Source organism: Catenuloplanes japonicus, assembly GCF_000717135.1.
GTDB classification, from domain to species: domain Bacteria; phylum Actinomycetota; class Actinomycetes; order Mycobacteriales; family Micromonosporaceae; genus Catenuloplanes; species Catenuloplanes japonicus.
This window is the reverse complement of the sequence record NZ_JNXY01000029.1, coordinates 168,472-210,215: the sequence shown is the minus strand read 5'-3', so window position 1 is coordinate 210,215 and position 41,744 is coordinate 168,472. Positions and strand designations below refer to the sequence as shown.

Sequence of the window (41,744 nt, the reverse complement as noted above, 5' to 3'; positions counted from 1 at the left end):
ACGCAAGACCGCGCTGATCCTGGCCGCGCTCGGCATCTTCGGCGCGTCGCTGTTCTTCGGCGACAGCATGATCACCCCGGCCATCTCCGTGCTCTCCGCGGTGGAAGGACTCAAGGTGGTCCAGCCGTCGCTGGAGCCACTGATCGTGCCGATCACCGCGGTCATCATCGTGATGCTGTTCGCGGTGCAGCGGCGCGGGACCGCCTCGATCGGCCGCGTCTTCGGGCCGGTGATGATCGCCTGGTTCACCGTGATCGGCGGGCTCGGCATCGTCGGCATCACCACGCGCCCGGAGATCCTGAAGGCGCTGTCGCCGACGTACGCGCTCGGTTTCCTGGCCGGGCATTTCGGGATCGCGTTCTTCGCGCTGGCCGCCGTCGTGCTCGCGGTGACCGGCGCGGAGGCGATCTACGCGGACATGGGCCACTTCGGGCGCCGTGCGATCAGCCGCGGCTGGCTGTTCCTGGTCCTGCCCGCGGGCACGCTCAGCTACCTGGGCCAGGGTGCGCTGATCCTGGAGGATCCGGCGAACATCAGCAGCCCGTTCTTCCTGCTGGCGCCCGAGGCGGCCCGGCTGCCGCTGGTGCTGCTGGCGACCGCGGCGACCGTGATCGCGGCCCAGGCGGTGATCACCGGGGCGTACTCGGTGGCGTCGCAGGCCGGGAAGCTCGGCTACCTGCCACGACTGCGCATCGCGCACACGTCGGAGTCGTCGATCGGCCAGATCTACGTACCGTGGATCAACTGGCTCCTGATGTTCTCGGTGCTGACCCTGGTCTTCGCGTTCCGCAGCTCGGCCGCGCTGGCCTACGCGTTCGGGATGGCCGTGACCGGCACGATCACGATCGCCACGCTGCTGTTCCTGTACGTGGCCCGGCACCGCTGGGGGACATCGCTGTGGCTGCTCGGCGCGCTCGCGTTCGTGCTGCTCGGCGTGGACCTGCTGTTCGTCGCCGCGAACCTCACCAAGCTGGTGCACGGCGCCTGGCTGCCGCTCGCGATCGCGCTGGCCGCGTTCACGCTGCTGACGACCTGGCAGCGCGGCCGCCAGGTGGTGACCGCGGAACGGGAGCAGATCGAGGGCTCGCTGCGTGAGTTCGTCGAGGAGGTCCGCGCGGACACGGCCGGGATGCCGCGGGTGCCGGGCACGGCCGTTTTCCTGAATCGCGGCAAGCGGACCGCGCCGCTGGCGCTGCGCGCGAACGTGGAGCACAACCACGTCCGGCACGAGCACGTGATCATCATGTCGATCGAGACCGAGCCGGTGCCCCGCGTGCCGGCTCATGAGCGGATCACCGTGGACGACCTCGGCTACGCCCACGACGGGATCTTCCACGTGGTCGCGCGGTTCGGCTACATGGAACGCCCGGACGTTCCCGCGGCGCTGCACATGCTCGACCCGGAGACGACCGAGGGCCAGCTGGACATCGACGACGCGTCCTACTTCCTGTCCAAGATCGAACTGCGCGTCGGGACCGCGCCGACGATGGCGCTGTGGCGCAAACGCCTGTTCGTGGCCACGTCACACATCACGGCGGACGCAGCCGAGTATTTCCGCCTGCCCCGCCACCGCACCGTGATCATGGGGTCGCACATCGAGGTCTGACGGCCTCCTCGCGTGCGACGCATGTTTCCCGGCAGCTCGCGTTTCCCGGGCAGCTTGCGCCGACCGGGAACCGCACACCGCGCGGGCGTCTACTCCTTGACCCCGATGCTTTCCACCGGCGGGATCATGAGCAGGCGGCCGATCGGCAGCACCGTGGTGGCCAGCGCCAGCACCGTGGTCCCGCCGAGCACCGCCACCCAGCCGAGCGGCGGCACATACGGCACCGGGTCACCGGTCAGCGCGTTGACCACCGCGACCAGCGTGCCGGCCGCGATGCCACCGCCGATCACCAGCGCCACACCGAGCAGCCCGGTCTGTTCCGCGTGGACCATCCGCCTGACCTGCCCGGTGGTGACGCCGGACAGGCGCAGCAACGCCAGCTCCCGGCGCCGGGACAGCGCGGCCATCACCATCGTGTTCGCGGCCGCCAGCACGGCGTAGCCCACCATCATGCCGATCAGCAGCTTGTTCATCCAGGCGTTGACCGCGAGGTCCGCGGCGAGCTGCCTACTGAGTTCGGACGAGGCGACGACCACGCTGCCGGGGTGGCGGGCGGCCAGCGCGGCCAGCTCCGCGTCCCCACCCGAGCCGCGGATCAGCAGCTGATCGTCGAGGCCGCGCGCGGCGTGCCCGTCGACCACCTGCCGGGGGAGGATCACGTCGCCGAAGCCGAGCGCCCGCTGGTAGACGGCGGCCACCCGCAGGCTCACCGGTGTCCCGTCCCCGAGTCTCAGCTCCGCGACCTCACCGACGGCCCAGCCGCTGCTCGCGGCCTGCATGGCAGAAACCGCGATCCCATCGGTACGCATGTCCGCCAGACTCCCGGCGAGGACCACCGGGTCGAACGTGGTGACGGCGTCGGCGCCGGAAGCTGACTGCCCAGCGCCGGTTCGTCCCGGCGCAGTCTGATCCGCCTCGGGCTGCGCTGCGCCGGGCTGCGCTGCGCCGGGCTGCGCTGCGCCGGGCTGCGCTGCGCCGGGCTGCGCCGCGCCGGGCTGCGCTGCGCCGGGCTGCGCTGCGCCGGAAGGCCGCGAGCCCGGCTGCTCGGCAATGGCCTGTGCGGAGACCACCTGCGCTCCGATGATCACTGACGTGTGCCGGATGCCGGTCACCGCCTCCACGCCCGGAATCCGCGCGGCCTCGGCCGCCGCCTCTGCCGGAAGCCCGGCCGGGGAGATCAGCACCCGTTCCGCGAGCGTGCCGTCACGGACCTGGCTGATCGTCTGGCGTTGCAGGTTGTCCTGGAGGAACCAGATCGAGCCGCCGAAGCCGACCGCCAGCACCAGCGCGGTGAGTACCGTGGTCATGCCCTGCGCGTTCGCGGTCAGGTTCCGGCCGGCCAGGTAGCCGCTGTCGCCCCACACCGCCCGCAGCGCGGGTCCGAGCAGCCACGCGCTCACCCGGTTGATCCACGGCCCGAGGAACGCCACCGCGATGATGAACAGGAACAGCATGCCGAGCGCGCTCCCCAGCGCGGCCGACGGATCCCCGCTGATCGTGAACACGCTGGTCAGTACCGCCCCGGCCGCGGTCAGCACGCCGCACAGCGCACGGACGACACCGCTGCGCGCGGGCTCGCCGGCGGCCTCGCCGAGCGCCTCGCTCGGCCGGATCCCGGTGATCCGGCGGGCCGCGATCAGCGCGGAAAGCATCGCCACCAGCACGATGCCGAGCACGGCGACCAGTGAGGACAGCACACCGGAGGTCATCGGGAACCCGGCCGGGAGGAACCCGCGCTCGACGAACTGGCCGTGCGTCCACGCGGTGGCCGCGATCCCGGCCGGCACCCCGATTACGGCGGCGACCAGGCCGATCAGTGCGGCCTCGGCCACGATCATGCGGCGTACCTGTCCCGGCGTGGCCGCGATCGCCCGCAGCAGCGCCAGGTCCCGGCGCCGGTGCCGGACCGACAGCCCGATCGTGCCGGCCACCACGAACGCGACCAGCATCGCCACATAGCCACCGAGCGACGCGCCGATCCCGATCAGCAGCTCCTGCGCCGACGCGTTCTCGTCCCCGGGCGCGCGCACCTCATCCGGCAGGTAGACGGTGGCGACCGCGCCGGCCTGCGCGATGACCGCCCCGATCGCACCTCTGACCTGTGCGAGATCCGCCCCCGGCACCGTGCGCACCTCGATCGCGCCGACCTGTGCCGGATTCCCCGCCACAGGCAGCCCGGCCGACATGCCATCCGGACTGTCCGCGGCGGCCGTCGCGCTGCCCGGCCCGTCTGCCGCGGCTGGTGCGCCGCCGGGCCCGTCTGTGGCGACTGAAGCGTCACCCGGCCCGTCCGTGGAGACCGATGCGACCCCGGGCACCGACCGCAGAAGCGAAGCCAGCCCCGCCGGTACCGTCCCGCCCTCCGGCAGCACGACCGTCTCCTCGCCGATGATCAGCGTCCGATTCGCCACCACCAGGTCCGCGTCCGGATACAGGCCCGGCCCCGGCTCATACCGGACACCCGACTCCACCATGGCACCCATCGTGGACAGGATCATGACCCCCAGCGCGAGCGCGATCAACGTAGCGATCGCACTGCCGAGGCGGCGGCGCAGCATGCGTGCGGCAAGCATGATCATGGCTCAGGCCGCCGTCTGCGGCGTGCGGCCGATCGCGGCGAGCTCCTCGGCGATGCGCCCGGCGCCCGGCTGCGGCAGGTCGCGCACGACCAGGCCGTCGGCCAGCACCATCACCCGGTCCGCGTAGGAGGCGGCCACCGGGTCGTGCGTCACCATGACCACGGTCTGGCCCTGCTCGTCCACGGTCGCGCGCAGCAGCGTCAGCACCTCGGCCGCGGTCTGCGTGTCGAGCGCGCCGGTCGGCTCGTCGCAGAAGATCACCTCGGGGCGCATGGCCAGCGCCCTCGCGATCGCCACCCGCTGCTGCTGGCCGCCGGAGAGCGCGGACGGGCGGTGTCTCAGCCGGTCCCGCAGCCCGACCCGGTCGATCACCTCGGCGATCCACGCCCGGTCCGGCCGGACCTTGGACAGGCGCAGCGGCAGCAGGATGTTCTCCTCCACGCTGAGCGCGCCGATCAGGTTGAAGGCTTGAAAGACAAAGCCGATGTGGGTACGCCGCAGCGTCGTCAGCGCGGTCTCGGAGAGCCCGGACAGCTCCGTGTCGCCGATCCACGCCCGGCCCGACGTGGGCCGGTCCAGGCCGGCCGCGGTCTGCAGCAGCGTGCTCTTGCCGGACCCGGACGGCCCCATCACGGCCGTGAACGTGCCGCGCGCGAAGCTCGCGTCGACGCCGGCCAGCGCGGTGACGGTCTGCCCGTGCGCGCCGTAGACCCGGGTCAGTCGCTCTACCCGTACCGCTGATGTCATGGCCTTTGCTCCTTTGCGTTTCTGCTGGTGCGGACACCGGAAACGTTATGCAGCAAGGCTTTCGCGCCCCATGCCATCAGCTGCCCAACCGGGGTAGGGATCTCCCTACCCCGGTTGGGCACGCCTGCCGGTGGATCAGCGGTGCGACCGCAGCCAGGTGCGGATGTCGGTGACGACGCGCTGGTCCGGCTCGCGGAACTCCGGGGCGAACTTCGGCGTGATGTTCATGGTGTGCGCCATGCCCGGGTAGATGATGATCGTGTGGTCCCGGTTGCCGGCCGCGGCGACGGCGGCGTCCGCGGCGAGCGCGGCACGGGCCGGGGTCTGCAGGTCGTTCTCGCCGTTGAGCAGCAGCGTCGGGCCGGTGAACGTCGGCAGCGCCTCGGTCACGGTCGGGAACTTGGCGATGTCGGTGACGTAGGCCTTCAGGTCCTCCAGGCCGGGCACGTCCGGGTAGTTGTCGATGCCGGTCGCGGCGCGCAGCACCGGTCCGGCCTCGGCGTCGATCGCGATCTTGCCGTCGTGGTCGGCGTCCGTGGCCGGGTCGAGCAGCACCGAGCGGAACTGCTCCGCGGCCTCCGCCGGCAGGCCCACCAGACCGTCCGTGGACTCCACCGCGGTCAGCTGCCCGTCGGCGTCCACATCGAACTCGTCGTGCATCTGCAGCAGCAGCCGGCCGTAGAGCTGGAGCGTCAGCAGCGTGCGGATGTCCTTGCCGACCACGCCCATCGCGATCACGCCGGCCGGCTTCGGGATGTTGTACTTCGCCGGGTCGGACGCGAGGTTGGCGGCCACGTTCGTACCCTCGCTGTGCCCGAGCAGGTAGATCTTCGACGCGTCCACGTTCGGCTGCGCGGCCGCGAACCGGATCACCGAGGCGGCGTCCTGCTGGATCTGGTCGTACGGGTTCTCCGGGTTCAGCTGCGCCGGGTCCGTGCTCTCCACCGGGCCGACGTCGGTCACGCCGCGCTTGTTGAACCGCAGCGTGGCATAGCCCTCCCGGCTGGCCCCCTGCGCCAGCGGCACGAACGTGGAGCCGCCGTTGTCCGGCAGCGTCTGGTTCATGTCGTTGCGGCCGCTGCCGTGCAGCATGATCACCAGCGGCAGGCGGCCCTTGGCCCCGGCCGGGACGGTGAGCTCGGCCTTGGTGACCCAGCCCTTGCCGAAGTCGATCTGGACCTGCTTGCGGACGATGCCGTTCCAGCCGGACTGCTGGTTCGCGGTCACGGCCGTGCCCTGGATGACGTCGGCGTTCGCCACACCCACGCCCCCGGCGAGCACGGCGGCGGCGGTGAGCGCGACGGCCAGTTTGCGGTGCTTTCTCGCTGTAGTCATGTGAATAACGCTATTCGCGGACTCCGTCCGCATCGATCCCCTCTACTGCCCAGCGGTGGTACAGCCTGCGCTACCTCCGGGTGCGATCGAGGGCCCCCGAGCAGGTCTGGGACCGCACGCCGCCGGCGGGCAGTCCCGGCTTCGTGCCCGGCACCCCCACGGTCTCCGCCACGCCGCCGGCCTGGTCGCACGCGCAGTACCTGCGCCTGGCCCGCAAGACTCCTCGACCAGCCCGCCGTCGTGGCCGAGCGCTACCTCTGAGCTGCCGGTGCGGCCTCGGTGCCGAGCAGGACCACGGTCGCGTCCGGGCCGAGGCCGAGGCGGGCGCGGGCCTGCGGGTCGGCCAGCAGCGCGCGGGCGGCCGCCAGCGTGGACGCGCCGCTCGGCCCGGTGGTGGGCAGGTCGGCGACCGCGCGGGCGGCGTCGGCGTCGGTCACGGTGACGGCCGCGTCGAGCCCGTCCCGCAGGAACGGCCAGGCGATCGCGGAGACGGTGCCGCAGTTGAGGCCGGCCATGATCGTGTCCGCGGTGGGAACCGTGACCGGCTCGCCCGCCTCCAGGCTGGCCAGCGTGCAGGCGGCCGTGTCCGGCTCGACGCCGAGCACCACCGTGGGCAGCGCGTTCCCGCGCACGTGCGCGACCGCGGCCTGCGCCAGCGAGCCGACGCCGACCGGCACCACGATCAGGTCCGGCGTGACGGACGCGGTGATCTCCGCGAACAGCGTCTCGTAGCCCTCGACGATCCACGACGGGATCTCCGTGTAGCCGGGCCACGCCGTGTCCTGGACCAGCACCGCGTCCGGGTCCGCGGCGGCGTCCGCGGCCGCACGCCGTACCGCCTCGTCGTAGTCGCCGTCGATCCTGGTCACCCGCGCGCCCTCGCCGGCGATCGCGGCCACGACCGCGTCCGTGGCGACCGCGGGCAGGAACATCCGCGCGGGCAGGCCGAGCAGCGCGGCCATCCGGGCCACGGCCCGGCCGTGATTGCCGTCGGTGGCGGTGACCAGCGTGAGCGCCCCGGCGGCCCGCTTGAGCGCGTCCAGCGTGAGCGGCCCGGTCAGGTCCGCGCGCGCGGCGATCAGGCGTGCGGTCGCCCAGGACGCACCCAGGATCTTGAAAGCGGGCAGCCCCAGCCGGTACGACTCGTCCTTGACCAGCATCCGCCCGACGCCGCACGCCGCGGCCAGGTCCGGCAGGTCCAGCAGCGGCGTCGGCGCGTAGCCGGGCAGTCCCTCGTGGAACGCGCGCGCCCCGCCGCCGGGCCGCGCGCACCGCCAGGATCGGGCCGTGTCATTGAGGTACAGGCTCATGTGACCACGGTGGCGGACGGACGATTGAACGGTCCAGCGAATGTTTTCGAGGGGTACCGGTAAGCAGGAGTAACCTGTCGGCGTGCTGGACGTGCGTAAACTGCGGCTGCTCCGCGAGCTCAAACACCGGGGCACGCTCGCCGCCGTCGCGGCCGCGCTGTCCTACAGCCCGTCCGCCGTGTCCCAGCAGCTCACCCAGCTGGAGGCGGAGGCCGGCGTGCCGTTGCTGGAACAGGTCGGCCGCCGGGTGCGCCTCACCGCGCAGGCCGAGATCCTGGTCGCGCACACGGAGGTGCTGCTGGAACGGCTGGAGCTGGCCGAGGCCGACCTCGCCGCGTCCGCCGTCGAGGTCACCGGCGTGCTGCGCGTCGCGACGTTCCAGACCGTGGCGCTCACGCTGCTCCCGCCCGCGCTGTCCCGGCTCGCCGAACGCCGCCCGGGCCTGCGCGTGCACGTCACCGAGCTGGAACCGCCGCAGTCCATGCCCGGCCTGATCGCACGCGACTTCGACCTGGCGATGGGGGAGGAGTACCCCGGGCACCCGCTGCCCCGCCTGCCCGAGCTGGAGCGCGCCGAGCTCACCGAGGACCCGCTCACGCTGGCCGCGCCGCCCGCCTGGGGTGCGACGACCGTGGCCGACCTGGCCGCGCGCCCGTGGGTGATGGAACCGTCCGGGTACGCCTCCCGCGTCTGGACCACCGGCCTGTGCCGGGCCGCCGGCTTCGAGCCGGACGTGCGCTTCGAGTCCACGGACCTGCTGCTGCACGCACGGCTGGTGGAGACCGGGCACGCGGCCGCGTTCCTGCCCCGGCTGATCGGCGCCGGCCTGCCGCTGTCCGGCGCGCCGACCCGGCGGATCTTCACCGCGGTACGCCGTGGCGCGGGCCGCCGTCCGGGCGTGATCGCGTTCCGCGAGGCGCTGACCCACGCGGCCGGTTAGACCTCCTCGATCCGCGCGATCACCTTGTCCGCGCTGCGGTGCAGCGTGCGCAGCTCGTCCGGGTCGAGGACGTCGATGAACAGCTTCCGCACCTGCGCGACGTGGCCGGGCGCGGCCTCCGCCAGGTAGGCGTGACCGGCGTCGGTCAGGATCGCGTGCATGTAGCGCCCGTTGGCCGGATCCGGCTCGCGGGTCACGAAGCCGCGCTTCTCCAGGCGGCTGACCAGGTGCGACAGCCGGGACAGCTCGACATTGGCCAGGACGGCGAGCTCGCTCATGCGCATGCGGCGCCCCGGCTGGTCGGTCAGTCCGGCCAGCACGTGGTACTCGATGAAGCTGAGCCGGGAATCCCGCTGGAGCTGCCCGTCCAGCGCGCCGGGCAGCCGCTGCAGCAGCTTCATGAACCGGCGCCACGCCGCCAGCTCCTCGGCGCTCAGCCAGCGCGGCTCCTCGTGGTCGGACATCCGCTCAGCGTACAAGCGCGGCTTTGACTTGAATTTTCAAACGTTGTAGTCTTTGGCTTGAAATTTCAAATGAAAGGGAGGTGTCGTGATCGACTCCGATGACCGGCTGCGCGTCGTGTTCGCGGACCTGCGCCGCGCCGTCGACGACGTGATTCTCAAACACCAGGTCACGCCCGCTGAGCTGACCGCCGTGCTCGGCTGGGCGCAGCGGGTCGCCGACGCCGGCGAGCTGGGATCCCTGCGCGTGCTGTTCTTCAAGACCGTGCTGCGCGCGACCGAGGGCATCACCTACGCGCACCCGGAGAAGGACGGCGCCAGCAGCTGGGACATGGGCGGTTCCGCCTACCGCCCCGGCGCGCCGATCCTGCCCACCCCCGCCGTACTGCCGATGCGCCCGGACGAGCCCGGCGAACCGCTGATCGTCTCCGGGACCGTGCGCACCACCGCCGGGGATCCGGTGCCCGGCGCCGTGCTCGACATCTGGCAGATCGACGCGAACGACGTGTACTCCGGCATCGACACCAGCGACTTCCTGCCGCTGCACATCCCCAACGACTCCAGCGGCATCCCGCGCTGGAACCTCCGCGCCAACGTCGTCGCCGGGCCGGACGGACGCTACGAGTTCCGCACCGTCATGCCCGGCACCGAGACGCTCGGCCTCGACCCGGGAGGGCCGCTCGGCGCGCTCACCGAGGCGCTGCAGACGCCCGGACTACGCCCGCGGCACATCCACACGATCGTCACCGCGGACGGCTGCCTGCCACTGACCACCCAGCTCTACTTCGACGGCGATCCGCTGGTCGACGCCGCCATCGAGGGGCCGGTCCCCGCTTCAGCGGTCCGGACCACGGTCGTCCACGACGGACATCGCACCCTCCACCACGACTACGTCCTCCGCACCCGCTGACCTCGGAGCACCACATGCGCGCACTGCACGTACCGGCCGCCGGCGAGAAGCCGCAGATCGGCGTCGTTCCCGTCCCGGCCGTTGCCTCGGGGGAGGTGCTGATCCGGGTCCGCGCCGCCGCCCTGAACCCGATCGACGGCGCCATCGCCGCCGGCGTCCTCGCCGGCATGCTCCCGCACTCCTATCCGGTCGTCCTCGGCCGCGACGCCGCCGGCATCGTGGAGGCGGCCGGCCCCGGCGTCACCCACGTCGTACCCGGCGACGAGGTCTTCGGCCACATCCCGCTCACCCCGCCGATCCAGGCCGGCACGCTCGCGGAATACGTGGTGCTCCCCGCGGCCACGGTGGTGGTGAAACCGGCCGGACTCACCTTCACCCAGGCCGCCGCGCTCCCACTGGCCGCCGCGGCGGCGTCGCAGGCGGTCGACGCGATCGGTGCCCGCGCCGGTCAGACGGTGCTGGTCAACGGCGCGTCCGGCGGCGTCGGCTCGTTCGCGGTCCAATTGCTCGCCGCCCGCGGCGCCACGGTCATCGCCACCGGCGCCGACGTGGCCCGCCTGACCGCGCTCGGCGCCACGCTGGTCGTCGACCGTGCTGCGGGCCCGGTCGCGGACCAGGTGCTGGCCGCCCATCCGTCCGGCGTCGACGCGCTGATCAACCTGTTCGGCCGCACCGACGAGGACGTCCCGCTCGCCGCCCTCCGCCCGTCCGCCCCGATCGCCACGCTCGCCCAGGCCCCCGCCCCCGGCGCCGGCCGCCCCATCCACAAGATCATGGCCACGCCGCTGCGCGAGATCACCGCCCCGCTCGCCCTCCAGGCCGCTGCCGGCACCCTCACCGTCGACGTCGTCACCGTCATCCCCCTCGACCAGGCCACCGACGCCCTCACCACCATCACCACCGGCCACGCCCGCGGCAAGACCGTGGTCACCTTCCCGTAGCACCCCTACCGTCCAAAACCACATATCAACATCTAAAAGCGGATTTTCCCACTTCCGCCGTGGTTGCGGTCCGCACGCTCCCGCGGGCACCGGTCCCGCGCCACACCGGCCCAGACCAAACCCCGCCGCCCGCTCACCGCCACGCCTCGCTGCCCTGCGCCCGCTTCCGTGTTTCGCTGGCGATAGTTCAGCGGGCCGTGTCCGTAGTGGGTCCTGCCCGTCGCCTTCCGCCCGCTCCCGTGTTCCGCGGGCGACGGTTCAGCCGGGGCCCGGCCGCGTAGGTGAGGTCGGCCGCCGCGTCCGCAGGCTGGGGGAGTCGGCCGCGTCCGCAGAAATGGGGCGGCGAGCGGGGGCACGGACGTCTGCGCGCGCCGGCCACGTCCCGCCCGAAATTTCTATATAAAGGACGTTCTATCGGTCGGCTGCTGGCGGCGCCGTCAATGCCGCCCGAGGCCGCGCAGGCAAAAGGATCATTGAGTGTCACGAAAAGGCTGTCGATCGGCCTCCCAGACCGCCTTTTCGTAACACTCAATGATCCATTGGGGCGGGGGAGTGCTCCGAGCTGAATTTGATCTTGTGCTGCCTCGGCTAGGGATGGCGCCTTGTCGTGAAATTTCGGGCGCGGAGCGCCTGTTGATCAGTCCGGCCCTGTTCCTGAGCGTGTCTCGATCGGCGCGAGTGCGGCGGGGTTGCGTGTCTGGTTCCGGAACGCGCGTTGATGGGCGTGAGCGGGGTGAGGGCCGCGTGCTCTTACCGGTGTGGCGCGGGACTGGCTCCGATGCCGGGAGGCAAGCGGAGCGCCAGCGGAGTCTTGGCGTACGGCGAGGTTTGCCCGCGGGAGCATGCGGACCGCGACCACGCCGGAAGCGGGAAAGTGACCTGGGTCTTGATCTTCGCGAAGCGAGCGGCATGCCACCCGCCGCGAGCGCGTCAGGGTCGGGATCTGGGGTCGTCCCCAGGCAGGTTCAAGCGCCGAAGAGGAAGGTCAGCGCGATGGTGGCGGCGTTGTGCAGGCCCGGGGCAGTGCCGATGACCATGCCGAGGATTTCGCCGATCGCGCAGCCGGTCAGGCAGTGCAGCGTGGCGGGGGCGGCGGTCCCCCAGGTGGCGCGATGTGCCATGCCGTAAACGTACCCCCTGGGGGTATAGGCTCGCCCCCATGACGACATTGCGGGAGGCGGCCGCGCTGGCCGTGCCGGAGCGCGGGCTGGCGGTCGTGGCGACGCTGCGGGCGGCCGGGACGATTCAGTCCTCGCTGGTCAACGTGGGAGTGCTGGCGCATCCGGAGACCGGGGCGGAGGTGCTGGGATTCGTCACGTACGGGAAGGTGAAGCTGGCGAATCTGCGGGTCAGGCCGCAGGTCACGACCACGTTCCGGGCGGGCTGGCAGTGGGCCGCCGTCGAAGGGGTGGCGGAGCTGGCCGGGCCGGACGACGCGCGGGACTGGCTGACGGCGGAGCGGCTGCGCGGCCTGCTGCGGGACGTCTTCACGGCGGCGGGCGGCGAGCACGAGGACTGGGACGAGTACGACCGGGTGATGGCTGATCAGCGTCGTGCCGCGGTGCTGATCAGCCCCACCCGGATCTACAGCAACTAGAGTCGCGCGGCGCCGGCGGCGGCCGCCTCGTCCACGGCCGCCTCGTGACGCTGCTCGGCACGCTCCTGCGGGTTGTCCGCACGGTCGGCCGCGGCGGCGCGCTTGGCGGACGCGGCAGCGGCGGCGGTCGCCGGGGTGTCGCCGACCACGCCGCCACGGATGCGGTTGTTCGCGGCGACCTGGGCGGCCGGGTTGTTGCGCTGCACGGTCAGCGAGCCGTTGATGATGTTGTCGTCGACCGTGACGCCGCCGGTGGTGTTCGTGATGCTGACGTTGCCGCCGAAGTAGCCGCCGGACGCGCAGCTGTCCAGCGGGCCGTTCGGGCCGACCTGCACGCCGCCGATGTTGCCGGCGAACGTGGAGCGGCCGGCGACCGCGCTGCCGCAGATCACGCTGCCGGTGCTGCTGTTCAGCACGGAGAGCGCGCCGTCGACGAACGAGTCGTGCAGGTCCGTGTAGTAGGTGCCGGTGGTGTTCAGCGAGCCGGTGACGGTGGTGCCCTTGTCCAGGCGGACCTCGCCCGCGTTCGCGTTCACCGAGCCGGTGATCGTGGACGTGTCCGCGAACAGGAACGTGTCGATCGTGGACGAGCCCTTCGCCTTGACCGTGACCGCGCCGCTGTCCGACTCCTGGAGGTAGACGCCGTAGCCGCCGGACGCGACCACGACGTCGCCGCGCACGGTGCTGTTGCGCGCGTCCAGGTAGCCGTCCGCGGCCACGTCGACCTGGCCGTCGACCCGGCCGCCGTCGACGACCAGGTTGGCGCCGGCCGCGACGGCTACGTTGCCGGTGATGATGGTGCCGGTGAGCGCGCAGGACTCGCCCGGCGGCACGTAGAGGTCGTTCGGCACGGTGACGGCGCCGCCGGTGCCGATGCAGTAGGTGGTCAGGCCGGCGCTCGCGCTCGGCGCGGCCCCCAGCACCCCGGTGGCCACGGCCGCGGTGGTGACAAGAGCCATGGTGACGGTACGTCTCATCGCAGGTCTCCCGTGTGGTGTCATGAGCCGATGGACGAGCGGGCGGCAGCGCGCACGATCGTCCCTGCCTGGCGGGTGGTGAGGGTGCCGGCGGTGACGAGCCCGTTGGTGACGGTCTCGACGTGCCGGACGAACGCGGCGTGGGTCGGGTAGGCGGCGCGCTCCGCGATCAGGTCGTTGATCGTGCAGCCGGCGCCGGTGTCGCGGTTGACGACGCCGGTGTCGACGCCGTCGATGATCACGGTGTCGCGCAGGTCGGAGTCGGGGCAGTTGTCCGTGCCGTCCGGGACCACGGTGAATTCGAGCGTGCCGACCGTGGAGACGTTGCCGGCGTTGTCGGTAGCGCGGTACCGCACGGTGTGCGTGCCCGGGGCGGAGACGCGGAACGGCGCGGCGTACTCGAGGAAGTCGCCGCCGTCGATCGCGTACTCGACCGTGGCCACGCCGGAGCCGGCGTCGGAGGCGCTGATCGTGACCAGGACGGTCGACGTCCCCTGAGAAGAGGCCGTGACGGTCGGCGGAGTGGTGTCCGGGTCGGGCGGGGTCGCGATGGTGAAGTGCGACATCTGCTCGGCGGACACGTTGCCGGCGTTGTCGGTGGCCCGGTAGTGCAGCATGTGCATCCCGGCCGCGCTGACCACGACCGGCGCGGTGTAGACGGTCCACGCGCCGCCGTCGAGCTGGTACTCGATGGTCGCCACGCCGGAGTCGTCGTCCGTCGCGCTCAACGTTGCGGTCACGGGCCCGGCATAGCTGCCGTCCGGGTTGCGGTCGCCGACGAGCGCGATCGCGGGCACCGGCGCGGTCACGTCCTCGTCCGGTTGCGGCGCCACGACCGTGAACTGCACCGAGCCGACCGCCGACTCATTGCCCGCGTTGTCGGTGGCGCGGAACTGCACCGAGTGGTCGCCGAGCGTGGTGACCGCGACCGGCGCGGTGTAGGCCACCCAGCTGGTGTCGTCGATTTGGTATTCGACGGTGTCGACGCCCGATCCGGTGTCCGTGGCGTTGACCGTCACCGTGGCCGTACCGATGTAGGCGCCTGAGGGGTTCTGGGGTCCGGAGACCGTGCCGGTGACCGTGGGCGGCGTGGTGTCCGGCTCGCTGGGACCGTTCGTGACGGTGAACTCGCCTACCATCGTGCTGTGACCCGGAATTGTACAGAAATATCGGTATTTACCGGGGGTCAGTGTCACGGTCGCGGTGTGCCGGCCGTTGTTCGCGTCGAACGGGTTGGCCAGGATGTTCAACGCCACGTCGTGGTTGTAGCCGGGCGTGTCGGTGTCGAAGGTCAGCGTGTGCGGCATACCGACGTTGTTGCCGGTGGCCGTGCTGTTCTCCCACACGATGGTGGTCTCGCCGGCCACCGCGCTGGTCGGCGCGGACTTGTACCGGGTGATGTCGCTGTCGGCGGTCCAGGTGAGTTCCTGCACCGCGGCGTAGGCGGGGACGGGGACGGCGAGGCTGGGGGCCAGCACGAGCAGCAGCCCGGCCAGCGCCACCCCGGTACGCCGGAGCACTCTTCGAACGGACATGGCACCTTCCTGGGTGGAACGCGGGGCCGGCCGGAGCCGGCCCCGCTCGATCGGAAGAGCTAGAGCGACCGCACCCGGACGTTGCGGAACTCGGCTACATCGGCGTCGCCGTGGTTCTGCAGGCCGATGTGACCCTTGAGGAACTGCCGCAGGTCGGTCGGAGGATCTCCGGCCCGCGACGACTGCTTGCCCGGCGTGTTGTCGAACTCGTTGATCACCACGCCGTTGCGGATGATCGTGTAGTGCTGGCCGACGACCTTGATCTCGTAGTCGTTCCAGACGTTCTTCGGCGTGGCTCCGGCGTTGGCCAGCGGCTGCGGGTCGAAGTTGTAGATCGACCCGGTCTTCTGGACCTCACCGGTCGCGCCGTCGTAGATCTGGACCTCGTGGCCGCAGTAGATCGCCACCCAGGCCTGCGAGGAGGCCGCCGATCCGGTCCGCCCGCACTCCGGCCGCTGGTCGAGCGGGGTGCGCGGGTCGGGGAACCGGGTGAACACGCCGGTGTTGGCACGCGTCTCACCCGCGGACACGTCCCGGAACTGCAGGCGGAGCGAGAAGTCGGCCAGCTCCTTGGTGTGCCAGAGCATGCCCAGACCGCCCGTGGTGCGCAGGTTGCCGTCCGGCTGGAGGACGAACTGGCCGGACGGGGCCATCTCCCAGCCGCGCAGCGACTCCGGCGTGCCGTCGAACAGCGCCTCGTACCCGGTGGTGCCGGGCAGGCCGATCGGCGAGGACGCGGCCGCGCGGGTCAGCGCGCCCGACTCCCGGGCGGTGATCGTGCCGGCCTTGGCCAGCCGGTCCGCGATCGTGGTGACGTCGCGGACGAAGCTGTCGTGGTCGGCCCAGACACCCTCGTCGTCGATCAGGTCGTTGATCGTGCACGCGCCGCCGACCTGCTTGTTCGGCACGCCGGTGTTGGTGTCACCGACGAAGACGCTGGTCCGGGTGTCCGGCGCCGCACAGGCCGCGGTGACGGTGGACTGCACGGTCACGGTCTCACCGTCGGCGTACGTCACCGTGTGCTTGACCGTGTAGGACCCGGCCGCGGCGTACACGTGACGGGGGTTGATCTCGGTGGAGCTGGTGCCGTCGCCGAAGTCCCAGCGGTGGCTGACACCTCCGGAGGAGGAGCCGTTGAACGCGTAGGTCAGCGCCTTGTTCTGCACGGCGACACTTGCGGTGGACGGCACCGGGCTGGCCGGCTTGCCGATGTACGACACCTTGATCAGCTTCTGCACATTGCTGAGGCTGAAGAAGCCGGTGCCGTAGTCGAGCATGTAGAGCGCGCCGTCCTTGCCGAACTTCGCGTCCATCCAGGCGTAGAGCTGGTTGTCGGCCGCGCCGGTCGGCAGGATCGCCCGCAGCGTCTCCGCGAACGGCGGCGGCGACTGCGTGGGCACGCCCGCCGGGTCCACGGTGACCGCGATCCGGTTGGCGCCGTTGGACTCGTCACCGACGAGCCACTTGTCGTCCCAGTATTTCGGCCACGCCACGCCGCTTGCCGCGTCGACCTTGTCGTAGTGGTAGGTCGGGCCGGACATGACGGCCTGACCGCCACCGCGCACGTACGGCTGGGTGTAGGTGGCCTGCGACGCGATGTACGACGGGATGCCGTTCTCGCGCAGCGGGAAGACCGGGCCGCCACCGTCCGGCGAGTACCAGATCATGTTGTCCCGGGCCGGCGGGATGTCCGTCAGGCCGGTGTTGCGCGGCGACTCGTTCTTCAGGTTGTTGCAGTCGTACCAGCCGGTCAGCTGGGTCGCGTCCGTGGTGCTGCGGTCGCGGTACGGCTGCCGGTTACCCATGCAGTACGGCCAGCCCTGGTTCCCCGCCGAGGTGAGGATCGTGGCGGTCTCGTACTTGGCCGGGCCCAGCTCCGGGTTCGGCGCGGCGGCGTCCGGCCCGACCCAGCCCGCGGTCAGCCACTGCCGTTCCTCGTCGATCTGCAGGCGCGAGATGTTCCGCACGCCCATCACGTAGATCTCCGGCCGGGTCTTGTCCGTGCCGGGCGGGAACAGGTTGCCCTGCGGGATCGAGTAGGTCCCGTCCGCCTCCGGGTGGATGCGGATGATCTTCCCGGCCAGGTCGTTCGTGTTACCGGACGTGCGACGCGCGTCCTGGAACGAGATGCCCGCGTACTCCTTGGTCCAGTTGTTGCCGGAGTAGCCGGACGAGCCCTCGGACGAGTTGTTGTCGCCGGACCCGATGTAGAGGTTGCCCTTGTCGTCGAACGCCATGCCACCACCGGCGTGGCAGCAGCTGTGGATCTGCACCGGGAACTTCAGCAGATCCTTGCGACTACCAAGATCAAGAGAGCCGTTGGCGTACGTGAAGCGGCTGACCGTCCGCTCACCGACCCGCTTCTCCCTGTCGATCGAGGCGTGCGGCATCCAGTAGACGTAGACCCAGCCGTTCTCGGCGAACTTGGGGTCCGTGACGATGCCGAGCAGGCCCTCTTCGTTCTTGACCAGCTCGTCTCCGCTGCCCCGGTTGCCCATCACCGGCAGCGTCGTCAGAAGCTTCACGGCCTTGGTCTTCGGGTCGTACGTGTGGATCGTGCCGCAGCCCAGGCCCACGTTCGGGTTGGCCCAGTCCACGACCGGTCCGCTCGGGCAGGCCGCCTTGCCGACGTAGAAGATCGTGCCGTCCGCCGCCACGGTCAGCCCGTGCGGCTCACCGATCTGGTCGAGCTGCCCGGCCTGGTTCTGCGGCGTCAGCCGCTCGATCCGGTAGTTCGACGCGATCGTCGCCTGGCAGTCGCCACGCACCCGGCCGGACGTCCAGTTCAGCGCGCCGGTGAGGTGCTTCTTGAAGACGTCCTCGCCGTAGCTGCCGTCGGTGTGGCCCATGCCGGTGTAGAAGGACCGGCCGCCGTCGTAGTCCCGGCACCAGGAGATCGGGTGGAACGCGCCGTTCGCGTTCGCGCCCGGGCTGTAGTGCCGCTCCTCGACCTGCGCGACCGTGTGCACGGTGCCCAGCGGGTTCGGCTCCCAGTTGTACCAGCGGTCGGACCGCTTGACGGTCAGCGGCAGGCCCTTGGTGGCCGGGTGGTCCCGGTCCAGGATGTCCACCACGGACTCGGCCACGGCCGGCGACGGGGGGAACGTGCTCACGCTGCCGAACAGCTTCCAGTCGGCGAGCTGGATCAGCGGCTCACCGCTGTTCGCCGTGATGTTCAGACGCCAGAACTTGTACGTGGCCGGCGCCGCCAGCTGGTACCGCTTCGCCTGGAACCGGCCGGGGAAGTCCTCGTTCGTCTTCCGGTCGACGTCGGTCCAGGTGCCGCCGTCCGCGGAGCCCTGCAGTGTCCAGTCCCGCGGGTCACGGCCGTCGAAGTCGTTCGCGGACGTCAGCGAGTACGCCGAGATGGTCTTCGCGGCGGACAGCTCGTAGCGCGCCCAGCCGGTCGTGGCCCGGACCAGCCACTTCGTGTTCGGGTCGCCGTCCGCGAGCTTGACCGCGGTCTCGCTGGGCGGGTTCTCCCCGCTCGCGGTGACCGCGGCGACCGCCTCCGCGCCCGCGCCCGCGGGCCGGGTGCCGATCAGGCCGGTGAACCAGGTCGAGTCCAGCTGCGCCTTGGCCGCGTCGCCGACGCCGAGGAAACCGTTGCCGGCCTTGACGTAGGCCTGCAGCGCGGACTCCTGGCCGCTGGTGAGCGTGGCCCCGGTCGCGCTCAGGAACACGACCGCGCGGTACTTCGCCAGCTCGGACTTGTTGAAGACGGCCGGGTCGCTGCTCTCCGCGACCGTGAGACCGTTCTGCGTACCCAGATCCTTGATGGTCTGGGTGGCCTTCGCGACCGGGTCCTCCTGCTGGGCCGCGGGGCCGTGGAAGACGAGCACCTGGTCCTCTGCCGGGGCCGCCTGCGCGACAGCGGCCTGCGCCGCTTGCGGTACAGGCCCCAGGAGCAGGGTGACGGCCGCTGCTGCGGCCAAGCCTTGTCTTACCTTCCGTTTCATCCGGTGTGCCCTCCGTGTCCACTCTGGCTATCGGTGGTGGATGCCGCCTTGTGGCTGTGTCCCTTGAAACGGTCGATGGCCTCCTGCGCGCCCGGCGGCATGCTGCCGTCCGCGTTACGCACCACGAAGAGGCCCGACATGCCGGTGTCGGAGTGCATCTGCACGTGGCAGTGGTACATCCAGGTGCCCGCGCCGCCGCCCTCGCCGGCCTGCACCTGGAAGCCGAACGAGCTGCCCGGCCCGAGATCCTTGTTGTCGATCGACGCGCTCGGATCGGTCGGGCCCTCGAGGTAGCCGGTGCGGTTGTCCGCCCAGTGGTGCGAGTGCAGGTGGAACGTGTGGTAGAGGTCGCCGTGCCCGATCGCGATCCACTCGGTGATCTCGCCCAGGTTCGCCTCGAAGATCGGGGTGTCCGGCGCGACCTTGTTGTTGATCGTGGTGTTGTGCAGCACGGCGACGAACTGCTTGTCCGGAAGCTGGTCACCGCGCCGGCGCACGATCAGCGCGCCGTAGAGCCCGCGGAGCACGCCCGCGGTCCCGTGGTCGGTGCCCATGGCGTGATCGTGGTAGTGCCAGTAGCCCGCGCTGCCCGGCCGGAACCGGCGGCCGGTCGCGGCCACCATCTCGTGCGAGCGCCAGACGTAGGTCCGCGTCTCGCCCGGGTTGTTGAACGAGGCGTTCAGCGGTGCGCCGTCCGAGTCGGTGCTGTAGTCGACGCCGTGCGGATGGATGGAGAGCCGCTGGTCGGTCGTGTTGACCAGGGTGATCTCGAGCGTGTCGCCCTCGTACATCTCCAGGATCGGCCCGGGGATCGTGGCCTTGCCGCGCTCGAGACCGTAGCCGTACTGGTTGTTGCCCAGCGACTCGGCGTAGATGGTGATCTTCCGGGTGGCTCCCGCGGCGCGGGCGGGCTGGCTGTTGGAGGTGACCGCGGCCGTGAGCGCGGGCACGGCCAGCCCGAGCGCCCCGACGCCGACGAGAGAGCGGCGGGAGAAACCCCACTTCCGCGCGGGTTTGTCAACGTTGTCGTCCATGCGTCTCCGTTCGTGTCGGGACGGCAGCACACTTCGACAGCTTGAGTCCGGGACCTCGGTTGCGGAGCGTTACCGCATCGAGTCCCATGACTTTTGTCGGACGACGACAAACCTAAGCACCGGATCGACAAAAGTAAAGGTCCCTTATGGAAAAGTGCCCGGGGTGCATGCCAATGTCGGCGCAGCTCAAGAGCAATTCAAGGGGTTACTCGACCGTACGTTGTGGGCGCGCTGTGTGTCGTGGGAGCGCTACCGGGGGTTGTTACCAGGGCTTTAACCAACATGATCGACCGTAACCGCCCCGCAATGCAGTCACGGTGTGTGATCGTTCAGCTGTCCCAGATCTCGATGCCGAAGAACAGCGCGTGCGAGTCCTTCTCCTCGCCGTACACACCGGACGCCAGCTCCACCGACCCCGCCGGCTTCAGCGTCGGCTCGTTCAGCGGCGAGGTCAGCGTCTCCCGGCCGTTGATGAACACGGTCGCGGCCGCGTCCTTGACCTCGATGCCGATCCTGGCCGGGAACTCCTCGCCCTGCCACACCTGCTCCGACCGGTCCAGCCGCTTCCAGCGCGAACTCTCCGTCACGCTCACCAGCTCGATGTGGTTCTTGCACGCCTCGACCACGTAGGAGCCGTCCGCCTGGTACCAGAAGTAGATCCGCCCGCAGACGTCGCCGGCCACGCCACCGAGGTTGATCAGGATCGTCTGGTCGCCGGCGATCTCAAGGTTCGGCCCCGGGCACCGCACGCCGTTCGTCCCGGAGAGCACCATGAACTCGCCGTCGAACACGCAGTTGCCCTGCCCGTTGTGCCCCTCCTGCCACGGCCCCGGCTCGGTCAGGAAGTCGGTGAGCACGGGCTGCGACGGCTTCGGCACGACGGTCTCGCCGCCACCCTTCTTGGGAAGCGCGCCGGGCGAGGCCGAGGTGTCCGGCGCCGCCGCGGTGTTGTCACCGGTGTTCGTCCACGCGGCCACGGCCGTGGCGGAGGCCAGCGCGACCGCGAGCGCGGCAGCCCCGAGCACCACCGCGCCGCGCACGCTCCGGCGGACGGGCGGGCGGGCCGTACCCTCGTTGATCGTCAAGGTCTGTGATCGTGCACCACCGTCCGTGGCCAGCAGCGCGTCGAGCAGCTGCGGCGCGGTGGGGCGGTCGGCCGGGTTCTTGGCCAGCGCCCACTCGACGATCGGGCGGAGCTGACCGTCCAGCCCGGAGAGATCCGGCTCGCCGGTGAGGATCCGCACCGCGATCCCGGTGGCCGACTCGCCGGGGAACGGGATGCGCCCGGTGCCCGCATAGGCCAGGACCGCGCCCCAGGCGAACACGTCCACCGCCGGCGCGGCCGTCCCGGTCAGCGGCCCGTCCAGCCGCTCCGGCGCCATGTAGGCCACCGTGCCCACGATCTGGCCGGTGCGGGTGTGCTCGCTGGTCGCCTCCAGCGCCCGCGCGATGCCGAAGTCGATCACCTTGGGCGAGCCGAGCGCGAACAGCACGTTCGACGGCTTGAGATCACGGTGCACCACGCCCGCGCCGTGGATCGCCACCAGCGCGGTCGCCACCCCCACCGCCACGCTGTGCAGCGCACCGCCGCGCAGCGCGCCGCGCTCCGCGATCACCTGCGCCAGGTCCGGCCCGTCCACATATTCCACGACAAGGTAGGGCGTGTCATGCTCCGGATCCGCGTCCAGCACCGCGGCCGTGCAGAACGGCGGCACCTGTCGCGCCCGGTTCACCTCACTGCGGAACCGCGCCCGGAACTCCGGTGCCGCCGCGAACTCCGCCCGGATCACCTTGATCGCGACCAGCAACCCCTGCGCGTCCCGGGCCTGGAACACCGACCCCATCCCGCCCTCGCCGAGCACCCCGACCAGCGTATACGCGCCAAGGGTGCGGGGATCTCCCGGACGGAGCGGAAGCAGCGACATCGGGCGGCACTCTCCTGAATGGATTATCGGCACGCTTTCCGAGGCAATGTAGCGCAGATCAACCCATCCCGGTGCCCGCTCGCCCTCCGCGCCGGCCTCGTGCGGACCGCGGGACCCGCGGCTCTTCCGGGACCACCGCGGCCCCGGCCCCGGCCCCGGGGCGGTGGCCGGAAGCGGAGCGCCGGCGGAGTCTTCCGGTCACCGGAGGCTGGCCCGCGGGAGCATACGGACCGTCACCACGCCGGAAGCGGTGTGATCCCCGCTCCTGAAAAAAGTGCCGGGGCGATGTCGAGAAACGGTGTCGTGCTCCGTCCCCGGGGTGAAGCGTGACGACAATGGGTCGCACCAGCACCGAGGAGGCACCACGATGGCGAAGTACCTGCTGCTCAAGCACTACCGGGGCGCGCCGGAGATGCTCAACAACGTGAGCATGGACAAGTGGACGCAGGAGGAGATCGACGCGCACATCGGGTACATGAACGACTTCGCGGCGCGGCTGCGGGAGACCGGTGAGTTCGTCGACAGCCAGGCGCTCGCGGCCGAGGGGACCTGGGTCCGGTACGACGGCGAGGGCCGCCCGCCGGTCACCGACGGGCCGTTCGCCGAGACCAAGGACCTGATCGCGGGCTGGATGGTGATCGACGTCGACAGCTACGAGCGGGCCCTCGCGCTCGCCGGTGAGCTGTCCGCCGCGCCCGGCGCCGGTGGCCGGCCGATCCACGAGTGGCTGGAGCTGCGTCCGTTCATGGCCGCGCACGCCGACTGCATCGAGTGAACGAGTCCCTGCTCAGGAGCCTGACGCCGGCCGTCATCGGCGTCCTCGTCCGCCGCGGAGCAGACTTCGCGGCGGCCGAGGACGCGGTGCAGGACGCGCTGGTCGAGGCCGTCCGCCGGTGGCCGGACGACCCGCCGCGCGACCCGAAGGGCTGGCTGGTCACCGTGGCCTGGCACCGGTTCGTCGACGCGACCAGGTCCGACGCGGCCCGCCAGCGGCGCGAGGAGCACGTCGAGCCGGAGCCGGGCCCGGTCTCCGGCGCCGACGACACGCTCCAGCTGTACTTCCTGTGCGCGCACCCGTCGCTCACGCCGTCGTCCGCGGTCGCGCTCACGCTGCGTGCGGTCGGCGGCCTGACCACGCGCCAGATCGCGCGCGCCTACCTGGTACCGGAGGCGACCATGGCGCAGCGGATCAGCCGCGCCAAACGCACGGTGACCGGCGTCCGTTTCGACCGTCCCGGCGACGTCGCCACCGTGCTGCGCGTCCTCTACCTGGTCTTCAACGAGGGCTACTCCGGCGAGGTCGACCTCGCGGCCGAGGCGATCCGGCTCACCCGGCAGCTCGCGGCCGCGATCGACCACCCGGAGGTGGCGGGGCTGCTGGCGTTGATGCTGCTGCACCACGCGCGGCGCGCGTCCCGGACGACGCCGGACGGCGCGCTGGTCCCGCTGGCCGCGCAGGACCGGAGCCGCTGGGACACCGCGCTGATCGCCGAGGGCGTGGCGATCCTGCAGACCGCGCTGTCCCGGGACCGGCTGGGCGAGTTCCAGGCGCAGGCGGCGATCGCGGCGCTGCACGCGGACGCGCCGGCCACGGCCGAGACCGACTGGATCCAGATCGTCGAGTGGTACGACGAACTGCTGCGCCTCACGGACACCCCGGTCGTGCGCCTCAACCGCGCGGTCGCGATCGGCGAGGCGGACGGTCCGCACGCGGGCCTGGCCGCGCTGGCCGAGCTCGACCCCGCGCTGCCCCGCCACACCGCGGCCGCCGCCTACCTGCACGAACGCGCCGGTGACCGCGCGACGGCGGCCCGTCTCTACGCGGAGGCCGCGCTGAAGGCTCCCACGCTCGCCGAACGCGACCATCTCACCCAGCAGGCGGCCCGCCTCAACACCGGCCGTCAGTGAGTCTCGTGCTTCCACAGCGCGGCGACGAGGTCGGCGACCGCCCGGTCCCGGTGCCGGCGGTAGGTGTTGAACGACAGGTGCAGCGCGGCGGCGACGCGCTCCTGGCTGGTGGCCGGCCGCACGAAGGTCCGGGTCAGCAGCTCGGACGCGGCGGCGCCCGTCTCGATCATCCTGCGGAGCGTGTCCACGGGGGCGTCCCCCGCCGCGGTGTTCCGCCGGACCAGGCGCGACCGCACCAACGGGTTCGTCCGCAGCAGGTCCGGGGTGTGCAGGTGCCGCAGGGCCGACCGGACCGCGTCGGTGAACTCGTCGCGGGAGAGCACGGCCGCGCCGATCCCCTCGTCCGCGCGGCGTACGGTCGCCCCCAGCTGGCGGGCCTGGAGCACCTCGGTCCACTCGGCGACCCCGACCCGGCGCCAGTCGTGCGCGAACAACGGGAACGGGACCCCGGCGGCTGGCCAGAAGTCGATGAACTCCATGGTGGGCGCCCACAGCGCCGCGTCCTCGAACGCGGCGACCAGGCTCCAGGCGGTGTCGTCGCGCAGTTGCAGGATGTCCAGCATCTGGCAGGCGAGGAACAGCGTCAGCGACGGCGACGGGCGCTGACCGTGGTCGCGGTCGAGGAAGAAGCGCCAGGCCCGGATCTGTTCGCCGGGCCGCAGCGGGCCGAGCGCGGACGCGTACCGCCACATCGCGTCCACGCCGGGGTCCACGCCGAGGTCCGCCTCGGTCAGGTCGAGGCAGGCGGTGTAGCCGCACAGCTCGCCCGCGGCCGTGCGGAAGACCCGGAAGGCGCCGGGCCGGTGCCGCATCCAGCGGACCACCAGCCCGGCCTGCCCCGCCCCCTGCCAGGCGGCGGTCATGGCCTCGATCGGCGCGTGGTCGTGCGCGGTCAGGCCGTCCGCGTACGCCCCCATGGTCGGTGCCAGCGTGCTCAGCGGGGCGAGCCCGGAGCGGAAGCCGTTGAGCACGACGGTGCGCACCAGGATCTGCAGCCGCTCCCGCTCGTCCGCGACCGCGGTCACCTGCTGGTGGAACGCGGCAAGCTTGCGGCGGTGCAGGTCGGCGTAGCGCGCGGGGTCCCGCCAGCGCAGGTCCGCGTCGAGCAGGTCACGGACCACGTCGTGCGGGTACAGCCCGTGCGGGCTCTCCTCGATGAACGCCCTGCCACGCAGCCAGGCGAACACCTCGCCCACGTCACCGCCGACCATCGTGTGCAGCAGGTCCTCCGTGGTGACCGGCGCGTGCGCGCACACCTCCAGCGCGGCCCGGTGCCGAGGGCTCGGCGCCTCGTCGACCAGCTGCACGATGAGCGCGCCCACCAGATCGGGCAGATCGGCGAGGGTACGCGGCGTGGCGCCCCGCCGCACCGCGTCGACCAGCATGGACAGCGTGAGGGGGTGGCCACGGCTGATGGCCGCGATCCGGTCCCGCGCCCCGGCCGGAACCTCCTGGGCGGCCAGCCACGCCCACACGTCGTCGGGCGGCAGGTTGTCCAGCGGCAGCACCCGGCACGCCGGGTCGGCGCGCCACCGGGGCCTCGGGGCGGTCCGCCCGGCGATCACCACCAGGCAGTCGCCAGGCAGCGACGGCAGATAGGTCTCGCGTACCCAGTCGTCGACCGGTTCCAGCAGCTCGTACGTGTCGATCAGCAGCACCGGCCGGGTCACGCCGTCCGGCGCCGGCAGCGCGGCCCGGCCGAGCGTCAGGTGCCGGGCGTCGATCCGCACCGGCGTGTGCCCCTGCTGCGCCGCCAGGTGCGCGAACATGCCGAGCAGCGCGGTCTTGCCCACCCCGCCGGGCCCGTGCACGAAGATCACGCCCGGGGTGCCCAGCGCCTTCCGGAAGACGGCGATCTCCGCGTCCCGGCCGGCGAACGACGCCCGCCGCCGCTCGTCCAGCACCTCACCGAGCGATGCCATGCCGGCGATGCTAGACCGCCCGCCCGCTGCCCGGCGGAACGGCCACCGCATGGGCACCGGATGGGCAGGTGCCCGCCGGCCCGCCGCCGTGACGATGGTGCCCATGACAGAGCAGGACTTTCCCAGCAACTGGGGACGGTGGGGGAGCGACGACGAACTGGGCGCCGTCAACCTCATCACCGACGAGGCGCGGGCCCGGGGCGCGGCCGAGGCCCGGACCGGCCGGACCGTGTCGATCGCCAGGGTGACCACGCCGTTCCCGCTCACCGGCGGCCCGCTCGGGGCCGCGACCGCGTCCACGACCGCGGTACAGACCGCGATGCTGTTCACCGGCTTCGGCGCGCCGGCCATGGCCGAGGTGATGATCGTGACCACGCACCACGCGGAGGTCACCCACCTGGACGCGATGGGCCACTGGGCCGCCGGCGGCAAGGTGTATCCCGGCGTCGACGTGGCCGACAGCTCCGGCCCGACGGGCGTACGGCACGGCGCGGCCGAGGTGTACGGCAGCGGCTTCCTCACCCGCGGCGTGCTCCTCGACCTGGCCCCGGGCGGACGCCTGGCCCCGGCCCACCCGGTCACCGGCGCGGACCTGGACGCGGCCGCGGCCCGTGCGGGCACCGAGGTGCTGCCCGGCGACGCGATCGTGGTCCGGGGCGGCTGGGACCGGGTCAACGGCGGCGACGAGCCCGAGCCGGGGATGACCGCGGACGCGATCCGCTGGATGCACGCGCACGGTGTCGCCGTGTACGCCGGTGACATCGGTGACGCCCGTCCGCCGCTCGTCGCGGGTGTGCCCGGCGCGCTGCACTTCCTGGCGCTGGGCCGGCTGGCGATCCCGCTCGTGGACGCGGCCGACCCGGAGCCGCTGGCGGCGATGTGCACGCGCCTGGGGCGCTGGACGTTCCAGTTCGTGATCGGCGCGCCGCGCATCGCCGGGACCACCGGCCTGCCGGTGAACCCGCTCGCCGTGTTCTGAGACCCCACCGCGGTCACGACCGTGATCCAGGCGTCGTTCACGTTGTTCCGGCGACGTGAACGACGCCTGGATCACGGGACTACTGGTCCCCGGACGTGCGGGGGGCGGCGAGCGGCGCGTGGGTGGTGGTGGTCAGGAAGCGGTCCGGCCGGAACGCGGCCAGGAGTGGCTCGGGGGCACCGCCGCACAGCTCGTCCGCGATGACCTCCGCGAGCCACGGGGCCAGCGTGACGCCGCTGTGCGTGGCGATCGCCCAGACCGGGGAGCCCGGCGCGATCCGCCCCGCGGCCGTGCGCGCGTCCGCCGGGATCACCCGGTGACCGACCCGGACCGCGGACACGCGCGGGCTCGTGCGCGGCAGCAGCGGCGTGATCCGGCGGAGGATCTCGGCGGCGACCTCGTCCGGCGGCGGGCCGGCCGGGTCGGCGGAACGGTCCAGGTCGAGCGCCTGGACCAGCAGGGTGCCGTCCTCACCGGGCCGCAGCCCCAGCCGGTCCGTCTTCACGATGCCGGTGACGCCATGGCCGGGCGCGACGACGTCGGCCAGGTAGCCGTAAGAGATCGAGTCAACCTCGGGCGGCACCAGCGGCAGCACGCCGCCCGCGGACGCGACCAGCCGCTCGGTCGCGGTCCCGGCGCAGATCACCACCGCGTCCGCGGTCACCCGGTCCCCGTCGGCGAGCAGCACGTCGTGGCCGTCGATGCCGGTCACGGCCGCGGTCCGCACCGGCACCCGGGCGGTGAGGTGCGCGATCCAGCGGCCGGGGAAGGCGTGGCCCTCGCCGTCGAAGATCGCCACGAGCGCGTCGTCCGCGACCGGCAGCGGCGTGCGGTCCCGCGCCTCGGCCGGTGTCGCGAAGCGGGCCGGGTAGCCGAGCCCGATCAGCCGCTCGGTGCGCTGGGTGAGGCTCGCACGGTGCGTGTCGTCGCCGGCGATCGCCACGGTGCCGGTGAACGCGACCGTGTCCGGCAGGTCCGCGGCGATCCGGCGCCAGGCCTCGACGCCGCGCAGGTTGATCGCGTGGTAGTCGAGTGCGTGCTTCTTGTGGCTGTTGATCCAGGCGAAGCTGGTCGCGCTGGTCCCGCCACCGGGCCGGCCGGACTCCAGCAGCGTGACCGTGCGGCCGCGGCGCACCAGGGCGTCGGCCAGCGCGGCCCCGATGATGCCCGCACCCACGATCGCGACATCCGTCATGATGCCGATCCTTGTGCCCGGACGGCGCCGGGCACAAGGGAGCGTCTCAACCCGAGATGAGACTGAGCACCATGCCGAGCACGGCCGTGTTGTAGACGAACGCGAGCAGGCCGTGGCAGAGGACCACGCCGCGCATCCGGCTGGTCCGGACCGTCACGTCCGACGTGCCGAACGTGGTGCCGACCGTGAACGCGAAGTACGCGTACTCCAGCAGCGACGGTGCCGGCGTCGCGGGGAAGTCCAGGTGCGCCGGGCCGGTGTTCTCCAGCGCCATCCGGGCGTACCGCTCGGTGTAGGCCAGCTGCAGGATCGTCCACGCGACCAGCACCATGACGATGCCGAGGCCGCGGTTGGCGAACGCGTTGAGGTCGTCGCCGCTCTTGAACAGGATGATGTTGGCGCCGTTGCCGAGCACGATCAGCGCGGTGCCGAGCGTGATCAGGTAGATCGTCCGCCGTCCGGCCAGCCACCCGGGCCAGCGCGGGTCGCCCTTGCGGGCCTTGCGGATGCGGCGTATCCGGACCCACATGTAGAGCAGGCCGAGCGCCAGCCAGGCCACCGACGTCAGCACGAGCAGCGAGGTCTCCAGCCCGATGTCCGCGCCGGCGCTCCCGCCCCACAGCACGCAGAGCGCGGCCGTGACCGTCGCCAGCAGGAGCAGCACGTCGAGCACGCGGCTCGGCCACGGGGCGCGGTGGGCGCGCTGCCGCTCCCGCACCGGGGTGAGTTCGTCCTGGAGCACGGTTCTCCGATCGTCGTACCGCCTGCATGTGCTGGTCATCGGCGTTTCCTGCCGCCGAGGAGGCAGGGACCGTATAGGACACAGACTGTTCCCAGCAAATTTTCAGGCCGGCGATACGCTCCGTGCTCAGGAGCCCACGACCACCCGGGGGTACGCACCGGGCGCCGCGAACTCCTCGGCCACCGCCCGGAACGCCCTGAGCAGCGGATTCGGGTCTCCGGCCCGGGTGGCCAGGACGACCTCGCTGTCCGGCGCGTCCTCGAACGGGATCCGGGCCAGATCGGGGCGGAGCAGGCTGCGCCGGTCGCTCTCCGGCAGCACCGCGATCGCCTCACCGGCCGCGACCAGCTCCAGCTTGTCCTCGAAGTTCTCCATGCTCTCGGTGGGCGCCGGGCCGGCCGCATAGAGCCGGTAGGCACTCCAGGCCGGCGCCGCGACCGGGCAGCTGTACGGCGTGTGACCGTCCAGGTCGGCCGTGGTCACCGAGGCGCGCGCGGCGAGCGGATGCCCGGCCGGCACCACCAGCACGCGCGACTCCGTGTAGAGCGGCACGACCCGGACCTCGCCCGTCCCGAACGGCAGCGGCACGCGGGCGACCAGCGCGTCCACCCGGCCCTCCGGCAGCGCCGCCATCTCCTGGCAGTCCAGGTGGCGGGCGTCGATCCGGGCCTGCGGGTGGCGGCGACGCAGCTCCCGTACCGCCGGGGTGATGATCAGATCTTCGACGTAGCCGATCGTGAGGCGCGCGACCGGTGCGTGCGCGCGGGCGGTCACGGTGGCCAGGTGGGCGGCGTGCAGCAGCGCCTTCGCCTCCGGCAGGAACGCCTTGCCGGCCTCGGTGAGCAGGTTGCCCTGGGGCGTGCGGTCCAGCAGCCGGACGCCGAGCCGCTGCTCCAGGCGCTGGATCTGCCGGCTCAGCGACGGCTGGGCCAGGTGCAGCTCGGCGGCGGCCCGCCCGAAGTTCAGATGCTCCGCGACCACGGTGAAGTAGCGCACCAGCCGCAGCTCAAGATCCTCCACCGGTCCCACCGTACCTGTGGCGATGCGCTTTCCGTATCGGCCGGTACCGCCCAGGTCTTGGACGCCCCGGGGCGCGCGGGCCTTGACTGGGGGAGGTCCCGAGGAAAGAGGAAAGACATGATGAACGCGATCCGGCTGCACGAGTTCGGCGGCCCGGAGGTGCTGCGGCACGAGCAGGTCCCGGTTCCGGCGCCCGCGCCCGGTGAGGTGCTGGTCCGCGTGCACGCGGCCGGCGTCAACCCGCCGGACCGGTACCTGCGCGACGGCCTGACCGTGATGCCCGCCGGGATGCGCCCCGCGATCGGCCTGCCGGTCACGCCCGGCACGGACGTGTCCGGCGTCGTCGAGGCCGTCGCGCCGGACGTGGACACGTTCGCGGCCGGCGACGAGGTCTTCGGCATGCTGCGCTTCCCCGGCTTCGACGGCTCCGGCTACGCCGAGTACGTCACCGCGCCCGCGTCCGACCTGGCCCGCAAACCGGCCGGCATCGACCACGTGCACGCGGCGGGCGCGCCGATGGCCGGGCTCACCGCCTGGCAGCTGCTGATCGACGCCGGCCACGACGACCCGTCCCCGTTCCAGGCGTTCCCGCACCGGCCGGTCCCGCTCGGCCCCGGCACGCGCGTGCTGGTCAACGGCGCCGCGGGCGGCGTGGGGCACTTCGGCGTGCAGCTGGCCACGTGGAGGGGCGCGCACGTGACCGCGGTGGCGTCCGGCGGGCACGACGCGTTCCTGCGAGCGATCGGCGCGGACGAGGTCATCGACTACACGCGTACGCGCCCGGAGGAGGCCGTCCGCGACCTCGACCTGGTGCTGGACACGGTCGGCGGCCCGGCCAGCCACCGTTTCCTGCGCACGATCCGGCGTGGCGGCGCGCTCTTCCCGGTCTTCTTCGGCGCGTTCGACCCGGACGAGGCCGCGCGTCTGGGCGTGACGGTCTCGGCCGGCCAGGTGCGCTCCAGCGGCGCGCAGCTCGCGGAGCTGGCTCGCCTGCTCGGCGACGGGACGGTGACGGTCGCGATCGACAGCGTGTTCCCGCTGGCGGAGGCGCGGGCGGCCCACGAGCGTGCGGCGCGCGGCCACCTCCAGGGCAAGATCGTGCTCACGGTCGCTTGAGCCGGTCACGCCCGGCCGGTCAGCAGATCCTCCAGCGCCGGGACCAGGTCCGGCCGGGCGAACGTGAACCCGGCGTCGCGCAGCCGCGCCGGAACGCATCGCCGCCCGGTCAGCGCCAGCGCCGGATCCGTGCGCAGCAGCATCGCACCGAGCCGGACCAGCGGCACCGGTGTGGGCGGGGCCGGCGGCCGGTGCAGGACCCGCCGGAGCCCGGCCATCAGATCGGCGTTGCGCACCGGGTGCGGACCGGTGGCGTGCACCACGCCGGAGAGCGCCGGATCGGCGACCGCACGGTGCACGATCGCGAGCAGGTCGTCGATGTGCAGCCAGCTCACCCACTGCCGCCCGGACCCGACGCGCCCGCCCAGACCCCACCGGGCCAGCCCGGCCAGCCGGTGGAGCGCGGGCGTGTCCCGGTCCAGCGCGATGCCGATGCGCAGCACCACCTGCCGCCCGGCCGGCGCGCCCGCGGCCGCCTCCTCCCAGGCGCGCGCCACGCCGGCCATCTGCGCCGGCCCGTCAGCACCACCACCTCGGCCCCGCCCGCGGCGAACGAGGCGCCGATCCGCCGCCCGAGCGCGCCCGAGCCACCCGCCAGTACGACCTTCATGCCAGACCCCCGTTTGAGCAGTTGCTCAAACGGTAGCCGGTTTTGAGCGATCGCTCAAGCGGGGTGGACCACGTTCCGCAGCGGGCGGCCCGCGGCCAGGTCGTCGATCGCGGCCGCGATGTCGCGGGCCCGGCCTCGGAACGTGTCGTCCGTGTGGCCGGCCTGGTGCGGCGTGAGCAGCACGTTCGGCAGCGAGGCGAAGTCGTGCGAGGCGGGCGGCTTGCCCTCGCGGGGGTGGCCCCACCAGACGTCCAGTGCCGCGCCCGCGATCCGGCCCGAGGAGAGCGCGGCGAACGTGTCGGCCTCGTCCAGGATCGGGCCGCGGGCCACGTTGATCAGCAGCGCGCCGGGGCGCAGGTGCCTGTACCGGTCCGCGTTGATCAGGCCGCGGGTGCGGTCGGTGAGCGGCACGGTGACCACCACGACGTCGGACGCGGCCAGCAGTTCGTCGAGATCCTCGATGCCGCCGGTCCAGTCCGGCGTGACGCCGTCCGGCGGGGGAGCGGACGGGCGGGCCCGGACCGCGCGGATCCGGGCGCCGAGCGCGCCGAACAGGCGGGCCGTCTCCGCGCCGATCTCGCCGAGGCCGATCAGGCCGACGGTGCGCCCCCGCAGCACCGGACCGACCTCCACGGCGTCGTCGGTGAGCACGGAACGCCACGTGCCCGCGCGGAACGACGACTCCGCGCGCGGCACCCGGCGGGCCAGCATGATCGTGGCGGCCAGCACGTACTCGGCGATCGACCGGCCGTGGTGGAACGTGTTGGCGACCTGGACGCCGGGCGCCAGCGCGTCGAGCGGGATCTTGTCGTAGCCGGCGCCGGTCACATGGACCAGCCGGAGAGAGACGGCCGCCTGCGCGAGCGGAACGGACATGCCGGCCGCGACGATCACGTCCGCGTCGCGTACCGCCGCGATCTGCTCTTCCGGCGTGAAGCCGGACGCGAACGTCCAGTGGTGCGTGCCGGCGGCGGTGAGCACGTCCCGGTAGCGGTCCATGATCCTGTCCGTCTGGACGACGCGCAGCGGCGTCACCATCGCGGCGACACCGACGTGTAGGCCGGGTCGATCGACCGCATGTAGCCGGTGTCGTCGCGGCTGCGCAGGCCGCAGGACAGATATTGCTCGTGGAGCCGCCCGAGCGCGTCCCGGTCCAGCTCCACCCCGAGGCCCGGACCGGTCGGTACCGTGACCGATCCTCCGGAGAACGTCAACACACCGGGCTTGATCACGTCCTCGTCCGCGCGTTTCCACGGCCAGTGCGTGTCGCAGGCATAGTCCAGGTTCGGCGTGGCGGCCGCGAGGTGCGTCATCGCGGCCAGGCTGATGCCGAGGTGCGAGTTCGAGTGCATCGACAGGCCCAGGCCGAACGTGCGGCACAGCCCGCCGAGCAGCTGCGACCGGCGCAGGCCGCCCCAGAAGTGGTGGTCGGAGAGGATCACGCCGACCGCGTCCGCGCGCACGGCCGGCGGCACGTCGTCGAACGCGACCACGCACATGTTCGTGGCCAGCGGCATCGGTGCCTGCCGGGCCACCTCGGCCATGCCGGCGATGCCGGGCGTGGGGTCCTCCAGGTACTCGACCACGCCGGCCAGCGCCTTCGCCACCATGACGGACGTGTCGACGGTCCAGGCCGCGTTCGGGTCCAGGCGCAGCGGCAGGCCGGGGAACTCCTCGCGGAGCGCCAGGATCGCGGCGATCTCCTGCTCCGGCGGGAAGACACCGCCCTTGAGCTTGAGCGCGGTGAAACCGTAGTCGTCGATGAGCCGGTGCGCCTGCCGCACGATGCCGTCGGGGTCGAGCGCGGCGCCCCAGTCGTCGTCCGGCTGCCCGGGGTGCGCGGCCCACTTGTAGAACAGGTATCCGCTGTACGCCACCCGGTCCCGCACCGCGCCGCCGAGCAGGTCGGAGACCGGCCGGCCGACGGTCTTGCCCTGGATGTCCAGCAGCGCGACCTCGAACGGCGACAGGACCCGGTCGGCCGTGCTGGAGCCGGTCACCATGCCGCTCATGCCGTGGCCGCCGGTAGTGGCGTCGGTGCGCAACACCCGCTCCACCCGGTCGGCCGCATCGTTAATGGCGAAGACCTCGCAGCCGATGAGAGCGTCGGCGGCCGCGTGCAGCCGGGCCAGGTGGGCCTCGTCGCCGTACGTCTCGCCGAGCCCGGACAGACCGTCCGCGGTCTCGACCTCGACGATCGCGCGCAGCGCGAACGGTTCGTGGACGCCGACGGTGTTGAGCAGCGGCAGGTCGTGGAAGGCCACGGGCGTGATCGTGATGCGAGTGATCCGGTCCATGTTCAGCATCGTGGCACATGTCTACATGCTCGAACAATACCCGCATTCTGTCTTCATATGTAGACATGGCGCGTGATGATCCGCTATGCTCTCCGCCGTGACCGACGCTCTCGACGATGCCGCCGGTGTGCGGGAAGTGAAATCGGCCGCTCGAACCGTCGAGCTGCTCGAACTTCTCGCCGCCCGGCGCAACCGCCCGGCCCGCCTCCGTGAGCTCTCCGAGGCGCTCGGCGTGCCGCGCAGCAGCCTGCACGCGCTGTTGCGCACGCTGGTCAAATACGGCTGGGTCCGGGTCGACTCCTCCGGCTCGCTGTACGGCATCGGCATCCGCGCGCTGCTGGCCGGCACCAGCTACCTCGACACCGACCCGTTCCTGCCGCTGGTCCTGCCGTTCCTGGAGGAACTGCGCGAGAAGGTCGACGAGACGTTCCACTTCGGACGCCTCGACGGCACGGACGTGGTCTACCTCGCCACCCGCGAGTCCTCGCAGTACCTGCGGCCGTACAGTCGCATCGGCCGCCGCCTGCCGGCCTACAGCACCGCGCTCGGCAAGTCGCTGCTCGCCGAACGGCCCAGTCTTGACGGGCATCTGCCGGACACGATGGAGGCGCTCACGCCGCACACCATCACCACCCGGCCCGCGCTCGACGCGGAGCTGGAGCGCACCCGCAAGCGCGGCTACGCCATCGACGAGCAGGAGAACAGCATGGGGCTGCGCTGCTACGCGGTCGCGCTGCCCTACTCCGATCCGCCGGCGGACGCGATCAGCGTCTCCATCCCGCTGGCCCGCCTCACCACGCAGCGTGAGCTGGAGGTCGTCGACCTGATGCGCCAGATGCGCGACCGCATCACCCGCGTCGTCAACCCGCTCGGCCTGGGCAGCTACTGAACGTACCCCCGATGCTTGGTGTTCATGACGGATACTGAGCCGGTGACCGCTGACCGGATGATGGAAGCCGCACGGGACTGGCTGGACTCCCTCGATCCGGACCAGCGCGCCCACGCGGTGCGGCCCTGGCCGTCGGAGGCGGAGCGGCACCGGTGGTACTACACGCCCACCGACCACGGCGGCCTCCCGCTGCAGCGGATGCGCCCGGTGCAGCAGCAGCACGCGATGCGCCTGCTCGCGACCGGTCTGTCCCGGCCCGGCTACGTCACCGCATCGACGATCATCGGCCTGGAGAACGTGCTCGACCAGGCCGACGGCTGGACCGCGAACTGGGAGCGCGAGCGCAACCGCGACCCGCTGGCCTACTGGCTGACCGTCTTCGGCGAGCCGGGCCCGACCGGCCCCTGGTCGTGGCGCTTCGGCGGCCACCACGTCTCCGTGCACCACCTGGTCCTCGACGGCCGCGTCCGGGCCAGCACGCCGTGCTTCCTCGGCGCCGACCCCGCCACGTCCCCGCTGCTCGGCGGCCTGATGCTGCGCCCGCTCGGCGCGGCCGAGGATCTCGCGCGCGACCTGCTCGGCACGCTCGACGAGGAGCAGTCGGCCCGCGCCCTGATCAGCCCGGTCGCGCCGGTCGACATCGTCAGCGGGAACCGCCCCCGGATCGCCGACGGCGACCGCCTGATGCCGCTGCCCGACGTGTGGCGCGGGCAGTTCACCGACCCGCGGCTGCGCGACCTGGTGACGGCCGTCCACCACAATGCAGAAACCCGCGCGGGGGTACGACCGGAGCACCACGACCAGGTCCGGCTGACCACCGCGCCGAAGGGCGTGCCGGCCGTGCTGCTGACGCCCGCCCAGCAGGAGATCCTCCGGGCGCTGCTGGACGTCTTCATCGGCCGGATCCCGGAGCCGCTGGCCGCGCAGGAGGCCGCCAAGTTCGCCGGCGACCGCCTGCACGACGTCCATTTCGCCTGGGCCGGCGGCGTCGCGCCAGGTTTGCCCCACTACTACCGGCTGCAGGGCCCCGGCCTGCTCGCCGAGTACGACAACACCCAGCGCGACGCCAACCACGTCCACACGGTCTGGCGCGACCCGGACAACGACTTCGGCGACGACGTCCTGTCCCGGCACCTGGCCGACTTCCACCGCTGACCGTCAGCCGGCGCAGATCTCCGAGTCCTTGATGTTGATCGCGTAGACCGTCTCGTCGCTCAGCAGCGTGACCGTCTCGTTCGGGAAGACGCAGAACGTGCGCGACGAGCCGTCGTCCCAGCGCGTGTAGAGCAGCGCGCCGTCGTCGTTCCGGCTGTTGTAGATCTTGTCCGCGCCCTTCGCGGCCGTGGTCAGCGTCTGGTAGCCCATGTCCTGGTACGCCGCGTTCGGGTTGCTCGCGTTGTAGCGCGCCGCCGTCTGGTAGAAGCAGACCCGCGGCCATCCGCAGCCGTGCGCGGTCGTGGCCTGCGCCGGTGCCACCACCAGCGTGCTGAGCATCATGCCGCCGGCGATCGCGTACGCCGTCTTGACGAGCTTGTTCATCCGCTGTCCCTCGTGTCGGTTCGGACCGATACGGCATCCACGGCCGGCCATCAACCGTTACCTTTCAGTAAGCTTTGACAAGCGCACGGTTGGTAGTCCTGCCTTGCGGTAGGACGGTCCCGGTCTGACCCACGGATGTGGTGCCGGGTTCACGTTTCATGGCCACCTGCCCGCGTACGCGGGTCTTCTGGTCGGCTCCACGTGCTGCCACCGGGCCACTCCCGGCGGTGTCGTACTCGGCCGCGAGCGCGGCGAGGTTGTGTGAGGCGTTGAGATCCCGGTCGATGACCAGGCCGCACACCTCACACCGGTATTGACGCTCGTGCAGGGCGAGCTTGGTTTTCACCGTGCCACATGCCGAGCAGGTTTTCGAGGACGGATACCAGCGGTCGGCCACGAGTAGCCGGCCGTTGCTCCATGAGGTTTTGTAGGTGAGTTGCCGGCGGATCTCGGCGAACCCGGCGTCGGCGACGTGCCGGGCCAGCCTGCGGTTGGCGAGCATCCCAGCCACGTTGAGGTCTTCGACGACGATGGTGCCGTGCGCACGGGTGAGCCGGGTGGTGATTTTGTGCAGGCCGTCACGCCGAAGATTGGCCACGCGGGCGTGCGCGCGGCCGAGCCGGGCAGCGGCCTGCTCCCACCGTTTCGACGGCCGTCGTCCGGTACGCCGGTCCGGACCGGTCTTCCGCGACAGCGCCCGGCCGAGCGTACGCATCCGTTGCTGGGCTGCGGCCAGGTGACGCGGGTTGCCGACCAGTTCGCCAGTGGACAGCACCGCGAGGTGTGTGATCCCGACGTCCACGCCGACCACGGACTGTGGCCGGGCAGGGCTGCGTGCGGCACGCTCGACCTCGACGGTGAACGACACATGCCAGCGTCCGCCGTCACGGCGCACGGTCGCGGACATGATCCGCGCCGTGCCCGCTTCGAGGCGGCGGGCGAGTTTGCGGGCCGACTCGTGCAGCTTCAGGCGGCCGATCCGTGGCAGGACGACGTGCGTCCGGTCCGGTTCGACCCGGATCGCCCCGGTGGTGAACCGCACGGATGGTGTGGTGCGGCGGCGGGACTTGAACCGGGGGAACCCGACCGGCCGTCCGGCCCGCAGGCCTTTGCGGGAGTCGGCCCAGTTTTTCAGCCCGCGGGCGAGGGCGTCGAGGCCGGTGTTGAACGCCTCTTTGGACACCTCGCCCCACCACGGCGCGACGTCGCACTTGGCTTGGTTCCACGCCTTACGCAGCGCGGCCAAAGACCACGACAGCGGCGGCGTCAACCGCTCTTGCGGCACGCCGTACGACCGCTCGGCGCTGCGCTGATCCATGACCGCCTTGACCCGGGCGAGCGCCCAGTTATGGGCGACCCGGGCCGCCCCTGCGTGCGCAAGAACTTCGCGTTCCTGCCCTGGGGTCAAGTCCAGGGCGAACCGATACGCCTGCATCGTCTTCATACCGGCCGGCTTCCGGTAGCGGCCTCGACAGCGCGGCGGGCACGGCTCGCGGCAGCGCGACGGCCGTACAGCCGGGCGCACAACGAGGTCAGGATCTCGGTCTCGTCCATGTCAGCAGGTATCCGCCCCCGTATCGGCTGCCGTCGCCATTGGCCATGCTCACTGTTTCATCAATCAGTCAACTGTGGATGGTGCGAACGCGTCGGTGTCGTCAATCCCGGGGTCGGCTGCCTACGAGGTGGGAAGTTGCCTTGCCTCTTCGTCATCCGGCGGAGGAAGTGCAAGTCGGCCGGCGGTCACGGCCTGTTGGCGACGAATCATCCGGAGCGCCAGCCAGGCGGGCAGAATGCGGCGGATTCCGAATCGGTATCTGATGGCGTCCTCGAGGCGGCGAACGATGTCTGCCACACCCCGAGGACCGATGTCACCGAGGTTCATGGCAGCGGCGGTCGTGGCCGGCGCGTGTCTCCACGCCTCTTGGCATGCGGGACCCACGGTGATCGACAGATCGCGGATGCATTCCTCGAGGATGACGCTGACTGCCCGGCTTTCGGCCCACACCCAACCCGTCGCGTGAGCGCGTTGTTCCTGAATGAGATGGCCCTGTTCGGCGAGCGCGGCCAGCACCTCCGGCTCGTCACTGGTCCGGCGCCTGATCCGGTACGGGTACTCGGCCCAGGCCACGAGCACGCGGACTATCTCCGCGTAGTGCTGACGGCGGGTGTTGGCGTTGTCGCGGCTGCTGGACATCCACGTGGTCATCAGGCCGCCGACCGCGGTCGAGCTGAGGACGAGTGCGGCCGCGGGAAGCGCGATGGCGGCGAACGAGGAGGATTCGGCGGTCAACGGCATCGTGAGGTCTCGTCTCTGCGGTTCCGTTCAGGAACCCGTCAGGTTGGCCAGCGCGGGCAGCGCGGGCGGCGGCCGACGGTCGATGGCGACGTAGGATCCAGGCTGGTTCTTGGCCACCTTGAGCATCGACACCGCGGTTCCGATGATCTGTGCGAGCGTGAGTGTCTCACGGGAGCCAAACGACAGGCTGATCCCTATCGACAGGGTTACCAGTGCGGCTCTCATGGTGTGCTGGTGATGGTTCTTGACGGCGACGAACCCGCGCTGCGCGTCACTTTTGTCGTAGAGCTTGTCGGCCCTTGATTCAAAGTTGAGTACGATCTGCTGAGTGAGTGGCCGTATCCGGTCGGGGTCGCAGATGACCGCGAAATCGTCGCCGCCGATGTGCGCGACGAACGGTGGATTCTTTTCGCCCGGCGTCACCGTCTCGGAGAGAACCGTGCCTAGGCAGCAGATGAACGCGTTCGCGCGGGCGATATCGTAGACGTCGTGCACCGCTTTGAAACGGTCTACGTCGATGAGGCACAAGGCGGTGTCGGTGTGCTCTCGTAGGCGCCGCTCCAGCTCGGACCGGAGGCGCCGGGAACCGGGAAGCCCGGTGTCCGGCGAGGAGTCCCGGCACTCACGGGAGCGAGTCATTAGACTGGCCGTACGCGCGGCTATCTCCGCCGGGTGCGCCGGTTTCGCTATGTAGACCGAGGGCCCTTCCTGGCTGAGCAGGGCGAGACCGTGGGCGCGCGGGCCGAGTGCGATCACGGGCCGGCCCGCGCGGGCGTGCTCCCGGCAGGCTGCCACGACGCCGGTCTCCTGGTCGATGAAGTCGTCCGCGTCGAGGATCACCGGGCCGGTGCCCGAGGGCTCGGCGTTCACCGTGGACTCGAGTTCCTCCTCCAGAAGGGCGTCCCGCAGAAGGGTGGCGAGGTGGGGGTCCCGAACAGCGATCGTCACGCACTCGTGTGCATCGACAGTTGCCAACATGTTGAAGGCGAGATGCCGGTGGGGAAGCTCCACCAGACGATTCCTTTCGATATGGATGATCGATGCGGGGGTGATGATATATGCGTGCGCCTAACGGGTGAAATGACATACGGACGGTTGACGTGTCGGCGATTATCGGCACGTCTGACTTTGCGTGGGAGTTGCGTCCTTCTGTATTTGCGCGAGTGAGTCGCTTGATTCCAGGGGGAGCTCTCCCTGCGGCTGTCATCGGCATCTGGGCGCGTCGACTCGGTCCGTCTCGTGGCTGATGAGTGCTCGTGGCCCGATGGCCGCCCTCGAGCCGCGCGAACTGTTTCGACACTCAGTCGACTGCGGACACGGCGAGGCGTGGCACCGGGCTCCGGCATCGGTCGACGGAGAGTTGATCTCCCGGAAGAGACGGCCAGAAGCAGCACATATAAACGGAGCGTGATCAAAAAGGGCGACAAGACCGGCTGTCCACCCACGACGCGCGGAGAGTAGATTCTCTACTCGTGCCGCCCCTTGAGCTGAACACCACCGTCGCCCACTCCGCCCGCATCTACGACTTCCTGCTGGGCGGCAAGGACAACTTTGAGGCCGACCGCAAGGCGGCCGAGGCGATCATGGAGTCGTCGCCGAGCCTGCCGATCTCCATGCGGGCCAACCGGGACTACATGGTGCGTGCCGCCCGTCACCTGGCCCAGGACCACGGGATCCGCCAGTTCCTGGACATCGGCACCGGGCTGCCCACCTCGCCCAACCTGCACGAGGTCGTGCAGCAGGTCGCACCCGAGTCCCGCGTCGTCTACGTCGACAACGACCCGCTGGTCCTCGCGCACGCCCGCGCGCTGCTCACCTCGCACGCCGACGGCGCCACCGCCTACATCGACGCCGACCTGCGCGACGTGCCGGCCATCCTGGAGTCGACGCAGCTGCTCGACACGCTCGACCTCAGCAAGCCGGTCGCGATCAGCCTGATAGCCGTGCTCCAGTTCGTCACGGACGAGGCCGAGGCGCACGCGATCATCGACGAACTGCTGGCCGCGGTCCCGTCCGGAAGCGCGCTCGCCATCTCCACCGTCACCGCGAACAGCGCCCAGGCCGTCGGTGCCGCCGCCGGCTACAAGGCCCGCGGCATCCCCGCGAAACCGCGCACGGACGACGAGGTCAGGGGCCTGTTCCGCACGCTGGAGCTGGAGGACCCGGGCGTCGTCCTGGTCCACCACTGGCGCCCCGAACCCGGCACCGACCCGTCCGCGAACGACGTGCACGTCCAGATGAGCGGCGGCGTCGCGATCAAGCGCTGACCGTGATGCGGTGCTGCGCGGCAACGGCCAGCAGCACCGCAAGGTTGTCGACGTCACGAATCCTGGCGGAAAAGGCCTGCCCGCCGCCCCGCCGGAAGAACCGGACCCGAACCCGCCGCACGCGTACGCCCGCCGCCTCCTCCCAGCCCAGCCGCGTACCCCCGTGCGCGACCCCGTGCTGGTCCGCCACGATCGGCCCGAACCGGACCGTCTCCCCGCGCCCGAGCGCGCCGGCCACACCGGGCAGAAGCGCCTCGGCAACACGCGCCTCCACCGCCGCGCACAGCACCTCGCCGTCCGAGAGCGGGGGCCGTTCCAGGTTGATCCTGGTCCCGTCGGTCAGGCGCAGCCGGCAGCGGTGATGAAGTTCCTGACCGTTGCCCGAGTACGTCGCAAGGTAGTAGCGGCGCACCGCAGCGACCTCCGACCAGGCGATGGGCCGGCGAAGCTCGGTGACGCGGTCCGCGATCAGCAGCCCGCCCGCGCAGAGATAGAAGCGTCGGTTCCGCAAGCGAATCGAATCCCACACGCCGTAGGTGGCGATGAGCAGGCAGAGCGCGCTGATCGCACCGACGACGATGCCGTCCGTCTCGGTCGTCAGCGTGGTGGCCCAGCCGAAGAGCGCCCCGAGCCCGCCGAAGAAACTCAGCGACAGCGAAAAGGTGGGAACCCAGGCTTGCCGGCAGACGTGTTCTACCGCGCCGAAGCCGAGCGTGCCGGCAGTGGTGATGATGCTGTGGGGGACGGGCAGCATCGCTCCACGGTAGAGCCGCATGGCAATTCGTCGATCACGCACGGTGCTGACTCCGGACGATGTCCCGCATTCTCACGATCGGACCACGCGCGGCACGGATCGCGTGGCGCGCGTCGCATTGCCCGGCTGGACGTGCTGGGCGCTTAGCGGATCATTTCGGGCACTTACCTTGCTGAGTCCACCCGACCTCGCGGGTGACGCCTCACGGGCGTGAAAACACCTCAGCTCCGGGCCGTGATGGGACCTGATTTCCGGTCAGCGTCCCGTGTCGAAGTCCGCGCCGCCTCGATCGACGGGCCCTCCGTGCCCGAAATTTCATGAAATAGTTGCCTGCGCCTAGCAGGCAGACTCACG

The 41,744-nt window shown here is 71.4% G+C and carries 35 protein-coding genes and 1 pseudogene; 12 read left to right on the top strand and 24 right to left on the bottom strand.

Features of this window, described 5'->3' with window-relative positions; translation table 11 throughout:
• Positions 1–1,606: potassium transporter Kup (locus OP04_RS35315; RefSeq protein ID WP_033344238.1), on the top strand; the 1,606-nt coding region annotated here is incomplete at its 5' end.
• 89 nt (positions 1,607–1,695) lie between these two features.
• Here the strand turns inward: OP04_RS35315 and OP04_RS35310 are convergent.
• The 4 genes from OP04_RS35310 to OP04_RS35295 form a co-directional block, all read right to left on the bottom strand.
• The gene (locus OP04_RS35310; protein WP_033344237.1) at positions 1,696–4,185 is read right to left on the bottom strand and encodes an ABC transporter permease; all 2,490 of its coding nucleotides are present in this window, start codon (positions 4,183–4,185) and stop codon (positions 1,696–1,698) included.
• A gap of 3 nt (positions 4,186–4,188) precedes the next feature.
• Positions 4,189–4,932: an ABC transporter ATP-binding protein gene (locus OP04_RS35305; protein ID WP_033344236.1), complete on the bottom strand. Its 744-nt coding sequence runs from the start codon at positions 4,930–4,932 to the stop codon at positions 4,189–4,191.
• 135 nt (positions 4,933–5,067) lie between these two features.
• Entirely contained in the window at positions 5,068–6,267 is a 1,200-nt protein-coding gene (locus OP04_RS35300) for an alpha/beta hydrolase family protein (protein WP_033344235.1), read from the bottom strand.
• Positions 6,268–6,518: 251 nt separating this feature from the next.
• Complete coding sequence (locus tag OP04_RS35295) at positions 6,519–7,577, bottom strand: diaminopropionate ammonia-lyase (protein ID WP_033344234.1); 1,059 nt, start codon at positions 7,575–7,577, stop codon at positions 6,519–6,521.
• 82 nt (positions 7,578–7,659) lie between these two features.
• Between OP04_RS35295 and OP04_RS35290 the strand changes: the two genes are divergently transcribed.
• Positions 7,660–8,517, top strand: a complete 858-nt coding sequence (locus OP04_RS35290; protein WP_033344233.1) for a LysR family transcriptional regulator — start codon at positions 7,660–7,662, stop codon at positions 8,515–8,517.
• On the opposite strand, the gene OP04_RS35285 is transcribed toward OP04_RS35290, so the two are convergent.
• The gene (locus tag OP04_RS35285; RefSeq protein ID WP_033344232.1) at positions 8,514–8,981 is read right to left on the bottom strand and encodes a MarR family winged helix-turn-helix transcriptional regulator; all 468 of its coding nucleotides are present in this window, start codon (positions 8,979–8,981) and stop codon (positions 8,514–8,516) included. The two genes, OP04_RS35290 and OP04_RS35285, sit on opposite strands and share 4 nt — an antisense overlap.
• An 85-nt stretch (positions 8,982–9,066) precedes the next feature.
• Between OP04_RS35285 and OP04_RS35280 the strand changes: the two genes are divergently transcribed.
• On the top strand, positions 9,067–9,888 hold the full coding sequence (locus OP04_RS35280; RefSeq protein WP_198154086.1) for a dioxygenase family protein: 822 nt from the start codon (positions 9,067–9,069) through the stop codon (positions 9,886–9,888).
• A gap of 14 nt (positions 9,889–9,902) precedes the next feature.
• Complete coding sequence (locus OP04_RS35275; protein ID WP_033344231.1) at positions 9,903–10,829, top strand: NADP-dependent oxidoreductase; 927 nt, start codon at positions 9,903–9,905, stop codon at positions 10,827–10,829.
• Between the two features lie 965 nt (positions 10,830–11,794).
• On the opposite strand, the gene OP04_RS52340 is transcribed toward OP04_RS35275, so the two are convergent.
• Positions 11,795–11,950, bottom strand: coding sequence for a DUF4396 domain-containing protein (locus tag OP04_RS52340; RefSeq protein ID WP_232323858.1), 156 nt, complete (start codon positions 11,948–11,950; stop codon positions 11,795–11,797).
• 38 nt (positions 11,951–11,988) lie between these two features.
• On the opposite strand from OP04_RS52340, the gene OP04_RS35270 reads away from it, so the two are divergent.
• Complete coding sequence (locus OP04_RS35270; RefSeq protein ID WP_033344230.1) at positions 11,989–12,426, top strand: TIGR03618 family F420-dependent PPOX class oxidoreductase; 438 nt, start codon at positions 11,989–11,991, stop codon at positions 12,424–12,426.
• Here OP04_RS35270 and OP04_RS53905 read toward each other — a convergent pair.
• The 5 genes from OP04_RS53905 to OP04_RS50470 all read right to left on the bottom strand — a co-directional run bounded on the left by OP04_RS53905 (position 12,423) and on the right by OP04_RS50470 (position 21,856).
• Complete coding sequence (locus tag OP04_RS53905) at positions 12,423–13,403, bottom strand: hypothetical protein (RefSeq protein ID WP_033344229.1); 981 nt, start codon at positions 13,401–13,403, stop codon at positions 12,423–12,425. The genes OP04_RS35270 and OP04_RS53905 overlap by 4 nt on opposite strands.
• 20 nt (positions 13,404–13,423) lie before the next feature.
• Entirely contained in the window at positions 13,424–14,938 is a 1,515-nt protein-coding gene (locus tag OP04_RS35260) for an OmpL47-type beta-barrel domain-containing protein (protein WP_063746742.1), read from the bottom strand.
• 59 nt (positions 14,939–14,997) lie between these two features.
• Complete coding sequence (locus tag OP04_RS35255) at positions 14,998–18,873, bottom strand: ThuA domain-containing protein (protein WP_232323857.1); 3,876 nt, start codon at positions 18,871–18,873, stop codon at positions 14,998–15,000.
• Positions 18,874–18,893: 20 nt separating this feature from the next.
• Positions 18,894–19,931, bottom strand: a complete 1,038-nt coding sequence (locus tag OP04_RS35250) for a multicopper oxidase domain-containing protein (RefSeq protein WP_033344226.1) — start codon at positions 19,929–19,931, stop codon at positions 18,894–18,896.
• A 329-nt stretch (positions 19,932–20,260) separates the two neighbouring features.
• Positions 20,261–21,856: a serine/threonine-protein kinase gene (locus OP04_RS50470; RefSeq protein ID WP_051799574.1), complete on the bottom strand. Its 1,596-nt coding sequence runs from the start codon at positions 21,854–21,856 to the stop codon at positions 20,261–20,263.
• A 367-nt stretch (positions 21,857–22,223) separates the two neighbouring features.
• Here OP04_RS50470 and OP04_RS35240 point away from each other — a divergent pair, with 367 nt between their 5' ends.
• Together OP04_RS35240 and OP04_RS35235 are read left to right on the top strand one after the other, a co-directional pair.
• Positions 22,224–22,631, top strand: coding sequence for a YciI family protein (locus tag OP04_RS35240; protein WP_033344225.1), 408 nt, complete (start codon positions 22,224–22,226; stop codon positions 22,629–22,631).
• Positions 22,628–23,764: an RNA polymerase sigma factor gene (locus OP04_RS35235; protein ID WP_033344224.1), complete on the top strand. Its 1,137-nt coding sequence runs from the start codon at positions 22,628–22,630 to the stop codon at positions 23,762–23,764. The genes OP04_RS35240 and OP04_RS35235 overlap by 4 nt, the downstream gene beginning before the upstream one ends.
• On the opposite strand, the gene OP04_RS35230 is transcribed toward OP04_RS35235, so the two are convergent.
• Positions 23,758–25,686 (bottom strand): ATP-binding protein, encoded by a 1,929-nt coding sequence (locus tag OP04_RS35230; RefSeq protein ID WP_033344223.1) that lies wholly within the window; start codon positions 25,684–25,686, stop codon positions 23,758–23,760. The genes OP04_RS35235 and OP04_RS35230 overlap by 7 nt on opposite strands.
• A gap of 103 nt (positions 25,687–25,789) precedes the next feature.
• Here OP04_RS35230 and OP04_RS35225 point away from each other — a divergent pair, with 103 nt between their 5' ends.
• On the top strand, positions 25,790–26,665 hold the full coding sequence (locus tag OP04_RS35225; RefSeq protein WP_033344300.1) for a cyclase family protein: 876 nt from the start codon (positions 25,790–25,792) through the stop codon (positions 26,663–26,665).
• A 79-nt stretch (positions 26,666–26,744) separates the two neighbouring features.
• Here OP04_RS35225 and OP04_RS35220 read toward each other — a convergent pair whose 3' ends face one another.
• From OP04_RS35220 to OP04_RS35210, 3 genes are all read right to left on the bottom strand, one after another.
• Positions 26,745–27,860: an NAD(P)/FAD-dependent oxidoreductase gene (locus OP04_RS35220; RefSeq protein ID WP_051799573.1), complete on the bottom strand. Its 1,116-nt coding sequence runs from the start codon at positions 27,858–27,860 to the stop codon at positions 26,745–26,747.
• A 46-nt stretch (positions 27,861–27,906) separates the two neighbouring features.
• On the bottom strand, positions 27,907–28,641 hold the full coding sequence (locus tag OP04_RS35215) for a DUF1345 domain-containing protein (RefSeq protein WP_085067015.1): 735 nt from the start codon (positions 28,639–28,641) through the stop codon (positions 27,907–27,909).
• Between the two features lie 87 nt (positions 28,642–28,728).
• Entirely contained in the window at positions 28,729–29,622 is an 894-nt protein-coding gene (locus tag OP04_RS35210; protein WP_232323856.1) for a LysR family transcriptional regulator, read from the bottom strand.
• 117 nt (positions 29,623–29,739) lie between these two features.
• Here OP04_RS35210 and OP04_RS35205 point away from each other — a divergent pair, with 117 nt between their 5' ends.
• A complete protein-coding gene (locus tag OP04_RS35205; RefSeq protein ID WP_232323855.1) occupies positions 29,740–30,738 on the top strand; it encodes an NADP-dependent oxidoreductase in 999 nt (332 codons plus the stop codon).
• A 5-nt stretch (positions 30,739–30,743) separates the two neighbouring features.
• On the opposite strand, the gene OP04_RS35200 is transcribed toward OP04_RS35205, so the two are convergent.
• The 3 genes from OP04_RS35200 to OP04_RS35190 form a co-directional block, all read right to left on the bottom strand.
• Complete coding sequence (locus OP04_RS35200; RefSeq protein WP_198154085.1) at positions 30,744–31,235, bottom strand: DUF1731 domain-containing protein; 492 nt, start codon at positions 31,233–31,235, stop codon at positions 30,744–30,746.
• A 167-nt stretch (positions 31,236–31,402) separates the two neighbouring features.
• Complete coding sequence (locus OP04_RS35195; RefSeq protein ID WP_051799569.1) at positions 31,403–32,386, bottom strand: 2-hydroxyacid dehydrogenase; 984 nt, start codon at positions 32,384–32,386, stop codon at positions 31,403–31,405.
• On the bottom strand, positions 32,380–33,645 hold the full coding sequence (locus OP04_RS35190) for a glucarate dehydratase family protein (protein WP_232323854.1): 1,266 nt from the start codon (positions 33,643–33,645) through the stop codon (positions 32,380–32,382). The genes OP04_RS35195 and OP04_RS35190 overlap by 7 nt, the downstream gene beginning before the upstream one ends.
• Positions 33,646–33,742: 97 nt before the next feature.
• Between OP04_RS35190 and OP04_RS35185 the strand changes: the two genes are divergently transcribed.
• Together OP04_RS35185 and OP04_RS35180 are read left to right on the top strand one after the other, a co-directional pair.
• Entirely contained in the window at positions 33,743–34,534 is a 792-nt protein-coding gene (locus tag OP04_RS35185; RefSeq protein ID WP_232323853.1) for an IclR family transcriptional regulator, read from the top strand.
• Between the two features lie 24 nt (positions 34,535–34,558).
• Positions 34,559–35,689 carry a DUF3500 domain-containing protein gene (locus OP04_RS35180; protein WP_033344293.1) on the top strand — a complete coding sequence of 377 codons (1,131 nt, stop codon included), beginning with the start codon at positions 34,559–34,561 and terminating at the stop codon, positions 35,687–35,689.
• Positions 35,690–35,692: 3 nt separating this feature from the next.
• Here OP04_RS35180 and OP04_RS35175 read toward each other — a convergent pair whose 3' ends face one another.
• From OP04_RS35175 to OP04_RS35160, 5 genes and pseudogenes are all read right to left on the bottom strand, one after another.
• A complete protein-coding gene (locus tag OP04_RS35175) occupies positions 35,693–36,073 on the bottom strand; it encodes a hypothetical protein (RefSeq protein WP_033344220.1) in 381 nt (126 codons plus the stop codon).
• Positions 36,074–36,137: 64 nt separating this feature from the next.
• A complete protein-coding gene (gene tnpB / locus OP04_RS35170) occupies positions 36,138–37,517 on the bottom strand; it encodes an IS607 family element RNA-guided endonuclease TnpB (protein ID WP_033344219.1) in 1,380 nt (459 codons plus the stop codon).
• Positions 37,514–37,624: pseudogene (locus OP04_RS53900) on the bottom strand (IS607 family transposase); the annotation flags it as partial. The gene tnpB and the pseudogene OP04_RS53900, both read right to left, overlap by 4 nt.
• A gap of 124 nt (positions 37,625–37,748) precedes the next feature.
• Positions 37,749–38,369, bottom strand: a complete 621-nt coding sequence (locus tag OP04_RS35165) for a hypothetical protein (protein ID WP_051799568.1) — start codon at positions 38,367–38,369, stop codon at positions 37,749–37,751.
• 27 nt (positions 38,370–38,396) lie between these two features.
• Positions 38,397–39,380: a diguanylate cyclase domain-containing protein gene (locus OP04_RS35160; RefSeq protein WP_051799567.1), complete on the bottom strand. Its 984-nt coding sequence runs from the start codon at positions 39,378–39,380 to the stop codon at positions 38,397–38,399.
• Between the two features lie 461 nt (positions 39,381–39,841).
• On the opposite strand from OP04_RS35160, the gene OP04_RS35155 reads away from it, so the two are divergent.
• Positions 39,842–40,636 carry an SAM-dependent methyltransferase gene (locus OP04_RS35155; RefSeq protein WP_033344218.1) on the top strand — a complete coding sequence of 265 codons (795 nt, stop codon included), beginning with the start codon at positions 39,842–39,844 and terminating at the stop codon, positions 40,634–40,636.
• On the opposite strand, the gene OP04_RS35150 is transcribed toward OP04_RS35155, so the two are convergent.
• On the bottom strand, positions 40,626–41,390 hold the full coding sequence (locus OP04_RS35150; RefSeq protein WP_157240796.1) for a DUF6585 family protein: 765 nt from the start codon (positions 41,388–41,390) through the stop codon (positions 40,626–40,628). The two genes, OP04_RS35155 and OP04_RS35150, sit on opposite strands and share 11 nt — an antisense overlap.
• Positions 41,391–41,744: the final 354 nt, after the last annotated feature.

Coding starts and splice junctions, on each gene's coding strand:
- OP04_RS35310 (WP_033344237.1), bottom strand. CDS start 4,185: ATGATCATGCTTGCCGCACGCATGCTGCGCCGCCGCCTCGGCAGTGCG.
- OP04_RS35305 (WP_033344236.1), bottom strand. CDS start 4,932: ATGACATCAGCGGTACGGGTAGAGCGACTGACCCGGGTCTACGGCGCG.
- OP04_RS35300 (WP_033344235.1), bottom strand. CDS start 6,267: ATGACTACAGCGAGAAAGCACCGCAAACTGGCCGTCGCGCTCACCGCC.
- OP04_RS35295 (WP_033344234.1), bottom strand. CDS start 7,577: ATGAGCCTGTACCTCAATGACACGGCCCGATCCTGGCGGTGCGCGCGG.
- OP04_RS35285 (WP_033344232.1), bottom strand. CDS start 8,981: ATGTCCGACCACGAGGAGCCGCGCTGGCTGAGCGCCGAGGAGCTGGCG.
- OP04_RS35275 (WP_033344231.1), top strand. CDS start 9,903: ATGCGCGCACTGCACGTACCGGCCGCCGGCGAGAAGCCGCAGATCGGC.
- OP04_RS52340 (WP_232323858.1), bottom strand. CDS start 11,950: ATGGCACATCGCGCCACCTGGGGGACCGCCGCCCCCGCCACGCTGCAC.
- OP04_RS35270 (WP_033344230.1), top strand. CDS start 11,989: ATGACGACATTGCGGGAGGCGGCCGCGCTGGCCGTGCCGGAGCGCGGG.
- OP04_RS53905 (WP_033344229.1), bottom strand. CDS start 13,403: ATGAGACGTACCGTCACCATGGCTCTTGTCACCACCGCGGCCGTGGCC.
- OP04_RS35260 (WP_063746742.1), bottom strand. CDS start 14,938: ATGTCCGTTCGAAGAGTGCTCCGGCGTACCGGGGTGGCGCTGGCCGGG.
- OP04_RS35250 (WP_033344226.1), bottom strand. CDS start 19,931: ATGGACGACAACGTTGACAAACCCGCGCGGAAGTGGGGTTTCTCCCGC.
- OP04_RS50470 (WP_051799574.1), bottom strand. CDS start 21,856: ATGTCGCTGCTTCCGCTCCGTCCGGGAGATCCCCGCACCCTTGGCGCG.
- OP04_RS35240 (WP_033344225.1), top strand. CDS start 22,224: ATGGCGAAGTACCTGCTGCTCAAGCACTACCGGGGCGCGCCGGAGATG.
- OP04_RS35230 (WP_033344223.1), bottom strand. CDS start 25,686: ATGGCATCGCTCGGTGAGGTGCTGGACGAGCGGCGGCGGGCGTCGTTC.
- OP04_RS35225 (WP_033344300.1), top strand. CDS start 25,790: ATGACAGAGCAGGACTTTCCCAGCAACTGGGGACGGTGGGGGAGCGAC.
- OP04_RS35220 (WP_051799573.1), bottom strand. CDS start 27,860: ATGACGGATGTCGCGATCGTGGGTGCGGGCATCATCGGGGCCGCGCTG.
- OP04_RS35215 (WP_085067015.1), bottom strand. CDS start 28,641: ATGACCAGCACATGCAGGCGGTACGACGATCGGAGAACCGTGCTCCAG.
- OP04_RS35205 (WP_232323855.1), top strand. CDS start 29,740: ATGATGAACGCGATCCGGCTGCACGAGTTCGGCGGCCCGGAGGTGCTG.
- OP04_RS35195 (WP_051799569.1), bottom strand. CDS start 32,386: ATGGTGACGCCGCTGCGCGTCGTCCAGACGGACAGGATCATGGACCGC.
- OP04_RS35190 (WP_232323854.1), bottom strand. CDS start 33,645: ATGGACCGGATCACTCGCATCACGATCACGCCCGTGGCCTTCCACGAC.
- OP04_RS35180 (WP_033344293.1), top strand. CDS start 34,559: ATGACGGATACTGAGCCGGTGACCGCTGACCGGATGATGGAAGCCGCA.
- OP04_RS35175 (WP_033344220.1), bottom strand. CDS start 36,073: ATGAACAAGCTCGTCAAGACGGCGTACGCGATCGCCGGCGGCATGATG.
- tnpB (WP_033344219.1), bottom strand. CDS start 37,517: ATGAAGACGATGCAGGCGTATCGGTTCGCCCTGGACTTGACCCCAGGG.
- OP04_RS35165 (WP_051799568.1), bottom strand. CDS start 38,369: ATGCCGTTGACCGCCGAATCCTCCTCGTTCGCCGCCATCGCGCTTCCC.
- OP04_RS35150 (WP_157240796.1), bottom strand. CDS start 41,390: ATGCTGCCCGTCCCCCACAGCATCATCACCACTGCCGGCACGCTCGGC.